Annotated in this window: 50 protein-coding genes and 1 pseudogene (1 of these 51 cut by a window edge); 15 read left to right on the top strand and 36 right to left on the bottom strand. The window is 71.3% G+C overall.

Annotated features, from left to right (window positions below; genetic code table 11):
* Positions 1-997, top strand: the 3' portion of a protein-coding gene (locus CITRI_RS0106245) for a carboxylesterase family protein (RefSeq protein WP_010143820.1). 428 nt of this gene lie to the left of the window's left edge; the window shows 997 of its 1,425 coding nt (coding positions 429-1,425); its start codon lies beyond the left edge, outside the window; it ends in the stop codon at positions 995-997.
* Positions 998-1,213: 216 nt separating this feature from the next.
* Here the strand turns inward: CITRI_RS0106245 and CITRI_RS20395 are convergent, their stop codons facing one another.
* The 5 genes and pseudogenes from CITRI_RS20395 to CITRI_RS0106225 form a co-directional block, all read right to left on the bottom strand.
* Positions 1,214-2,317: an MmgE/PrpD family protein gene (locus CITRI_RS20395; protein ID WP_255347880.1), complete on the bottom strand. Its 1,104-nt coding sequence runs from the start codon at positions 2,315-2,317 to the stop codon at positions 1,214-1,216.
* A pseudogene (locus CITRI_RS20585) lies at positions 2,202-2,642 on the bottom strand (MmgE/PrpD family protein); the annotation flags it as partial. The pseudogene CITRI_RS20585 and the gene CITRI_RS20395, both read right to left, overlap by 116 nt.
* Before the next feature lies 1 nt (position 2,643).
* Entirely contained in the window at positions 2,644-4,080 is a 1,437-nt protein-coding gene (locus CITRI_RS0106235) for an MFS transporter (protein ID WP_010143818.1), read from the bottom strand.
* Positions 4,081-4,204: 124 nt separating this feature from the next.
* Positions 4,205-5,089 carry a VOC family protein gene (locus tag CITRI_RS0106230; protein ID WP_010143817.1) on the bottom strand — a complete coding sequence of 295 codons (885 nt, stop codon included), beginning with the start codon at positions 5,087-5,089 and terminating at the stop codon, positions 4,205-4,207.
* Between the two features lie 64 nt (positions 5,090-5,153).
* Complete coding sequence (locus CITRI_RS0106225; RefSeq protein ID WP_010143816.1) at positions 5,154-6,632, bottom strand: 4-hydroxyphenylacetate 3-hydroxylase N-terminal domain-containing protein; 1,479 nt, start codon at positions 6,630-6,632, stop codon at positions 5,154-5,156.
* 198 nt (positions 6,633-6,830) lie between these two features.
* On the opposite strand from CITRI_RS0106225, the gene CITRI_RS16585 reads away from it, so the two are divergent.
* Positions 6,831-7,523, top strand: a complete 693-nt coding sequence (locus CITRI_RS16585) for a GntR family transcriptional regulator (RefSeq protein WP_010143815.1) — start codon at positions 6,831-6,833, stop codon at positions 7,521-7,523.
* A 167-nt stretch (positions 7,524-7,690) separates the two neighbouring features.
* Here the strand turns inward: CITRI_RS16585 and CITRI_RS0106215 are convergent, their stop codons facing one another.
* Positions 7,691-9,277 carry an FAD-binding oxidoreductase gene (locus CITRI_RS0106215; protein WP_029139088.1) on the bottom strand — a complete coding sequence of 529 codons (1,587 nt, stop codon included), beginning with the start codon at positions 9,275-9,277 and terminating at the stop codon, positions 7,691-7,693.
* A gap of 117 nt (positions 9,278-9,394) precedes the next feature.
* A complete protein-coding gene (locus CITRI_RS0106210) occupies positions 9,395-10,726 on the bottom strand; it encodes an LLM class flavin-dependent oxidoreductase (RefSeq protein ID WP_010143813.1) in 1,332 nt (443 codons plus the stop codon).
* Between the two features lie 267 nt (positions 10,727-10,993).
* On the opposite strand from CITRI_RS0106210, the gene CITRI_RS0106205 reads away from it, so the two are divergent.
* Positions 10,994-11,899: a fumarylacetoacetate hydrolase family protein gene (locus CITRI_RS0106205; protein WP_010143812.1), complete on the top strand. Its 906-nt coding sequence runs from the start codon at positions 10,994-10,996 to the stop codon at positions 11,897-11,899.
* A gap of 77 nt (positions 11,900-11,976) precedes the next feature.
* On the opposite strand, the gene pdxT is transcribed toward CITRI_RS0106205, so the two are convergent.
* From pdxT to CITRI_RS0106190, 3 genes are all read right to left on the bottom strand, one after another.
* Positions 11,977-12,660: a pyridoxal 5'-phosphate synthase glutaminase subunit PdxT gene (gene pdxT, locus CITRI_RS0106200; protein WP_010143811.1), complete on the bottom strand. Its 684-nt coding sequence runs from the start codon at positions 12,658-12,660 to the stop codon at positions 11,977-11,979.
* 61 nt (positions 12,661-12,721) lie between these two features.
* Entirely contained in the window at positions 12,722-13,696 is a 975-nt protein-coding gene (pdxS, locus tag CITRI_RS0106195; protein ID WP_010143810.1) for a pyridoxal 5'-phosphate synthase lyase subunit PdxS, read from the bottom strand.
* Between the two features lie 67 nt (positions 13,697-13,763).
* Complete coding sequence (locus tag CITRI_RS0106190; RefSeq protein WP_010143809.1) at positions 13,764-14,609, bottom strand: CoA ester lyase; 846 nt, start codon at positions 14,607-14,609, stop codon at positions 13,764-13,766.
* A 72-nt stretch (positions 14,610-14,681) separates the two neighbouring features.
* On the opposite strand from CITRI_RS0106190, the gene CITRI_RS16580 reads away from it, so the two are divergent.
* The 4 genes from CITRI_RS16580 (at position 14,682) to CITRI_RS0106170 (ending at position 18,241) form a co-directional block, all read left to right on the top strand.
* Positions 14,682-15,173, top strand: a complete 492-nt coding sequence (locus CITRI_RS16580; protein WP_010143808.1) for a helix-turn-helix domain-containing protein — start codon at positions 14,682-14,684, stop codon at positions 15,171-15,173.
* Between the two features lie 397 nt (positions 15,174-15,570).
* Positions 15,571-16,230 carry a hypothetical protein gene (locus tag CITRI_RS16575; RefSeq protein ID WP_010143807.1) on the top strand — a complete coding sequence of 220 codons (660 nt, stop codon included), beginning with the start codon at positions 15,571-15,573 and terminating at the stop codon, positions 16,228-16,230.
* Between the two features lie 53 nt (positions 16,231-16,283).
* On the top strand, positions 16,284-17,483 hold the full coding sequence (locus CITRI_RS0106175; RefSeq protein ID WP_040385835.1) for a PLP-dependent aminotransferase family protein: 1,200 nt from the start codon (positions 16,284-16,286) through the stop codon (positions 17,481-17,483).
* Positions 17,484-17,620: 137 nt separating this feature from the next.
* Entirely contained in the window at positions 17,621-18,241 is a 621-nt protein-coding gene (locus CITRI_RS0106170) for a PadR family transcriptional regulator (RefSeq protein ID WP_010143804.1), read from the top strand.
* Between the two features lie 104 nt (positions 18,242-18,345).
* On the opposite strand, the gene CITRI_RS0106165 is transcribed toward CITRI_RS0106170, so the two are convergent.
* Complete coding sequence (locus tag CITRI_RS0106165) at positions 18,346-19,905, bottom strand: long-chain fatty acid--CoA ligase (protein WP_010143803.1); 1,560 nt, start codon at positions 19,903-19,905, stop codon at positions 18,346-18,348.
* A 242-nt stretch (positions 19,906-20,147) separates the two neighbouring features.
* Entirely contained in the window at positions 20,148-21,155 is a 1,008-nt protein-coding gene (locus tag CITRI_RS0106160) for an ABC transporter substrate-binding protein (RefSeq protein WP_040385868.1), read from the bottom strand.
* A gap of 173 nt (positions 21,156-21,328) precedes the next feature.
* Here CITRI_RS0106160 and CITRI_RS18370 point away from each other — a divergent pair, with 173 nt between their 5' ends.
* Positions 21,329-21,799 (top strand): MarR family winged helix-turn-helix transcriptional regulator, encoded by a 471-nt coding sequence (locus CITRI_RS18370; RefSeq protein WP_010143801.1) that lies wholly within the window; start codon positions 21,329-21,331, stop codon positions 21,797-21,799.
* A 174-nt stretch (positions 21,800-21,973) separates the two neighbouring features.
* Here the strand turns inward: CITRI_RS18370 and CITRI_RS0106150 are convergent, their stop codons facing one another.
* The 5 genes from CITRI_RS0106150 to CITRI_RS0106130 all read right to left on the bottom strand — a co-directional run bounded on the left by CITRI_RS0106150 (position 21,974) and on the right by CITRI_RS0106130 (position 26,922).
* Entirely contained in the window at positions 21,974-23,002 is a 1,029-nt protein-coding gene (locus CITRI_RS0106150) for an ABC transporter substrate-binding protein (RefSeq protein WP_010143800.1), read from the bottom strand.
* A gap of 77 nt (positions 23,003-23,079) precedes the next feature.
* Entirely contained in the window at positions 23,080-23,559 is a 480-nt protein-coding gene (locus tag CITRI_RS0106145; protein WP_010143799.1) for a MaoC family dehydratase, read from the bottom strand.
* 107 nt (positions 23,560-23,666) lie between these two features.
* The gene (locus CITRI_RS0106140) at positions 23,667-24,872 is read right to left on the bottom strand and encodes an acyl-CoA dehydrogenase family protein (RefSeq protein WP_010143798.1); all 1,206 of its coding nucleotides are present in this window, start codon (positions 24,870-24,872) and stop codon (positions 23,667-23,669) included.
* On the bottom strand, positions 24,869-25,837 hold the full coding sequence (locus tag CITRI_RS0106135) for a 4-hydroxyphenyl-beta-ketoacyl-CoA hydrolase (RefSeq protein ID WP_010143797.1): 969 nt from the start codon (positions 25,835-25,837) through the stop codon (positions 24,869-24,871). The genes CITRI_RS0106140 and CITRI_RS0106135 overlap by 4 nt, the downstream gene beginning before the upstream one ends.
* A 152-nt stretch (positions 25,838-25,989) precedes the next feature.
* Positions 25,990-26,922, bottom strand: a complete 933-nt coding sequence (locus CITRI_RS0106130) for an SDR family NAD(P)-dependent oxidoreductase (RefSeq protein ID WP_010143795.1) — start codon at positions 26,920-26,922, stop codon at positions 25,990-25,992.
* Between the two features lie 315 nt (positions 26,923-27,237).
* Between CITRI_RS0106130 and CITRI_RS0106125 the strand changes: the two genes are divergently transcribed.
* Positions 27,238-27,723 carry a MarR family winged helix-turn-helix transcriptional regulator gene (locus CITRI_RS0106125; protein WP_010143794.1) on the top strand — a complete coding sequence of 162 codons (486 nt, stop codon included), beginning with the start codon at positions 27,238-27,240 and terminating at the stop codon, positions 27,721-27,723.
* 88 nt (positions 27,724-27,811) lie between these two features.
* On the opposite strand, the gene CITRI_RS0106120 is transcribed toward CITRI_RS0106125, so the two are convergent.
* Positions 27,812-29,212, bottom strand: a complete 1,401-nt coding sequence (locus CITRI_RS0106120) for an NAD(P)/FAD-dependent oxidoreductase (RefSeq protein WP_010143793.1) — start codon at positions 29,210-29,212, stop codon at positions 27,812-27,814.
* Between the two features lie 354 nt (positions 29,213-29,566).
* Between CITRI_RS0106120 and CITRI_RS0106115 the strand changes: the two genes are divergently transcribed.
* The 3 genes from CITRI_RS0106115 to CITRI_RS0106105 all read left to right on the top strand — a co-directional run bounded on the left by CITRI_RS0106115 (position 29,567) and on the right by CITRI_RS0106105 (position 33,122).
* On the top strand, positions 29,567-31,111 hold the full coding sequence (locus tag CITRI_RS0106115; RefSeq protein WP_010143792.1) for a long-chain fatty acid--CoA ligase: 1,545 nt from the start codon (positions 29,567-29,569) through the stop codon (positions 31,109-31,111).
* A 46-nt stretch (positions 31,112-31,157) separates the two neighbouring features.
* Complete coding sequence (locus tag CITRI_RS0106110; protein WP_010143791.1) at positions 31,158-32,519, top strand: MFS transporter; 1,362 nt, start codon at positions 31,158-31,160, stop codon at positions 32,517-32,519.
* 99 nt (positions 32,520-32,618) lie between these two features.
* The gene (locus CITRI_RS0106105) at positions 32,619-33,122 is read left to right on the top strand and encodes a MarR family winged helix-turn-helix transcriptional regulator (RefSeq protein WP_010143790.1); all 504 of its coding nucleotides are present in this window, start codon (positions 32,619-32,621) and stop codon (positions 33,120-33,122) included.
* Positions 33,123-33,213: 91 nt separating this feature from the next.
* Here the strand turns inward: CITRI_RS0106105 and CITRI_RS0106100 are convergent, their stop codons facing one another.
* From CITRI_RS0106100 to CITRI_RS16550, 17 genes are all read right to left on the bottom strand, one after another.
* Positions 33,214-34,464 carry a glycerophosphodiester phosphodiesterase family protein gene (locus CITRI_RS0106100; protein WP_010143789.1) on the bottom strand — a complete coding sequence of 417 codons (1,251 nt, stop codon included), beginning with the start codon at positions 34,462-34,464 and terminating at the stop codon, positions 33,214-33,216.
* Positions 34,465-34,776: 312 nt separating this feature from the next.
* Positions 34,777-35,901 (bottom strand): hypothetical protein, encoded by a 1,125-nt coding sequence (locus CITRI_RS18365; RefSeq protein WP_010143788.1) that lies wholly within the window; start codon positions 35,899-35,901, stop codon positions 34,777-34,779.
* A 282-nt stretch (positions 35,902-36,183) separates the two neighbouring features.
* On the bottom strand, positions 36,184-36,882 hold the full coding sequence (locus CITRI_RS0106090) for a 3-oxoacid CoA-transferase subunit B (protein WP_010143787.1): 699 nt from the start codon (positions 36,880-36,882) through the stop codon (positions 36,184-36,186).
* A gap of 14 nt (positions 36,883-36,896) precedes the next feature.
* Positions 36,897-37,658, bottom strand: a complete 762-nt coding sequence (locus CITRI_RS0106085; RefSeq protein WP_010143786.1) for a 3-oxoacid CoA-transferase subunit A — start codon at positions 37,656-37,658, stop codon at positions 36,897-36,899.
* 105 nt (positions 37,659-37,763) lie between these two features.
* On the bottom strand, positions 37,764-39,014 hold the full coding sequence (locus CITRI_RS0106080; RefSeq protein ID WP_010143785.1) for a thiolase family protein: 1,251 nt from the start codon (positions 39,012-39,014) through the stop codon (positions 37,764-37,766).
* A gap of 139 nt (positions 39,015-39,153) precedes the next feature.
* Positions 39,154-39,609, bottom strand: coding sequence for a 4-carboxymuconolactone decarboxylase (pcaC, locus tag CITRI_RS0106075; protein ID WP_010143784.1), 456 nt, complete (start codon positions 39,607-39,609; stop codon positions 39,154-39,156).
* A gap of 145 nt (positions 39,610-39,754) precedes the next feature.
* Positions 39,755-40,576: an alpha/beta fold hydrolase gene (locus CITRI_RS0106070; RefSeq protein ID WP_010143782.1), complete on the bottom strand. Its 822-nt coding sequence runs from the start codon at positions 40,574-40,576 to the stop codon at positions 39,755-39,757.
* Between the two features lie 153 nt (positions 40,577-40,729).
* Positions 40,730-42,292, bottom strand: a complete 1,563-nt coding sequence (locus CITRI_RS0106065) for a lyase family protein (RefSeq protein ID WP_010143781.1) — start codon at positions 42,290-42,292, stop codon at positions 40,730-40,732.
* A gap of 298 nt (positions 42,293-42,590) precedes the next feature.
* Positions 42,591-43,232, bottom strand: coding sequence for a protocatechuate 3,4-dioxygenase subunit alpha (pcaG, locus tag CITRI_RS0106060; protein ID WP_010143780.1), 642 nt, complete (start codon positions 43,230-43,232; stop codon positions 42,591-42,593).
* On the bottom strand, positions 43,222-44,037 hold the full coding sequence (gene pcaH, locus CITRI_RS0106055; RefSeq protein WP_010143779.1) for a protocatechuate 3,4-dioxygenase subunit beta: 816 nt from the start codon (positions 44,035-44,037) through the stop codon (positions 43,222-43,224). Before pcaH ends, pcaG begins: the two co-directional genes overlap by 11 nt.
* Positions 44,038-44,104: 67 nt before the next feature.
* Positions 44,105-45,319, bottom strand: coding sequence for a 4-hydroxybenzoate 3-monooxygenase (locus CITRI_RS0106050; protein WP_010143778.1), 1,215 nt, complete (start codon positions 45,317-45,319; stop codon positions 44,105-44,107).
* A 149-nt stretch (positions 45,320-45,468) separates the two neighbouring features.
* A complete protein-coding gene (locus CITRI_RS0106045) occupies positions 45,469-46,377 on the bottom strand; it encodes an IclR family transcriptional regulator (protein ID WP_010143777.1) in 909 nt (302 codons plus the stop codon).
* The gene (locus tag CITRI_RS0106040) at positions 46,364-46,594 is read right to left on the bottom strand and encodes a hypothetical protein (RefSeq protein WP_010143776.1); all 231 of its coding nucleotides are present in this window, start codon (positions 46,592-46,594) and stop codon (positions 46,364-46,366) included. Before CITRI_RS0106040 ends, CITRI_RS0106045 begins: the two co-directional genes overlap by 14 nt.
* A gap of 89 nt (positions 46,595-46,683) precedes the next feature.
* Positions 46,684-47,811 (bottom strand): 4-hydroxy-tetrahydrodipicolinate synthase, encoded by a 1,128-nt coding sequence (gene dapA / locus CITRI_RS16560; protein WP_010143775.1) that lies wholly within the window; start codon positions 47,809-47,811, stop codon positions 46,684-46,686.
* Between the two features lie 798 nt (positions 47,812-48,609).
* Entirely contained in the window at positions 48,610-49,422 is an 813-nt protein-coding gene (locus tag CITRI_RS16555) for an ABC transporter ATP-binding protein (protein ID WP_369732107.1), read from the bottom strand.
* A 181-nt stretch (positions 49,423-49,603) separates the two neighbouring features.
* Positions 49,604-50,380: an ABC transporter permease gene (locus CITRI_RS0106025; RefSeq protein ID WP_010143773.1), complete on the bottom strand. Its 777-nt coding sequence runs from the start codon at positions 50,378-50,380 to the stop codon at positions 49,604-49,606.
* Complete coding sequence (locus tag CITRI_RS16550; protein WP_050813612.1) at positions 50,377-51,219, bottom strand: ABC transporter permease; 843 nt, start codon at positions 51,217-51,219, stop codon at positions 50,377-50,379. The genes CITRI_RS0106025 and CITRI_RS16550 overlap by 4 nt, the downstream gene beginning before the upstream one ends.
* 510 nt (positions 51,220-51,729) lie before the next feature.
* Here CITRI_RS16550 and CITRI_RS16540 point away from each other — a divergent pair.
* The 3 genes from CITRI_RS16540 (at position 51,730) to CITRI_RS0106000 (ending at position 55,590) form a co-directional block, all read left to right on the top strand.
* On the top strand, positions 51,730-52,635 hold the full coding sequence (locus tag CITRI_RS16540) for a LysR family transcriptional regulator (RefSeq protein ID WP_050813609.1): 906 nt from the start codon (positions 51,730-51,732) through the stop codon (positions 52,633-52,635).
* 95 nt (positions 52,636-52,730) lie between these two features.
* Positions 52,731-53,789: an ABC transporter substrate-binding protein gene (locus CITRI_RS0106005; RefSeq protein WP_304412049.1), complete on the top strand. Its 1,059-nt coding sequence runs from the start codon at positions 52,731-52,733 to the stop codon at positions 53,787-53,789.
* Between the two features lie 70 nt (positions 53,790-53,859).
* Entirely contained in the window at positions 53,860-55,590 is a 1,731-nt protein-coding gene (locus CITRI_RS0106000) for a thiamine pyrophosphate-binding protein (RefSeq protein WP_010143769.1), read from the top strand.
* A 4-nt stretch (positions 55,591-55,594) separates the two neighbouring features.
* Here CITRI_RS0106000 and CITRI_RS0105995 read toward each other — a convergent pair.
* Positions 55,595-56,632, bottom strand: a 1,038-nt coding sequence (locus tag CITRI_RS0105995; RefSeq protein WP_010143768.1) for a dihydrolipoamide acetyltransferase family protein, incomplete at its 5' end; no start/stop codon positions are given.

Genomic DNA, 56,632 nt, shown 5'->3' with positions numbered 1-56,632 from the left:
CCAGCGCCCGCTGCGTGACCTGATGGAGGCGCTGCACTGGGTCCGGGACGAGATCACCGCCCTCGGCGGGGACCCGAACAACGTCACCCTCGCCGGGGACTCCGCCGGCGCCTGGTACGCCTACGCCCTGGCCGCGGACCCACGGGCCGCCGGACTGTTCCGCCGGCTCGCGCTCATCAGCCTGCCCTGGGAACCCCCGCTCACCCCGGAGTCCCTCCGGGACCGGTGGGCGCTCATGGGAGCATCACTGGCCGACTCGGGCGGGCTGTCCAACGCTCCCCTCGACGCCCTGCTGGGCGCCCAGACGGACCTGGCCCGGGCCTACGCCGGCCGCGGCATGGCCCTCATGCCCGCCGCCGGCGGCGCGCTCACCGCGGACCTGCACGACTACGCGGTGTCCGCGGCCCGGCTGCACGTCGAGTCCCTGCTGCTGCTGTCCACCTCGGAGGAGGCGACCGCGTTCCTGCGGCCCGCTCCGGAGCAGGCCTTCCCGCCGGAGGCCGTGGACGGCTTCCTGCACGCCCGCTTCGAGGACCCGGCCGCCGTCGCCGCCTGGATCGACCGCAAGCGCCCCGGCGCCTCCGGCAAGGAGCGCATGGCAGAGGCGATGACCCTGCACCAGTTCCGGCTGGCCCACCTCGAACTGGCCAGTGCCGCCACCGGCGCGGGCCTGGACGTGCACCTCGGGGGGTTCTCCGTGCAGAGCGCACTGCCGGGGGCCGGCAGCCCGCACTGCATGCCGCTGCCCTTCCTGTTCGGCGACCGGGCCTGCTGGGCGGACGCCCCCATGCTCGAGGGGCTGGCCCCCGAGGTCTTCGAGGCCACGGCCGCCGGGCTGCAGGAGTGGTTCCTGGGCTTCGCGCGGGACGGCCGGCCCCGCGCCGCCGGGCAGCAGGTGGCACCCTTCGCCCCCGGGGACCCGCGGCGCCTGGAGTTCGACGGCGACGCCCCGCAGCTGCGGGTGCCCGGGGAGGCGGGCCTGGTGGCCCGCCGCTGAGGACGCTGGTGGGCGACCGTGCCCCGGGACCGGGCCGGTCGGGACCATAGGAACGTCACGTCACCAGGAACGTCACACGAGAAGGGCGGGGCCGGACGGCCCCGCCCTTCCCTTCTGTGACGGAGGCACGGGAGACGCATGGAGACGGGGTGCGGATCGCTCCGTCGGTACGTCGTGTGCGTCCCGGTGTGTCTGGCTGTGTCCCCGCGCGTCCGCTCACGCGTTCCCGGTGCCGAACAACCCGGTCAGCCGGCCGACGTCGGGCAGGTCCTGGAACGAGGCCACCTGCGCGGCGACCTGCTCGGCCCGAGCGGCGTCGAGCCGCCCGGAGAAGGCGGCGTTGAGGCGGTACTTCTCCAGGATCTGCCCGTGGCTCAGGGGCGCGTGGTGGACGTCCCCGAGCGGGGAGTCCACGCGCTCGCGGTGCACGGTGCCGTCGGACAACCGGACCTCCACCTCCGCGGTGAGGACCTCGCCGTCGTCGAGGGACCCCCGGATCTCGATGCGGTCCAGGAGCCGCGCCACGCGCGGGTCCGCCATCGCCTCCGGGGCCAGGTGCTCGGGACGGACGGTGCCGAAGGCGAGCGCGGCGGCCGCCGTGTAGTGGATGCTGAAGGCGGCGGACACCTCGGGACAGTCCCCCGCCTCGAACCTCTGCCCCACGAAGCCCGCCGCGGTGCGGGGGGTGACGTGGACGACCACGTGCTCGATCCGCTCGGCGCTCACGCGTGCGTCCCGCAGCAACCGGGTGCAGGCGTCCAGGGACGGCTGGGCCGCCCGGCAGCAGGACCACGGCTTGATCACCGCGTCGGCATAGAACTCCTCCCCCAGCCGCTCGAGCATCACCTCCGGGTCGGGGTCCGCGCAGTAGGTCTGCAGGAAGCCGAACCGCCCGCCGATCGGGTCCTCGGGGCCGGTCACCCCGGCCGCCGCCATCTCCGCGGCGGTGATCGCGTTGCGGGCCGCGAAGGCCATGGGCAGCTTGAAGGCGCTGGCGTGGTCGAAGATGCTGGCAACGGTCCCGGCCAGCTGGTTCACGGCGAGGCCGAGGGCGTGCCGGGTGCGCTCCTCGTCCAGGCCCATCAACAGGCAGGCGATGACGGTCGCCCCACCCCGTTGACGGTGCCGGTGTTGTCCTGTCCGGAGTAGACGTCGAATCCCGAGCCGAAGGCCAGCCGGGCCGCGATGTCCTCCCCGCGAGCAGTGCGGTGAGGACCTCCCGGCCCGTGGAGCCCTCGCGCTCGCCGACGGCCAGGGCCACGGGGACGGTGGTCCCCGTGAGATGGGCGGCCACCTGTCGTTGCCCCGGTCCCTCGGCACCCACCGGTTCGAAGTCGAAGGAGCGCATCAGCGCCGCGTTGAGCATCGCCGCGTGGTGGGCCGGAAGGCGGCGGCCGTCACCCAGGACGGTCGAGTCCGGCCGGCCGCCCCAGGCGGCGACGCTGTCCACCAGCTCCTGCATGCCGGGGGCCCGGTGGCCGGCGACGATGTTCCCCAGCCCGTCCAGCAGGCGATGGCGGGCCCGCCGCAGGACGGCCTCGCTGAAGTCCGCGTACCGGACCCGGTGGGCATGCCGGACCAGTCGGTCAGTCAGGGTCCGTTCCGCCGTGGCGAGGCCACCGGCCTGACCCGCACCGCCCGCCATCTCAAGCGTCCGTCTTCGGCCCGTGACCGGCGTCGACGGTCTGGCGGGACGTGTTCCGGGTGGCGATGCGCTTGGTCACCTTGAAGCGGGCGCGCTCCACGTGGGTGTTCTGCATCCCCTCCGCCCCCTCGGGCACCACGCGGATGCAGACCAGGCCGGCCACGAGCACGGCGATCCAGAAGACACCCACCAGCGGCAGCCCGCCGGCGATCATCAGGCCCGTGACGATCATCGGGGTGAAGCCGGCGCCCAGGGTGGAGGCCAGCTGGTAGGACAGCGAGGCGCCGGTGTACCGCACCCGGGGCGGGAACAGCTCGGAGATGAACGCGCCGATCGGGCCGGCCAGGATGCCCTGGACCACGCCGTTGCCGATGAGGATCGCGACGACGAACAGCCACGGGTCGCCACTGGTGAGCATCACCAGGATGGGCCACGCCAGCACGACCCCGGCGACGGCGCCGACGGTCAGGACGGTCCGGCGACCGATGCGGTCACTCATCCGGGCCGCCATGAAGGAGACTGCCACGGTGATCACCGCGGCGGCGCCCTTCCAGTTCAGGACCCACTCGCGACTGATGCCGTCGTTGACCGCCTGGGCCACGCCCCAGGAGGTGAGGATGCCCTGGCAGGCGTAGAAGCCGAGGCTGGCGATCAGGGTCAGGGCCACGGTCTTGGAGTGGCGGGTGACGATCTCGGCCAGCGGGGTCTTCCGCGTCTCCTCGAGCTGCTCCGCCTCGGAGGCGAGCTTCTCGAAGACCGGGGACTCGGCGACCTTGAGGCGGACCACCATGCCGATGAGGATCAGCACGGCACTGAGCAGGAAGGGCACGCGCCAGCCCCACTCGAGGAAGGCGTCACCGGTCAGCGCCGACGTCGCCGACACCACCAGGGTGGCCAGCAGGCCGCCGGCGGGGCCGCCGGCGTTGGCGAACGCCGCCGCGAAGCCTCGCCGGGAGGCCGGGGCGTGCTCCAGGGCCATCAGCGTGGCACCGCCCCACTCGCCGCCGACGGAGATTCCCTGCACCATGCGCAGCAGCACCAGGACCACCGGGGACAGCCAGCCCAGGACCTCCGGGGTCGGCAGCAGGCCGATGGCGATCGTGGCGATGCCCATCATCATCATCGACACCACGAGCATCTGCTTCCGGCCGACCCGGTCACCGAAGTGGCCGAACACCACGCCGCCCAGGGGACGGGCCAGGTACCCGGCGGCCAGGGTGCCGAACGAGGCGAAGAGCGCCAGCGCCGGGTCCAGGTTCGAGAAGAACACCTTGTCGAAGATGATCGAGGCCGCCGTCGCGTACAGGATGAAGTCGTAGTACTCGATGATCGAGCCGAGCATGCTCGACCCGAGCACGCGGCGCAGGTCCTTGGTGTTCAGGGTGTCGTTCGGCGCCGTCGGCTGGGCGTCGGCAGGGTTATTCGAGGTCTGGTGCATGGTGTCCAACTTCCGGGCGCCGGTTCGGCACGGGGGTGGCGGCCGCCACCCGGGGGTCCGGGCGGCGGCCTCGTCAGGCTGCGAGGGGGTCGCGCCCGGGACGGGGCGCAGGTGATGGCGTGGTTCAGGCCGACGTCAGGCGGCGGACGACCGGAGGGATGCCGAAGTCGCGGAAGTCCAGGGGACGGTAGTCGCTCCACATGTTCCACCAGTTGTCCTCGGCGCCCCAGATGACCGGCTCCCGGCCGTCGTCGTAGATCTGCTCCAGGTCCGTGTACAACTCCACGACGGCGCCGGAGTGCTCTACATAATAGGCCGCGATGTTGTGACCCGCGCCATGACGGACGGGGCCCCAGATCAGGTCCCGGCCGACCTTGTTCAGCCGGTCCCCCAGCTTGGCCAGGTCCGCGACCGACTGGGTCTGCCACGCGTGATGGTGGAAGGTGCCCTTGCCGGGCAGCAGCGCGATGCCGTGGTGGTCCGGGTTGCACCGCATGAAGTAGGCATAGTCGTCACCGATCACGTCGGAGAGCCGGAAGTCCAGGACACGCTGCAGGAACTCCATCATGGAGCGCGTGTTGCGCGGGTGGAAGTTGAGGTGGCCGTAGCGGTCAGGGCCGAAGCCCTTCAGCGGGGCCACGTCCGGCTGGCGCCCGATCGTGATCTCGAAGACCCAGCCCTCCGGGCCGACGAAGCTGAACCCGTCCTCGACGCCGGCCGTGCGGGTCGACTCGGCGAGGACCTCCAGGTTCTCGTCCTCGACGCGGCGGCGGATGGTCCGCAGCGCGTCGCCGTCCCGGGCGACCAGCCCGAGGGAGTCCACGCCGTTGACGTCCGATGCCCGGTAGATGAGCTCGTGGTGGACGTCGCCCGCGGCCAGGTAGGCGGCGTCCCCGGACTGCTCGGTCACGCGCAGTCCGAGCAGTTGGGTCGCGTCCCAGATGGAGGCGTCGAGATCCGTCGTCTGGATCCCCACGTGGCCCATCTCGCTGATCAGTCCCCAGGACATGTCTGTTTCCTCATTCCTCTCGTGGCGGGTGACGCCGGGCGTCACCCGGTCGGTCCGGCGTGGCTCAGTGGGCGACGGCGACGGGTCGGGTGAGCTGGTCGGCGGCCGGGATGCCGGCCTCCTCGAACAGCGCGCGGTACGCGCCGGTCTCGCCCTTGCCCTGCGCCTTGCGGTGGTCGAGCCCGCGGGCGCGCCCGACGGAACCGAGGTAGAACCGCTCGTAGAGCTCGTTGCGCGAGCCCAGTGCCGACCCGGCGAAGTCCCAGGCGGTGCGGAAGATCCGGGCGCGCTCCCGGGCGGTGATGCCCTGGGCGCCGGGCAGGTAGCGTTCCACGAGGGGGCCCAGCCGGGGGTGGTCGAAGGCGGCCGCCGTGGGCGTGGCCAGCAGGTTGTGCGAGCCCAGGGTCTTGATGATGTCGTTCACCCGGGCCATCCAGAGCGGCATCATGGTGCGCAGCGAGGAGATGTCGTCGTGGCAGAACCAGGCGCCTCCGCCCCAGTCCGAGGAGTTCACCTCGGCCGAGTGGACCACGGCCCGGGCGATGCGCAGGTAGGAGTAGATCTCGCCCAGCATCGCGGCGGTGTCCGGCTTGGTGTCGGTCCCGGTGGCCTTGGCCATCTGCACGCACAGGTCGTACGCGAACTCCAGCTTCACGCAGGCCCGGATGGCGGTCTGCTGCTGGGTGTTGCCCGTCGCCGTGCCCGCGTTGATCCGGTTGTAGACGTCCAGGTTGCCGTCGATGAACACCCGGTGCCAGGGCACCAGGACGTCCTCGAAGATGACCACGGCGTCCTGCTCGTCGAAGCGGGCGGAGAACGGGCGGTCCACCACGTCCATGTCCACGGCGTACGGGTCGCGGCACACGGAGACCACGCCCGGGGTGTTCACCGGGATGGCGAAGGAGATGGCGTATTCCTCGTGGCCCGGACGGATCGGCGTGGCGGGGTAGACGTAGAGCTCATCGGCGATCGGGCCCAGGGTGGCGAGCATCTTGGCACCGCGGACGACCACGCCGGCGTCGGTCCGGTCCACGACCCGCAGGGTCAGGTCCTCGTTGACGCCCTCGAACTCCCCGACGGACTTGTCGATGGCTGCGTGCACGATGGTGTGGGTCAGCGCGAGGTCGCCGTCGATCACCTCGCGCTGGTAGGCCGCCAGGCGGTCGTGGAACACGGGGTCGCCGTACTGCTCGAAGATGTCCCGCCGGGCGACGTGACCGGCCAGCACCACGTTGACGTAGTCCGGCGTGCGGCCGAGCATGCCCACGGAGTAGCGGGCGAGGCGGTCGAACGCCGCGTGCCGGCGGTCGATGTCCTGGGCGCTGCGCGGCAGCAGGTGCGAGACGTTCATCTGCCCACCGTGGGGGGCCGGCATGAGGACCTCGTCGGCGTGGGCGTGCTGGTAGTCGAAGTACCCCGCCATCCCCTCCACGGAACGCGCCATGGCCGGATGGGTGGTGATGTCGACCTGCTCATCCCCCAGCCACACCTCGCGCCCGTCATCCAGGCCTGCCTTGTACTGGGCTCCAGTCCTCGCGGTCATCTCGTCTCCCGTCCCTCTGTAGTGCATTTTGCACCAGATAATATTTTCTCTAGGCACGAGTGTACGAGTTCGATGTGAGCTAGGCAATACTTCCGGACGAGCTTTGTGGCACCGATTTATGAGAATGCATTCTCTACACGGGCGCGTCAGCATATTTTCTGCTGTCTTATTTGCAGAGTTCCTGCCTAGACTGGGCCCATGGCCAAGCGAACCGACGCAGAGACCCTGTCCAAGCACATCCGGGACGAACTGCGCACGAACATCCTCAAGGGGCAATGGGCCCCCGGGGGCCGACTCCAGCTCAACCAGCTCTCGGAGCAGTTCAACACCTCATCGACGGTGGTCCGGGAGGCCCTGACGCGCCTGGCCGGAGACCGCCTCGTGGTCCTGCGGCCCAATCGCGGCTTCTTCGTGCCGACGCTGTCCCTGGACGAGCTGCGAGACCTCACGGAGCTGCGCGTGGTCAACGAACAGTTCGCCGCCACGCTGGCGATCGACCGGGGCGACCTGGGCTGGGAGGGCGAGCTGATGGCCGCCCACCACCGGATGGAGAAGACCCCGAGCCGAGACGAGGACAACCGCCCGACCGCGGAATGGGCCGCGGCACATCAGGCCTTCCACGCCCAGTTGCTGGCCGCCTGCGGCGTGCCGGTCCTGATCGACCTGACCAACACGCTGTCCGACCTGCAGCAGCTCTACAACCGCTGGGCCACGAGTGCGACCAACTGGTCCGGCCGCGACCTCTCCGCCGAGCACCAGTCGATCCTGGACGCCGCACTGGCCCGGGACGCGGAGACCACCTGCAGCCTGCTGGCGGAGCACTACCGCGGCACCATCGAGGCGATCACCCAGCTCGGCGTGGAAGTGGGCCTGCCCGCGGCCTCGGCCTGAGCCGCCGGCGCAGGACGGGCGCGCGCGGCGTCCCGGCGATCCCCGCCCGGCCGGTCCCGACCACCCGAACCGCACCAGGGGACTGCGGGTACGGCAGGGGCCGGGAGTCCCTGACCCCCGGCCCCTGCGTTCCCGGCCCGATGTCCCGGCCGCCTGCCGTCGACCGTCTAGCCCTCGGCTCGGTAGCGGGCCGGCCAGACGCCCTGCTTGCCCGGGGCCAGGATGCCCGCCGGGTCAACCGCGTCCTTCAGCCGCTCCTGGAACCGGCGCACGGCGTGGTCGTTGTAGTCGAACCCGTCGGCGATGCGGTCCATGTAGTCCACGTGGCTGCGGTACGGGGCGTATCCCCGCCGGCGTGCGGCGTCGAGCAGTCGCTCGTACAGTTCGCGCGCTCGGCCGAGCATCTCCTCGTTGCCGTTCTCGAAGTAGATCATGGTCACGTGCACCATGTGGCGCGGGTAGAGGTGGTAGCCGATGTACAGGTCGAAGCCGTACTCGGTGTAGAGCTCCTTGACCTCCTGGTAGAAGTCCCACACCTCCTCGCCGCGGGCGGGCAGGATCGGCGCGGCGTCGATGTGCCCGCCGTTCTCCGCGAGGTAGTTGATCGTCCCCAGCGGCTTGAGGGTGGGCACCCCCGCCATCTGGGTGCGGTCCTTCTCGGCGATGTCCTGGTAGGCCACCCGAGCGCCCTCGGCGCCCTCGTACAGCCGGGCCGTGACGGTGAAGCCCTCGAGCCCGGCGAACCGCTCCCGGATGATCTCGAGCCGGCGCTCGGCCAGGCCCTTGTCGCCGTAGATGCCGAACTTCGCGTTCCACTGGCCGATGCCCAGCTCCTGGCGGATCTCCTCGAGCCGCTCCGGCGGGATGGACCCCTCCCCCTCGTACCAGCGGGACCGGGGGCCGTTCATGGTCACGGCACGGACCACGTTGCCGCACAGGGCGTTGTTCTGGATGACCTCCTCACGGCGCAGCTGGGTGAGGACGTCGATCAGCACCGGCATGTCCTCCTCGCGCTCCACGGTGACCTCGCCGTTGACGTAGACCTCCGGCCAGGGCATCAGCCACAGGCCGATCCGGGTCACGACGCCGAGGTTGGACTGGGTGAACAGCCCGTCCAGCGTGGGCCCGAAGCCGCCCTGGAAGATCGGGCCGAGGTCGGTCCCCTCCATGGCGCCCATGCCGGTCCGCAGCAGCTCGCCGTCCGGCAGGACGACCTCCATGCCGCAGATCTGCTTGGAGTGGTCGCCGAGCGGGGTCATGCCGTACCCGCGGTCCAGCGCGTTGCCGAGGACCGAGCCCCAGCCCAGCGCGGGCACGGAGAGCCAGACCTTCAACCCGCGCTCCTGGACGTACTCGTACAGGTCGAAGAACGTGACCCCGGGCTCGACCACGGCATAGCAGAGCCGGTCGTCGACCTCAATGATGCGGTTCATCCGGCCCAGGTCGAGGGCGACCATGCGCTCCCCGCGCGGCTCCGGACCGCCGTAGCCCAGGTTCTTGCCCTTGGAGAACGTCCACAGCGCCGTACCGGTCTCGGCGGCCAGCCGCACGAGCGCCTGCACCTGCCCGGTGTCCGCCGGACGCACGCCGGGCCAGGCGGAGCGGCCGGGGACCAGCGGGTACGGGTCCCGGTAACCGTCCTCGGCCCCGGGACGGATCACGTGCTCGGCACCGACGATCTCCTCGGCACGGCGCAGGAACTCCTCCTGGCGGTCCTCGACCTCGGGCCCGCGGGCCACGGTCAGTTCAGTCATCTCCATACCTCTCTTGCGGCGACTGGTACGGGCCGCCCGCCGCGCGTCCTGCAGCGGCGGGCGACCCGGTTCAGGGGGTCCGGGACCGCGGTCCCGGGCCGGTGTGGGGGGCGGGCCTCAGGCCGGCAGCAGCGAGGTGGAGACCTCGGGCAGACCCAGGTTCTCGCGGAACGTCGCACCCTCGTACTCGGTGCGGAAGTAACCTCGCTCCTGCAATTCGGGGACGAGCTTGTCGCAGATCAGCTGGAAGCCGCCGGGGTTGAACGGGGAGTTCAGGTTGAAGCCGTCACAGGCCTTGGACTCGAACCAGTCGACCATGCGGTCGGCCACCTGCGAGGGCGTGCCGGCCATCCACTGGTGGCCGGTGGAGCGCGCCAGGTCCACGATCAGCTCGCGCAGGGTCATCCCCATCTCCACGGACTTCATCCGGTAGATCTGGTAGCGGCTGCCCAGGGACTCGTCGTCGCGGAACCACTCCACCGGGATGCGCTCGTCGTAGTCCAGTTCCGACAGGTCCATCCGCAGGTCCGCCCCGACCTGCGCTCGCCCGTTCTCCAGGTGCACGTGGCGGCCCAGCTCGTCGGCCAGTTCCTGCGCCTGGGCCTCGGTGTCCCCCAGGATCGGCAGGATGCCGGGGATGATCTTCACGTGGTCCGGATTGCGGCCCTTGTCCTTGGCCAGCTGCTTGAACTTCGCATAGAACTCGATCGAGGGCTGCTTGTTGGGCTGGGCCGTGTAGATCATGTCCCCGATCGAGGAACCGAGTTCCATCCCCGGGCCCGAGGAGCCCGCCTGCGCGAGCACCGGGTGCCGCTGCGGGCTGGTCGGCATGTTCAGCGGGCCCTGCACGCGGAAGAACTCGCCCTCGTGGTCGAGGGGATGCAGCCGCGTGCGCTCGAGGTACTCCCCCGACTCGCGGTCCACGATCACGGCACCCTCGTCCCACGAGTCCCAGAGCCGGCGCACCACGTCAACGAACTCCGTGGCACGGCGGTAGCGGGTGGCGGGATCCGGTGCCGCGTCCATCCCGAAGTTCTGGAAGCCGTCGGAGGAGGTCACGATGTTCCAGCCGGCGCGGCCGTTGGACATGTGGTCGAGACCGCACAACTGGCGGGCCACGTTGTACGGCTCGGCGAACGAGGTGGAGATGGTGCCCACCAGGCCGATGTGCTTCGTGCGGGCGGCCAGGGCCGAGAGCACGGAGACCGGCTCGTAGAAGCCGTTCATCTTGATGTCCCCGCGCAACAGCGTGTTGGCGTGCACCACGTCCCCGAAGAAGATGGCGTCCAGCTTGGCCGCCTCGGCCATCTGGGTGAGCTCGAGGACGAAGTCCAGGTTGCCCAGTTCCTCCGCCCGGCTGCCCTCCATCCGCCAGCTGTCCTTGTGGTATCCCGCAGGCAGCATGAAGGTCGTCAGGATCATGTGCTGAGCCGGCTTGGAAGTGCTCATCTGGGGGTCGTCCTTTCCTAGACTCCGGTCCGGCCCCCGGTCACGCACGGGGTCGGTGTGGCGCACGAGCCGCTGAGACGGCTGTCACACCCCCAGCATGACGCAACCGACGGCATTTTTCCACTCTGTTCGCAATTCTTACTCAAGAATATTTTCTTCTTGCGGAGTGCATGATCCATGGATACCGTGTGTCGGGATGCGCGCGGCAGGACGCCGCGATCGGCGGACCGATGGTGCGCCCCTGGCTCGACTCGTTGGGAGACCCTTGTGAACTACATCAGCTACGTGACCCCTGAAGGCACGGCCACGTGGGGCGTTGCCGCACAGGGCACCGTCCACGACCTCGGCCCGAGCGGGGCGAACCTGGCCGCCTCCCTGCACGAGGCCGTCGTCCGGGGCCTGTTCGGGACGCTGTCGGCCGCTGACCTGGCCGGCGCCCCCACCCATGACGAGCAGGACGTCTCCTACCTGCCGTGCCTGACGCAGCCGGGGAAGATCATCTGCATCGGCGTCAACTACCGCACCCACCAGGAAGAGTCCGGCAAGACGGGACAGACGGCGCCGACCGTCTTCACCCGTTTCGCCGACACCCAGATGGGTCACCTGGCGCCCGCGATCAAGCCCGCCTCCACCGGCAAGTACGACTACGAGGGCGAGATGGCCCTGGTCATCGGCAAGGAGGCCTGGCACGTGGCCCCCGAGGACGCCTTCGACCACGTCGCCGGCTACGCCAACTACAACGACTTCTCCGTCCGCGACTGGCAGAAGGCGGCCAGCCAGTGGATCCCGGGGAAGAACTTCCCGGCCTCCGGCGGCTTCGGCCCCTACCTGGTCCCGGCAGCGGACGTGGGCGACGTGCGGGAGCTGACGCTCGAGACCCGGGTCAACGGCGAGGTCCGGCAGCACGCCTCCGTCGCGGACCTCTACTTCGACATCCCCACGCTGATCGCCTACGTCACCGGCTTCACCCGCCTGCACCCCGGAGACGTGATCGTCACCGGGACCCCGGGCGGCGTCGGGCTGTTCTGGGGCGAGGACGGCCTGCTGGACGCCGGCGACGTCGTGGAGGTCGAGGTCACGGGCCTGGGCGTGCTGCGCAACACGGTCCAGGACGAGGCCGGCGACGGCGCGGCGACGGCGGACGGCGCAGCGGCCCTGGCGCACGCCGGCTGACCGCTGCAGGATCACTGAGCACCCCGGCGGGGGGGCGCCCGGCGGATCACTCCGCCGGGCGACTCCCCGCCCGGAGGTCACGGCCCCCGGCGGACCACCCGGTCCAGGAAGTACCGGTGGAAGGACCAGTCGCCGGTGACCTCCGGGTGGAAGCTGGTGGCCAGCAGGTTGCCCTGCCGCACGGCCACCGGCACCGACCCCGTCACCAGCCCGCAGTCCACCCCGGACTCCAGCCGTTCGGACGGGACGGAGGCCAGCACCTCCACGCCCGGCCCGGACTGCAGCACCGCGGGAGCCCGGATGAACACGGCGTCCACCGGCTCGGAGGACACCGCCGGCACGGAGAGCCGGGCCTCGAAGGAGTCCACCTGTGAGCCGAAGGCGTTGCGCTGCACCGTGATGTCCAGCCCGCCCAGGCTCTGCTGGCCGGTGATCGGGTTCGCGATCCGGTCGGCGAGCATGATCATCCCGGCACAGGTCCCGTAGACCGGCAGGCCGTCGTCGATCGCGGCCCGCACGGCCGGTGCCAGGCCCAGCAGCCGGGAGAGCTTGTCCATCACGGAGGACTCCCCGCCCGGGATGACCAGTCCGTCGAGCCCCGCCAGGTCCGCGGCACCGCGCACCGGGGACGTGCGCGCGCCAAGGGCCGTGAGCACGCGCTCGTGCTCACGCACGTCCCCCTGCAGGGCGAACACCCCGATCGCGGGGGCCTGCCCTGCGGGGACGTCCTGGGGGCGGGATGCACCGGTGACGCGGGTCATGAGCCGGTCGTCCCCGCCCCCGCGGGAGCGAGGGGTCGGACCGCGCCCCCGACGGCGCCGATCACCAACCGCGTTCGGCCAGGCGGTGGGGAGCGGGCAGGTCGCCCACGTTGATGCCCACCATCGCCTCGCCCAGGCCGCGGGAGGCGTCGGCGACCGCGGCGGCGTCGTTGAACTGGGCCGTGGCCCGCACGATCGCCGCGGCCCGGGCCTCCGGGTTGCCGGACTTGAAGATGCCCGAGCCCACGAACACGCCATCCGCACCGAGCTGCATCATCAGGGCGGCGTCGGCCGGGGTGGCGACGCCACCGGCGGTGAACAGCACCACGGGCAGCTTGCCCTCGCGGGCGACCTCGGCGACCAGCTCGTACGGGGCCTGCAGTTCCTTGGCCGCCACGTACAGCTCGTCCTTGGACAGCGCGGAGAGCTTGGCGATCTCGCCGCGGATGGTGCGGATGTGCTTGACGGCCTCGGACACGTCACCGGTGCCGGCCTCGCCCTTGGAGCGGATCATGGCCGCACCCTCGGTGATGCGGCGCAGGGCCTCGCCGAGGTTGGTGGCGCCGCAGACGAACGGCACGGTGAAGTCCCACTTGTCGATGTGGTTGACGTAGTCCGCCGGGGAGAGCACTTCGGACTCGTCGATGTAGTCGACCTTCAGGGCCTCGAGGACCTGGGCCTCCACGAAGTGGCCGATCCGGGCCTTGGCCATCACGGGGATGGAGACCGACTCGACGATCTGGTCGATCAGGTCCGGGTCGGACATGCGGGCCACGCCGCCCTGGGCGCGGATGTCCGCGGGGACGCGCTCGAGGGCCATGACGGCCACGGCGCCGGCGTCCTCGGCGATCTTGGCCTGCTCGGCGGTGACCACGTCCATGATCACGCCGCCCTTGAGCATGTCCGCCAGGCCGCGCTTGACCCGGGCGGTGCCGGTGCGGGGCGAACCCTGGCCGGAGTCCTCGATGGCCCCGGGAGTCGGGTCGGCAGGGTTGGAGGTGTAGGAGGCCGCGGACGACTCGGTGGTGTTGGACATCTGTTTCCTTTACGGGGGTGGGGTGGAGTCTGCCGCCGAGGACGGGGCAGCGGGTGGGGGTGGTCGGTCAGGCGTTCCAGAGGCCGTAGGAGTCGGCCAGGTCGGCGATCTTCTGGGCGCGGGCCAGTCGCGGCAGGTACGAGCCGTCGCCCACGGAGGCCCCGGCCTGGTGTGCCTGCAGCATCTCCACGGCCCAGGAGACCTCGTCCTCGGACGGGGACAGGGCGCGGTTGATGGAGTCGACCTGGTCCCGGTTGAGGCACAGGCGGCCGGTCATGCCCATTGAGGCCGTGGTCCTGGAGGTCTCGACCACGGTCTCCTCGCTGTCGGCCACCGCCGGGGGACCGTCGATCGCGCCGGGCAGCTTGCCCACGCGGGAGGCGATGACCAGCCGCGACCGCGCGTAGGCCATGGCCATGGGCTCGTCGGAGATGCCGGTGTCCTTGCGGAAGTCGTTGGTGCCGAAGGCGAGCCGGAAGGTGCCGGGGGCACGGGCCACCGCCGTGGCGTTCTCCAGGCCCAGGGCCGTCTCGATCAGGGCGATCACGGGGGTGCCGGCCCGCATCCGCATGGCGGTCAGGGTGACCTGCTCGGGCTCCTCGGCCAGGGCCAGCATGACCCCGCGGAGCCCGGGGGCGCCCGAGAGCGCCTCGAGGTCCTTCTGCCAGTCGGGAGTGTTGATGCCGTTGATCCTGACCCAGGCGTCCATGCCGCCGTTGAGCGCGTCCACCACGGACTGCCGGGCGGCGTCCTTCTTCTCGTCCGGGACGGCCGCCTCGAGGTCGAACAGGACCGAGTCTGCCTCCGAGGCCAGCCCGGGCGCGAAGTCCTCCGGCCGGGCTGCGTTGACCAGCAGCCAGGACCGGCTCAGCTTGGCGGGCAGGGCAGCAGCTCGTCGGTTACGCAAGGGCATGGCCTCCAGCCTACCGCCGCCGAAAGTTACTCACCCGTGTTCGGCCTCACGGGCGCCGGTAGGCTTCGGGCCATGGCTGACGAGATCCCGATGCTGTCCCGCAGCGCCACCCACGGCCCCCTGCCGGAGGACGAGCTCGCGATCCTGCGGCGCATCCCCGGGCTGGGCTCGGAGCGGGATCCGGGGCCTGGCACGGCCCAGGGCCCGACGCCGGATGCGACCGTGGTGCTCGACGGCACCACGGTGCGGCTCGGCTCGGCGGCCACGGCGGCGGTGCTGGACCTGCTGGACCGCCTCGCCGCGGGCGGCCAGGTCTCCGTGGCGCAGCAGGACCGCTGGCTGAACACCTCGCAGGCGGCCCGGCTGGCCGGGGTCTCGAACACCTACCTGCGCCAGCTGGCCGATCGCGGCGAGATCCCCGTCACCTACCGCGGCACCCACCGCCGGATCCATCCGGACGACGTCCAGTCCTGGGTGCGCCGCCGCGCCGAGGCCCGCTCCGCCGAGGCGGGGCAGGACGCCTCCGTCGACGCCGGGGAAACGGACGACGCGTCCCAGGACTGACCGTCCGCGCAGGTCAGGACGGCGTCGCCGCCGAGGCCCCCGGCAACGGCCCGTGCAGGGGGCGAGGACACGCCCGCGCCGCGGGTTCCGCCGAGGGCGGACGACACCCCTCCACCCGGTGGGAGACCTTGGCCGGTGGGCCTCGGCATGAGAGGATTGATTTCTCAACCAAGTTTCCGCGGGCCACCCGCCCGCGGTACAGAGTCTGGCGAGAAAGCCGGTCTACTCATCCCCCCTCCGAGGGCCGGATCGCCGCCAGACCGGCCGGGGCCCACCCCGTTCTTGGGCCCCGGCCACCTACTTGCCCGTGCCGTGCCCCGCTCCGGAGTACGATGGTCGGGTCATTCCGCGGACGCCTGACCAGCCGGCCCGCGACCTTCCGCAGCACAGGAGTTCCATGAGCGCGTGCCGACCCCTGCGCCCCGTCGCGATCGCACTGGGCGCGGTGACGGCCTCCGTCGCCCTGGCCGGCTGCAACCTCTTCCCCGACCCCACCGAGTCGCCGGACGGTGGTGACGGCCCCCTGCCGACCGTCTCCGCCGAGGGGTACGTGGAACTGCCGCTGTACTTCGTGGCCCTGAACGGCGACTTCCCGCCGAACACGACCGGGCGCGACGTCGCCTGCCAGGACCTGCTGGTCCGCGTCACCTCCGTGCCGGTGCAGACAGAGGATCCCGTGGCCTCGGCCATCGGCTTCCTGCTCACCGACGAGCAGTACAGCCACGGGGACCCGGCCGTCACGAACTCCCTCGACCCCTCCGAGGACGACCTCGCCTACGTGTCCCACCGCGTCGAGGGGGACACCGTGGCGCTGGAACTGACCGGCGACCTCGTCAGTCGCAGCCAGTGCGAGTCCTACCGCATCCGCGCCCAGCTCAACCAGACCGCCGCCGCGGCCGCCGGGGTGCCGAACGCGGAGGTCTACGTGGACGGGGTGTTGGTCGAGGACCTGTTCGGCCTCACCCCCCTGGAGCTCGGCGAGGAGATCACGACCCCGGCCCCCGGCGCGGAGCCGACCGACGAGATCACCGAGGGCATGGGGGCCACCGGTTCCTGAACGGGCCCGGCCCTTCTCACCGGTGCGGTGGCGTTGCTAGCATCGACCCGGTGATGGATCCTTCAGCGTTCCTTTCAGACCGCGCCCGCGGCGTGCGCCAGTCCGCCGTGCGGGACGTGTTCGACCTGGCCATGTCCCCCGGCCTGGTCTCCCTGGCCGGCGGCAATCCGTGGCTGGACGACCTCCCGCTGGAGGAGCTGGGACGCGTCGCCGACGAGCTGGTCTCCCGCCAGGGCCACCTCTCCCTGCAGTACGGGGCGGGCCAGGGGACCGCGGAGCTGCGGGACGCCGCCTGCTCGGTGATGGCCGCGGACGGCATCGAGGGCGCGGACCCGGAACTCGTCGTCGTGACCCCCGGCTCCCAGGCCGGGATCGACACCGCGGCGCGGATGCTCGGGAACCCGGGCGACGTCGTCGTGGTGGAGGACCCGACCTTCGTGGGCGCGCTGAACACCTTCAACACCTGGCAGCTGGACGCCGTCACCACCCCGACCGACGAGGAGGGGCTGATCCCCGCGTTCCTGCGCCAGACCCTGCAGCGGCTGCGCGCCGAGGGGCGCCGGGTGGCCTTCCTGTACACGATCCCCTCCTACGCCAATCCCTCCGGTGCGCTCATGCCCGCGGCCCGGCGGGACGAGGTGGCGCGGATCTGCCGCGAGGAGGGCGTGCTGATCGTGGAGGACAACCCCTACGGCCAGCTCGGCTTCGAGGACGCCCCGGTCCCGCCCATCGCGGCGGAGCACCGGGACCAGGTCATCTATCTCGGCACCGCCTCCAAGATCTTCTCCCCCGGCGTGCGCATCGGCTGGGCGCTGGTGCCGCCGGGGCTGCTGCGCGAGTTCTACCTCTCCGCGGAGTCGGCGTACATCTGTCCCTCGGTGCCCAGCCAGATGCTCGCGACGGCCTTCCTCACCCGTTTCGACTGGCAGGGCCACGTCGCCCGCTGCGCCGTCGAGTACGCCCGGAGGTGCGACGCCCTGGTCGACGCCATGGAGGAGTCCCTGGACCCGCGGATCATGTACGCCCGGCCCGGTGGCGGTTTCTTCGTCTGGGCCCGCATGCCGGACGGCATCGACACCCTGCCGCTGATGCACACCGCCGCGGAGGCCGGCGTCGTCTTCGTGCCCGGCGCGGCGTTCACGCCCGACGTCGGCCCGAACCCGCACTTCCGGCTCGCCTTCTCCTTCGTGGCCCCGGAGGTGCTGCGCGAGGGCATGCGCCGGCTGGCACCGGTGCTCAACGCGGCCCTCTAATCCCGGCGGCCGGACGGGCCTGCCGGCCGGCCGTGGGCCGCACCGGGCCCGACTCGTACCTATCCTCATAGTGGCTTTCCGCGGGCGGGCGGTTACAGTGGAGCGGACCGGCTGCCCCAGCGGGAAGGACCCACGCCATGTCCCTGCGCAATGCACTGCTGGCCCTGCTCGTCGTCGAGCCCATGACCGGCTACGACCTCGCCAAGAGGTTCGGCTCCTCGGTGGGCAACGTCTGGCACGCCCCGGACTCCCAGATCTACCCGGAGCTGCGACGGATGACCCAGGACGGCCTGCTCGAGGCCGAGGAGGTCCCGTTCGGGCGCAAGGGCCGCAAGATCGCCTACACCATCACGGACGCGGGGCGGGAGTCCTTCCGGGAGTGGATGGACTCCGACCTGCAGTGGGCGCGGGACCGCGACCCCATGCACCTGCGGGCCGCCTACTTCGAGTACGCCCATCCGGAGCGGGCCCGCGCCCAGCTGGAGGCCTACCGCGAGCACACCCGGCAGATCCAGGCGGCCTGGCAGCAGCAGATCGACGAGATCGATGCCGGCACCTCCGAGACCCTGGCCCGCCGCCTGCGGTCCGTGCCGCCGGAGGAGCACCACCGCACCGCGGCGTTCAAGCGGTACACCTACGAGGGACTGGTCGCCCGGGCCGAGACGGAGATCGGCTGGGCCGAGCGCGGGCTGAGGCTCCTCGAGGAGCTGTATCCCCAGGAACTGTCCCAGGAGTCCTCCGCCGGCACCCCGGCCTGAGCGGTCAGCCGGTGAGCATCGCCGTGACGGCGCGGCGCCCGTCCATCGCCCGGTAGGCCTCGGGGTCCACGGGGGCGAGCCGTCCGGGCCCCGGGGACCGCGTCTCAGCCCCCGTAGCGGCGGCGCAGGTCCGGCTTGCGGATCTTGCCCGAGGCGGTGCGGGGCATCTCGTCCACGAACACCACGGACTTGGGGACCTTGTACCGGGCGAGCCTGCCGTCCAGGTGCCGGATGACCTCGTCCTCGGTCAGCTCGTGGCCCTCCCGGACCACCACCACCGCGCGGGGCACCTCGCCCCACCGCTCGTCCGGGACGCCGATCACGGCGACCGCCGCCACGGCCTCCAGCTGGGCGATCTCCTGTTCGACCTGCGCCGGGTAGATGTTCTCCCCACCGGAGATGATCATGTCCTTGAGCCGGTCCGAGATGAACAGGAACCCGTCCTCGTCCCGATAGCCCATGTCCCCCGTCTTCAGCCAGGTGCCGTCCTCGGCCTGCTCGAAGGACTCGGCGGTCGCGTCGGGCCGGTTCCAGTAGGCCGTGATGACGTTGGGGCCCTGGACCTGGATCTCCCCGACCTCCCCGGGAGGGCACACCTGTCCGAGCGGGTCGACCACGCGCACCGCGGTGTGGAAGTGCGGCAGCCCGCCGGACCCCTGCTTGGCACGCGAGTAGTGCGCCGGCAGGACCGTGGCGCCGGGCGAGGTCTCGGTCATGCCGTAGCCCATGGCGATGGACAGCCCGCGCTCCTCGTAGGCCTCCAGCACCCGCATCGGCACGGCGGACCCCCCGCAGGTCAGGATCCGGACCGAGGACAGGTCGGTGGTGGCCCAGTCGGGGTGCTCGGCCAGCAGCTGGTAGGTGGTGGGCACCCCGGCCATGCTGGTGATCCGGAGCCTGCCGATCAGCTCGAGGACCCGCCCGGGCTCGAACCGCGGTTCCAGGACGAGGGTCCCGCCCTTGAGCAGCGTGGGCAGCGCCCCCATGCCGAGGGAGGCCACGTGGAACATCGGGGCGATCATCAGGGCCCGGGTCTCGCTGGTCACGTCCAGGTCGGTGAGCACGTTGAAGGCGTTCCACGTCAGGTTGCCGTGCGTGAGCATGGCGCCCTTCGGCTTGCCCGTGGTCCCGGAGGTGTAGAGGATCAGCGCCAGGTCATCGAGGTCCACCGCCACGTCCGGGCGCACCGGGTCACCGCCGGCCAGCAGTCCCTCGTAGTCGAGGGCCTCCAGGTCCCCATCCCGGCGCTCGACGGCGGCCGGCGGGCCGTCCTGGACGGTCGCCAGGGTCCCGACGCCGGTCCCGCGGCTTCCGGCGACGGCCAGCGGTTCCAGCGTGGCCGAGGCGATCAGGACCGTGGCCCCGGAGTCCTCCAGGGCGAAGGCGATCTCCGGTGGGGCCAGGCGGGTGTTCAGGGGCACGAACACGGCGCCCAGGGAACCGGCCGCGAACAGGGTCTCCAGGAACGAGGGGTAGTTCTCGCCGAGGTAGGCCACGCGGTCACCGCCCCGCACGCCGAGGGCGGCCAGCGCGTTCGCCAGCCGGTCGATCCGGACCGCCCACTCGTCATAGGTCAGCTCGCCGGCCGCGCTGATCACGGCGGTGCGCCCTGCGGACTTCACGCGCCTGCGGTGGATCCAGTCACCGATCCCGCGGTTGAACATTCCCGACTCCTCTGCAGCTTGACGTGCCCTGTCCGCACTCCCCTCAGTGTGGAACATTTAGTTGAGCAATTCAATAGTTATCGAGGACACGCAAGCGTCGGCCAGGGGGTTACTCCAGCGCCGGACACCACCCCGGACACCACGGTGCGGGCAGTCCTCCCCGGCGGCCGAGGCCACCGGGGAGGACTGCCCGCACCGTCGGGGATGGGCCTCACGCCCCCACGGGGAGGGCGCGAGAACCGTCACTGGCGGACCAGGTCCTCCACGGACGGCGCCTCGTCGATGAGCCCGCCCTCCACGGAGAGCTCGATGACCCGCTCGAGCGACTCGATGTCATGCTCCTGCGGGAAGCGCGGCATGGTCAGCTGCTCGATCACGTCCGTCTCCAGGGAGGTGTACTCGGGCAGGATGGCCTTGGCCTCGTCCGGGTTGTCGGTGGCGTACTGCTGGGACTCCTTCATGGCGGTCACGAAGGCGTCCACCAGCTCGGGGTCCTGATCGATCATCTGGTCCGTGGTGAAGTAACCGGCCACGGACAGGTCCGGGATCGGGTCCGCGTACTGGGCGAAGATCCGGCGCGCGCCCGCGGCCTCGGCGATGGTCACGAAGGGCTCCACGGCACCGATGGCATCCACGTTGCCGGCCTCCAGCTGCCCGACCATGTCCGGGAAGGCCATCTCCACGTACTCGATGGACTCGGCGTTCCCGCCGTCCTGGCGGATGCCCTCGGAGATCACGGTGTCGTTGATGTTGTTCAGCGTGTTGACGGCGATGCGCTTGTCGTCGAGGTCGGCGGCGGTCTTCACGTCCGAGTCCTCGGGGACCATCACGGCGGCGAAGTCGTCCTCGGAGTCGCCCGTGGTCTGCGGGCCGGTGGCCACCAGCTTCAGCGGCAGTCCCTGGGCACGGCCGATGGCCAGCGAGGTGACGTTGGAGAAGCCGAAGTCCATCTGCCCGGACTGCACGGCCGGCACGATCGCGGCCCCGCCCTGGGCCAGGGTCAGGGTGACGTCGAGGCCGTGCTTCTCGAAGATGCCCTCCTCGACGCCCAGGTAGATCGGCGCGACGTCCACGATCGGGATGACCCCGACCTCGACCTGCTTCAGGTCACCGGCGGCGGCGGACTCACTGCCGGACCCCTCCGTGGCGGCCCCGGTGGTGGCGCCACCACCGGACGGCGAACCGGATCCACAGGCGGTCAGGGCCAGCAGTGCGGCCGCGCCCACGGCGACCAGTCGGACATTCCTCATCATCGGGTGCTCCTGGAGTGTGACATGCGGTGATCCGCGACCGCAGGAGCGGTCGCGAGGCTGGGTCGAGGGGGTCGCCCAGCCTGTAAGGTGACTCACACTCTACTCAGCCGTCACAATGGCAAACAAGAGAATTCCATTAACGATCTCAACTGTTCTACGGATGGAGAGCCATGCAGGACGACGGTCAGACACTCGCCACCGCCGAGGAGTTCCACAGCCTCGCGGTGCGGCGGCTGCTCAGCCGCCACGGCCGTCTCTGGACGCAGCAGGTCTCGGCCGACCACACCTCCATCCAGTTCGGCCTGTTGCTGTGCCTGGCCCGGTCCGTCGGTGGGCTGTCCCAGTCCGAGATCGCCGAGCAGCTGGCCGTGGACCGGGCCACCCTGACCGAGCTGGTGCACCGCATGTCCGCCCAGGGCCACGTGACCGTCTCCCGCGACCCCCGGGACGGCCGCCGTCGGGTGGCAACCCTGACCGATTCCGGCAGGGACCTGCTCCGGGAGATGTACCACCCGGCGCTCGAGGTCAACGACCAGCTCTTCAACCCCCTGACGGCCGAGGAGACGGAGCAGCTCACCGCCTTGCTGCGGCGCGTCCTGGCCCACGACACCGGCGCCCCTCCCCACCACGACCCGGCCTGACCGGGGCCGCCCGGCAGTCCGGGAGGGACGGGACCGGCCTGCTCGGGCAGCAGGCCGTCCGTCCCTCGCCGCCCCGGTGTCCTGCGCAGACCGCGACGCCCCCGCCCGGGTGGTCCGGGGCGGGGGCGTCGCAGTGGCGTGAGCGGGTCACGCACCGGGGGCGTGGGCGTCAGCTCACTGGGAGCCCTCCCAGTACAGGTTCTCCACGTCCGGGTCGTTGCTGATGAAGCCGTACTTCACCATCAACCGCCCGGCCTCCTCGATCTGCTCCTTGCGGATCTCGCCGGAGAGCTTCTCCATCTTCAGGTTCTTCGCCGCCTCCTCGGGCAGGCTGATGAACTCGGGCAGCAGGGCGCGGGCGCCGTCCGGGTCCTCGTCGGCCGCGGCCAGCGTCTCCGTCATGGCGTCGACGAACCGCTGCGTGAGCTCCGGGTTCTCCTCGGTGAACTTGCCCGAGCTGAACGTCACCATCGTGGGCATGCCGGCCACCGAATCCTGGAAGGAGTACCCCACCAGCTGGTTGTCCTCATTCGCCAGGGAGCTGGTCAGGAAGGGCTCCGGGACCCAGATGGCGTCCGTGTTGCCGCGCTCGAGCTGGGCCGGCATGTCCTGGAACGGCATCTCCGAGAACTTGATGGCCGAGGGGTCGCCCCCGGCCTTGGCGACGGACTCCATGATGGTCAGGTCGCCCTGGGTCTTGAGGGCGTTGACCGAGACCGTCTTGCCGGCCAGGTCCTCCCAGCCCTGGATGCCGCTGTCCTTGGTGGTCACCACGCCCGCGATGTCCTCGCCCTCCTCCAGGGAGTTCGAGTAACCGGCCACGATCTTCATGTCCAGGCCACGGTCGTTGGCGTTCATGACCGAGTTCGGGTTGCCCACGCCGAAGTGGATCTGCTCGTTGGCCACGGCCGGGAGCATCGCGGCACCGGCGTTGGAGGTGGAGAGCTCCACCTCGATGCCGTGCTCCTCGAAGATGCCCTCCTCGATGCCGTACTTCACGGCCACGGACGGGGCGATCGGCAGCACGCCGACGATCACCTTGTCGAGCTCACCCGAGGCGCCACCGGACTCGGTACCGCCGGACGCGGCGGCCCCGGGCGAGCTCTCCCCGCCTCCTCCGGACGGTGAACCGGAACCACAGCCGGTCAGGGCCAGCCCCGCGACGGCGGCGGTGGCCAGCAGTGAGACGAGCTTCTTCTTCATGGTTTCTCCTGCGGGGGTGCGTTCCGGCTCGCGCCGGGAGGGGGTGGAGTGGGGCGGAGTGCCTGGAGGCGGGTGCCTCAGGCGTAGAAGCGGGCGAGGAAGGTCGCGACGACGGCGGGGCGCTCCTCGCCCTCGATCTCGATGACGGAATCGACGACGATGTGCAGGCCGTTGCCCTTGACCTCCTGCACGTCGGCGATCGAGCCCTTCATGCGGATGCGGGAGCCGACCTTCACCGGGGAGGTGAAGCGGACCTTGTCCAGGCCGTAGTTGACCTTGGTCTTGACGTCGGAGACGTCGAAGAGCTCGGACCAGAAGGGGATGATCATGGACAGGGTCAGGAACCCGTGGGCGATCGGGGCGCCGAACGGGCCGTCCTTGGCGCGCACGGGGTCCACGTGGATCCACTGCTGGTCGTCGGTGGCATCCGCGAAGGTGTTCACCATCTGCTGGGTGACCTCGCGCCACTCGGTGACGCCGAGGTCCTGGCCGGCCAGGGACTTGGCCTCCTCGAACGTGACGACGAGCCTGGACGTGGGGGTGGTGGTCTCGGTCATGGTTTCCTCCTAGGAATGTGTTCTACATTACAATGGTTGATGAGCGCAATGGTTTTGGGTCACGATCGGCGGACCGTGACCGTCCGGTGATGGACGGGGCGTGGCCCTCAGACGAAGGCGCCGACGCCGGTGACGGCGCGGCCCACGATCAGCGCGTTGATCTCGTGGGTGCCCTCGTAGGAGTAGATGGCCTCGGCGTCGGCGTGGAACCGGGCCACGTCCGTGTCCAGCGTGATGCCGTTGCCGCCGCACACCTCGCGGGCCAGGGCCACGGTCTCCCGCAGCCGCAGCGAGGTGTACATCTTGGCCAGCGCGGAGTTCTCGTCCTTGAAGACCCCGGCCGCCTGCTGTTCGGTCAGCTGCACCACCATGCCCAGCGAGGCGGTGAGGTTGCCCAGCATGATCGCCAGCTTCTCCTGCACGAGCTGGAACCCGGCGATCGGCCGGCCGAACTGCTCGCGCCCGCGGACATACCGCAGGGCCGCCTCATAGGCACCGGCCTGGGCGCCCACGGCCATCCACGCCACGTCCGAGCGCATGTTCCGCAGGCAGCGGGCCACGTCCTTGAACGAGTTGATCCCGTGCAGCCGGTCGGCCTCGGTGACCCGGACGTCCCGGTACTCGATGTGGGCGTTCTGCATGATCCTCAGCGAGGCCTTGTTCGGGATGATCGTCATGGTCACGCCCTCGGCATCCCGCGGGACCAGGAAGCACTTGACCTGGCCGTCGGCGGTGTCCCGGGCGAAGGTCGCCACCACGTCGGAGACGGTGGCCCCGCCGATCCACCGCTTGGCGCCGTTGATGACCCACTCCCCCGTGGCCGCGTCCCGGGTGGCGGTGGTGGCCAGCCCACCGGCCACGTCCGAGCCGTGGTCCGGCTCGGTCAGCCCGAACACGCCGGTCAGTTCGTAGGTGCGGATCCTCGCGTCCAGGTCCCGCGACTGCTCCGGGGAGCCGCCCAGGGTGCAGACCGTGCGGAACAGCCCGGCCTGGGCGTTGTACAGCGTGCCGACGTTGATGTCGCAGCGCGCCAGCTCGAAGTTGCGGAACCCGGTGAGCAGGTCGCGGACGGGTTCCCCGGCCTCCCGCAGCGCCGGCGGGTCCATCAGGTCCAGCCCGCGCACCGCCTCGAGCAGCTCCGTGGGCAGCTCGGCCTTGTCCCAGGCGTCGTTCAGGAGCGGGTAGACGGTGGACTGCAGCTGCTCGCGCAGGTCCGTCAAGACCCTCCGCTCGGCCTCGGTCAGCCGCTCGGCGAAGCCGTACAGGTCGGACGGGATCACGGTCCCGACGGCGACCGGGCGCCCGGCGCTCATGCCGCACCGCCCGCGGCGGTGCGCTCGCCCGCAGAGGCGCCCCGGCCGGCGTCGCCGGTTCCGCGTTTCGCGCCCAGGCCGAGCAGCGTCACCGCGTTGTCCTTCAGGATCCGCGGGCGCACCTCGTCCTTGAGCGGCAGGTCCGCGAACGCGGCCAGCCACTTGTCCGGGGTGATGAGGGGGAAGTCCGTACCGAACAGCACCTTGCGGGAGAGCACGTTGTTGGACTGGCGCACCAGCGACTCCGGGAAGTACTTCGGGGACCAGCCGGAGAGGTCGATGTACACGTTGGCCTTGTGCGTGGCGATCGAGTTCGCCTCGTCCTGCCATGGCACCGAGGGGTGGGCCATGATGATCGGCAGGTCCGGGTGCTCGGCGGCGACGTCGTCCAGCAGCAGCGGGTTCGAGTACTTCAGCTTGATGCCGCGCCCGCCCGGCAGCCCGGCGCCCATGCCGTTCTGCCCGGTGTGGAAGATGCACGGCAGCCCGAACCGCTCCAGCTCGGCCCACAGCGGGGAGAACTGCCCGTCCGAGGGGTCGAAGCCCTGCACGGAGGGGTGGAACTTGAACCCGCGCACGCCCAGCTCCTCGGCCTGGCGCCGGGCCTCGGCGATCGCTTCCGGTCCGGTGCGCGGGTCCACGCTGCCGAAGGGGATCAGCACGTCGTTGTGCCGTGCACATCCGGCGACGAGGTCGTCGATGGAGTTCGGCAGGTGTCCCATCTGGGTCCGGGCGTCCACGGTGAAGACCACCGCGGCCATCCCGTGACCCCGGTAGGTCTCGGCGATCGAGTCGATCGAGGGGGTCCGCTCGGCGGCCTTGAAGTACTTCGCCGAGGCCTCCATGATGTCGTCCGGCATGGCCACGTGGCCGCAGTCGTCGACCTCGAGGTGGACGTGCATGTCCACGGCGGTGATGGCGTCCACGTCGACGGCGCATTCATAGCGCACGGGGGTCTGTCCCATGGTTCCTCCTGGGTGCGATTGCTGGGTGATGACGGGCGGCGGCGCCCGGGGCCCGGGCGCCGCCGGAGGCGTCCCGGCCGACGCCCGGTCGGCAGGTGCCTTATCGACGGGCGCCCGACCGGCGGGTGTCCGACCGATGGGCGCCGGGCGGGCTACTTCCCGGCGGGCTCGGGCTGCAGTTCGGCGGGAAGCTCCGGCATCCGCTCGCCCACGGACTGCAGGTTGGCCTCGAGGATGGCCTTGCCCTCGGAGAGCATGGTCTCGTAGTCCCAGCCGCCCTCGTGGTAGTCGGTGGTGACGGCCTCGGGGTGGGACCAGACCTGCAGGCGGTCCCCGCCCACGCCGATGGCCTGGCCGGAGATGCCCGCGGCGGCCTCAGAGGACAGGAAGGCGACCAGCCCGGCCACGTCCCGGGCGGGGCCGAAGCCGAGGTCCTTGCGGAAGAACTCCGGCATGGCCTCGCCGCGCTCGTCGGCCTCGACGGCCTTGGCGAAGAACGGGATGGTCTTGGTCATGGCGGTGGCGGCCACCGGGATGACGGCATTGACGGACACGCCGGCCTTCTTCATCTCCAGGGCCCAGGTGCGGACCATGCCCACGATCCCGGCCTTGGCGGCGGCGTAGTTGGTCTGGCCGAAGTTGCCGCGCTGGCCGGTGGGCGAGCCGATCGTGACGATGCGCCCGGCCACGCCGTTCTCCTTGAAGTACGCGAAGGCGGAGCGCACGCAGGTGAAGGTGCCCTTGAGGTGGACGTTGATGACCGCGTCGAAGTCGTCGTCGGTCATCTTCAGCAGGGACTTGTCCCGCAGGATGCCGGCGTTGGTGACGAGGATGTCCAGCCCGCCGAAGGTGTCCACGGCGGTCTTCACCAGCTGGTCGGCGGTCTCGGACGAGCCGACCGGGGCGACCACGGCCGCGGCCCGGCCGCCGGCCTCGGTGATGGAGGCGACCGCCTGGTCGGCGATCTCCTGGTTGACGTCGTTGATGACGACCGCGGCGCCCTGGCGGGCGAGCTCCTGGGCGTAGGCCAGGCCGAGTCCTGCGCCGGAACCGGTGACGATGGCAACCTTGCCGTTGAGGGACATGGCTTCTCCTTCGGGGGTGACGTTCGTGGGGTGAGGTTCGCGAGGTGTGCTGCTGGCACCATGACAGCCCATACCGTTGAGAAAGTCAATGATCTAATTTCGCCATGGCCTGAAGGACCGGCGCCCGGAGGGATCCGCCCGGGCAGCGGCGGGCCGAGCGCCGGGCTGCGCGCCGGTCCGGGCGCACGGACGAACGCCTGTCCGAGCATCCCGCCCGACGGTTATCGATCCGGGGCTCACCATCCAGCGCGCAGCACCGGCAGGGGGTCTACACTTGAGAACATCAATGGTTGGCCGAACGTCACGAGGACCCCTATGTCGACATCCACCCACCGGGGCGCGTCCGCCCCGGACGCCTTGGCGGATCAGGGCACCGAGCGGTTCCTCGCCGGTGAGCTGGCCCAGCAGATCCAGTTCCTCACGGCCCGCGCCCGGGGCCGTGGCTCAAGTCACGCCAACCACATGCTGGCACCGCTGGGCATCAAGGTCCGCCAGTACTCGGTACTGTCCCTCGCGGCCAGCGGCCTGAAGCCCTCCCAGCGCGAACTCGGTGAGTTCCTGGCCCTGGATCCCAGCCAGATCGTGGCCCTGGTCGACTCCCTCGAGGCCCTCGGCGCGGTCCAGCGCGAGACGGACCCCCGGGACCGGCGCTCCAAGATCATCGTCGCTACCGACACCGGCATGGAGCTCTTCGAAAAGGCCCGGGAGATCCTGCTCGAGTCCGAGGACGTCACCCTCGGCACCCTCTCTGCCCGAGAGCGGAAGCAGCTGCGCGGCCTGCTGCTGAAGATCGCCTTCTAGCCCCGCCGACACCCCCACACGCCACGACGCCGGCCGCGCACCCAGGGTGCGCGGCCGGCGTCGTTGTCCAGAGGCCAGCCCCCAGCCGTCAGCGTGGGGACACGGCACCGCCGCCCGCGAGGATCTCCTCCATCCCCGCCCGCTCCGGCGTGGACAGGTAGCGCTCCAGGGAGTCGTCGAGCTCCTGCAACCACGGGGTGTGGTGCTCACAGGCCATGGTCCCGGTCATCACCGAGCGGTGCGGCTTGTCCCGGTAGGTGAGGATGTTCTCCTTCTTGTCCTGCTTCCAGGCCAGGAAGATCCGCACGACCTCGTCCAGGTCGAACATCGGGTAGTCGGTGGCCTCGATGAGCTCACGGATGTAGTCGGCCTGGAACCGCACGTCGTCAGCGTCCCCGTCGAGTCCCTGGAAGCGCGCGCGCCACTGCTTCAGGTGGGCGGCCCGCTCCTCGGCCGAGGGCAGCTTCGCCCGGCCCATGATCAGGTCACGGACGTACCAGGCCTGGGCATCGAACATGTTGAACGTGAACCACTGGTCCTGGGCACCCAGGTAGTACAGCTTGGGATTCTTCTGCCACACCACGCCGCGGTACAGGCCGGCGGGATAGATGGTGTTCGGCGAGGACAGGGCCAGGTCCGAGGACAGGAACGGGTACTTGTGGAGGTAACCGGTGCACAGGATCACGGCGTCGAACTCGCGGGTCTCGCCATTCGAGAAGCGGACCGTCTCACCGTCGACGCGGTCGATGCCCGGCAACTCCTCCATGCCCTCGGGCCAGGCGTAGCCCTGGGGGCGGCTCCGGTAGCTCATGGTGACCGAGCGCGCGCCCATCTTGAAGGCCTGCACACCGATGTCCTCGGCGGAGTAGGACGAACCGATCAGCAGGACGCGCTTGTCCGCCAGCTTCTCCGCGCCGCGGAAGTCGTGGGCGTGGTGCAGGGCGCCCGGGAAGGTCTCGATGCCCGTGATGTCCGGGACGTTCGGGAAGGAGAAGTGGCCGGTGGCCACGATCACCCGGTCGAACTCCGAGGAGGAGGTCGTCTTCGAGCGCAGGTTCTCCACCGTGACGGTGAAGTTGTCGTCCTCGCGGTTGTACTGGACCCAGCGCACGGCGGTGGAGAACTGCACCTTCTCCTTGACGTCAGACGTCCGGACCCGGCCGTCGATATAGTCCCAGAGGGCCTCACGCGGCGGGTAGGACGAGATCGGCCGGCCGAAGTGCTCGTCGAACGTGTACTCGGCGAACTCCAGGGCCTCCTTGGGCCCGTTCGACCAGAGGTTGCGGTACATGGAGGAGTGGACCGGCTCACCGTACTTGTCGATGCCGGTACGCCAGTTGTAGTTCCACTGCCCGCCCCAGTCGTCCTGCTTCTCGTAGCAGACGACCTCCGGGATCTGCACTCCCTTGCGCTGGGCGGACTCGAAGGCCCGCAGCGCGGCAATCCCGCTCGGTCCTGCCCCGATGATGGCGATGCGCTGTTTGGACACAGCTTCCCTTCCGGCCCCACGGCCTTTGTCTCTCTCCTGCGGTGACGGGCCGGGTGGAGGCAGTCCTCTCCGGGCGCACCGGCGCCCGGGCCTCAACACCGCGACCTCACGTCGCGCCCCGGCCCACCACCCGGTCAGGGCGGCACTGAAGGCCGAGGACGGGGCACCATTTCGGGTGCCGTTATGTCAACCACCCTACCAAGAATTCGCCATTGCAAAGGAATCGTGTCGCGCCAGCGGCCGAGGCGCAGGCCCCACGGTGCAGTTACGACCTAATGCCAATCGTTGACATTCTCAACGCTTGAGTGTTGCATGGGTCTCATCGTGATCCAGCCCACAGAGCGAAGGAGTCCCATGAACATTGGCATCGGCACCTACCCCCGTCGTCGGGCCACCGTGCGACCGGAGGCCGTGGCCATCGAGTTCGAGGGCGCCACCACCACCTACGGCGAGTTCAGCCAGCGGGTCACCCGCCTGGCCCACGGGTTGCAGGGGCTCGGCGTGGTGCGCGGCGAGCGCGTGGCCTACGTGGGGTTCAACCACCCCTCCCTGCTGGAGACCTTCTTCGCCGCCAACCTCTTCGGCGCCACCCCGGTGCTGGTCAATCCCCGCCTGTCCCCCGCCGAGGTCGAGTTCATCGTGACCGACTCCGAGGCCACCGCCGTCGTGTACGGCCGGGAGGTGGCCGACGTCGCCGCCCGCCTGGCCGAGCGGCACCCGCGGCTGACGCTCGTGGCGGCCGAGGGCCCGGAGGGGCCCGGGCTGCGCTACGAGGACCTGCTCGCGGGGGCCTCCACCGCCGAGGTCGAGGCCGACGTGGACGATGACGACGTCGCCCTGTTCATGTACACCTCGGGCACCACGGGCCGCCCCAAGGGCGCCATGCTGACCCACCGGAACCTGACCTACCAGTACCTCAATGCGTTCACCGGCACGGACCTGCGCCAGGACGAGGTGATGCTGTCCGTGGCGCCGCTGTTCCACATCGCCGGGATGAACATGACCACGATGCCCACCTTCATGATGGGCGGGCGGATCATCATCCACCGGCAGTTCCGCCCGGCCGACGTGCTGGCCGAGATCGAGCGTTCCCGGGTCACCGGCACGTTCATGGTCCCGGCCATGATCGACCTGCTGGCCGAGGCCCCCGGTTTCGCCGGCACGGACCTGTCCTCGCTGCGCTCGATCATGGTGGGCGGTTCGCCGTTGAGCGAGCGGTCCATCCGGACGTGGACCGAGCGCGACGTCAAGATCGTCCAGGGCTTCGGCATGACCGAGACCGCCCCCGGCGTCTGCCTGCTCGAGGCCCAGGACGCCCTGTCCCACGCGGGCACGGCCGGCCGTCCGCACTTCTTCTCCGAGGTCCGGCTCGTGGACCCGGCCACGGGCGAGGACGTCGGCACCGACCGGGCCGGTGAGGTCTGGGTCCGCGGCCCCCAGGTCATGAAGGGCTACTGGAACCGCCCGGAGGCGACCGAGTCCGCCCTCGCGGACGGCTGGTACCACTCCGGGGACATCGCCGTGCGGGATGCCCAGGGGTACTTCACCATCAAGGACCGCATCAAGGACATGTACATCTCCGGCGGCGAGAACGTCTACCCCGCCGAGGTCGAGAACGCCCTGCTCTCCCTGCCCGCGGTCCTGGAGGCCGCCGTCGTCGGGGTCCCGGACGAGCGCTGGGGCGAGACCGGGCTGGCCTTCGTGGTGCTGCGCCCGGAGGCGCGCACCGGGGCCGGCGTCCCCGGCGGGCCCGGGTTGCGCGACCAGCTCAGCGCCCGCCTGGCCCGCTACAAGCTGCCCCGGGAGGTGCTCGTGGTGGAGGAGCTGCCGCGCACCTCCACCGGGAAGATCCGCAAGAACGTCCTGCGGGAGCGCACCCAGCCGGTGCCGGCCTCCTGACCCCCGCCCATCCCTGAACCCCGCCCCTTCCTGACTGGAGAGCATCATGACGACCGTCTCCGCACAGCACACCGCACCCGACCTCGACGCCCTCGATCCGGGGGTCAAGCGCCGCGAGGCCCGCCGGGTCATCCTGTCCAGCTACCTGGGCTCGACGATCGAGTTCTACGACTTCCTGCTCTACGCCGCCGCCTCGGCCGTGGTCTTCCCGGCGGTGTTCTTCAGCGGCCTGGACCCGTTGACCGGCACGATCGCCGCCTACGGCACGTTCGCCGCCGGCTACCTGGCCCGTCCCCTCGGCGGGGCGATCTTCGGCCACTTCGGTGACAGGCTGGGGCGCAAGAAGATGCTGGTGCTGTCCATGCTCATCATGGGCGTGGCCTCCACCCTGATCGGCCTGGTCCCGGGCGCGGCGCAGATCGGCGGCTGGGGCGCGGTCATCCTCGTGTTCCTGCGCGTCTGCCAGGGCATCGCGGTGGGCGGTGAGTGGGGAGGCGCGGCGCTGATGGCGCTGGAGCACTCCGAGTCCGGCAAGCGGGGCTTCGCGGCCTCCTTCACCAACGCCGGTGCTCCCACCGGTGCGGCCCTGGGCACCTTCATCCTCGGCACCTTCTCCGCCGCCCTCCCGCAGGAGCAGTTCCTGGCCTGGGGCTGGCGCGTGCCGTTCCTGCTCTCCTTCGTGCTGCTGGTCATCGGCATGGTGATCCGCGCCCGGGTCAGCGAGTCTCCCGTGTTCACCGCCGCCCTGGCGAAGGCCGAGGAGGCCTCGTCCGCCCCCAAGCCGAAGATGCCGCTGCTGCAGGTGCTGCGCCGGCCGAAGGCCCTGTTGCTGACGATGTTCGGCGGTGCCTCCGGGTTCGGCCTGCAGGTGCTGCTGTCCACCTTCTCCGTGGGTTACGCCACCGACGCCGGCAACGCCCGGTCCGACGTGCTCTACGCCTTCGCCGTGGCCTCGGTCATCTCCATCGCCTTCGTGATCGGCTTCGGCCGCGTCTCCGACCGCTTCGGCCGCCGCCCCGTGATGATCGCCGGACTGGTGCTGTTCGTCATGTTCCTCACCCCGTTCTTCACCATGCTGCAGTCCACCAACTGGTTCGTGCTGACCCTGGCCTTCACCATCGCTCTCGGCCTGCACGGGATGCTCTACGGCCCGCTGGCCGCCTTCATCTCCGAGCAGTTCGGCACCGGCGCCCGCTACACCGGCGCCTCCCTGGGCTACCAGCTGGCCACCCTGATCGGCGCCGGGTTCACCCCGACCATCCTGGCCACGCTCTTCGCCGGTCCCGGCGGCGGCACCTCCGTGGTCCCGGTCATCGGCTTCCTGGCCGGCATGGCGCTCGTCTCCGTCATCGCGATCGTGCTGACGCGGGAGTCCAAGGACCTCGACCTGACCACCCACGAGCACTGAGTTCCGGGCATCGACACGGTGCGCCCTCTTGGCCCCCGGCCGGGCGCACCGTCCCGGCCACCGGCGGCACTGACCGCCCCGACCACGACGGATACCACCATGACCACCACGACACCCACCGGCCTGGACCACACCGCTACCGGCACGGACGCGACCACCGGGGCCGCCGGCGTCGACCGCCTCCGGTCCACCCGCCTGGCGCACCAGATCCAGTTCCTCACCGCACGCGCCCGGTCCCGGGGCACCGGTCACGCCAACACCCTGCTTAAGGCGGAGCTCGGGCTGAAGGTGAGCCACTTCTCGGTGCTGTCCGTGGCGGCGCACGGGACCAACCCGACCCAGCGGGAGCTCAGCGAGTTCCTCGACCTCGACCCGAGCCAGGTGGTGGCACTCGTGGACGTGCTCGAGCAGCGCGGCCTCGTGGAGCGGCTGACCGACCCGAAGGACCGCCGCTCGCGCATGATCGCCGTCACCGACGAGGGCCACCGGGTCGAACAGCTCGGCCACGAACTGACCGAGGCCTCCGACCAGGAGGTCCTGGCCAAGCTCTCCGCCGCCGAACGCGAGCAGCTGCGCGAGCTGCTGACCCGGATCGCGTTCTGACCGCCCGGCCCGCGGACCACGACGTGGGGGCGGTCCTCCCGGGCCCCGGGCACCAGGACTCGGGAGGACCGCCCCCGAGGTGGAGTGCGGATCAGTTCGCGAAGGTGTCCTGGAGCGTCCCCTCGTCCGTCCACAGCGCCACGGAATCGCCGCCGTTGTTCAGGACGTTGGCGGTGCCGCCGTTGTAGTAGGCGTCCGTCGCGTTCGTCCCGGGACCGGTGTAGACGCGCAGCCGCTCGCCCGGGCGGATCGAGTAGCCCTCGCCGACGCTCAGGAGGTTGTTGGCGGCGTCGCGGAGCAGCCAGCCGGAGACGTCGACGGTGCGCCTCCCGGTGTTCTCCAGCACGACGTGCTCACCGGTCTCGGCCTGCAGGTCCTCACCGGGGACGTCATTGACGGAGTCCGCGATCCGCACGCCGGTGTTCTGCGGGAACACCTTCAGCTCGCGCTCGTAGCGGGAGAACTGGATGGGGAAGTCACCGGTGATCCGGTCCACGCCCAGGGCCGCGGCCTCGTCGTAGGCCTCGGTGGAGTTCACGGTGTAGACGCCCAGGCCCAGCCCGGCGTCCTTGACCCGCTGGGCCCCGGCCTCGTCCAGGGTGCGGTAGTTCGTGCCGAAGGAGTCGGCGAAGGTGGCGTAGCGCTCCAGCGTGGCCGCGTCCGGCACGGTGCCCACCAGCTGCTGCAACGGCACGTCCGGGGCGAGCTGAGCGAAGCGCTGGTTGGAGGCCTCGTCGAAGCCGAGCACCTCGATCCTGTCCGCCTCCAGCAGCTCGTTCCACTCCTCGTCCTCGGCGAGGGCCTCGGCCACGACCTTCTCGATGCCCGGGGAGTTCACCGGGGACTTGATCTCGATGAACACGCCGGTGTTGCGGGTCGCGATCTCGGCGGCCGCGTCGAAGTGCGGGATCCTCTCGCCCGCGTACTCCTCGGAGAAGTAGGAGCCGGCGTCCAGCTGCTGCAGCTCGGCCCAGGTGAAGGACGTGATGGGGTCGTCCTCTCGACCGGGGAAGACCTCGTCCACGTTCGTGGTGCGGGCCGGGGTGTTGTCGTGGAAGAGGAACGGCACCCCGTCCGCGGAGAGCTGCACGTCGATCTCGAAGAAGTCCGCTCCGGACGCGCGGCCGTCCTCGAAGGCCGCCACCGTGTTCTCCGGAGCGGTCCCGGCGGCACCACGGTGACCGATGAGCACGGGTGCGTCCTGAGGGGCCGGGGCCGCCGCGGCGGGACCGGACAGCGCGCCCCCGGCGAGGACCGCGGCGGACAGGGTCACGGCCAGGGTGGCTGCGGACGAACGGCGCCGGGTGCCCGGGCGGCGGTTCTGGGTCGGGGTGGGTGTCACGAGGATGCCTTCCTGTCGTGGCCCGCGCCGGTCCCCGCGTCATCCCGTCGCGGCCGGCCGGGCCCATGCCCGTCCACCCTTCTCGTCCCGGTTGACGATCCGGGGCCCCCGAGGTGACGTCCGGGTGAAGCCCCTCCGACCTCGGCGGTCATTCCAGGTCGCCACGCCTCCGCGCGTCGGGGCGGGGCGGGTCGGGGGCAGAGCGGGGCGGGTCGGGGCGGCCCATCATGGTCGAGAGGACACGTCACCCCGGGGGACTCCACGGACATGTCGTCCGAATCCGGATGAACCGCTGCTGAGGGTGCCGGTGGATCACCCTCGCCGCCGAGGGACGCCGTGCTGCTCCAGGATGGCCTCGAACCGCCGCCGGGTGAACAGGTCGGCCCAGATCCACCGCGCCATGCCATACCCCTGCCGGCGGACGGCGTCCTCGCGATGCTTCTCCCGGACCAGGGCGTCCTGCCCCACGGGGCCGCCGGCCCCGGGACGCGCCAGCCGCCCCGTGTACTTCACCAGTCCGTCGAACTCGGCGGTCAGGCGGATGTCCTCCCAGTAGAAGTCGGTCCGGGCGATCAACGTCCCCGCCGTGTCCAGCACCGCGTACTGGAGCTCGGGCACCACGAAGCCCGCCTCGTGGATGATGGCCCGGCTCAAGGACTCCCCCACCGACTCGGACCGCGCGTCGGCGAACGCCCACTGGGCATCGAACCGGGTGCGCTGGGCGGCGGAGGGCAGGAGCTCGCGCGCACGGCCGACCACCAGGTCGGCAGCGTGGTGGTCACGCTTGATGGCATCGGCCGCGGCGGTCCCCGTGCTCAGCGGTTCGCTGCCGAAGACCAGAGCCATCGCTGCCGGCAGTGGATCCACCCGCACCCGGCCCAGCACCGTGCCGTCCTCCAGGCACACGCTGACCCGGGTGGGGGCCAGCGGTGACGATCCGTCCGTCGCGGCACCGGCACCGGCCCGTGCGGCCTCCCCGCCCGGCGCGTTCCAGTGCCGGTGCACGCGAGGAAGCACGGGAACGCGGCCGTCCCCGTTCACCAGGCCCTGCGCACTGAGCTCGGGGACGGTCTTCAGGACCTCCTGCTCGTTGACGTAGGGCGACACCTGCCGCCGCGTCCCCGAGTCGCCGCGGTGCACCGCGCGGACGTGGAGGGTGGGGGCCTGCTCGACCACCGGATACCCCAGGAGTCCGAGCGCCGTCGCCCCGCAGAAGGTGACCGGCCGGCGTCGGGAGTCCGCGAAGGCCACGGCACTCACCCGGCGACGGTCCTGCCGGGACAGCAGCAGCCACCGCCGCGTGGACGCGTACGTGCCGGGAGCCAGGCGGACCAGCTCTCCCCGCTGGGCCCGGCGGGCCAGCATCCGGGCGGAGCGGCCCCCGTCGTTCTCGGTGCGGCGGATCAGGAGGGGTTCGGCGTTCGCAGGGGACGTCACCCGCCCATGCTGGCCGGTCCGGGGCGCCCGCGGGAACGCTGTCCACAGCGTGTGGACAGTGATGATCCGGGTTCAGGAGACTCGTCCCGTACCGCACCCCGCAGGACGAGTCCTCTCGATGATGACGGACGCCGGGAACCCGGCACCGGCCCGCGCACGGACACCGGCCCGCACACGGAGGCCGGGGGCCGGATGACGGACGATGACGGCCGGCCACCTCGGGAGGTGACCGGCCGTCGTCTGGAGGGCACGCGGCCAGGGCCGCGCGGAGGGCTCAGCGGCTCAGGCGCCGGCCTTCTCGAAACGCACGTCCGGGTGCCTCTCCTGCAGTTCCTCGAAGGTGAGGCCGTGCAGCTCGCGCACGGTCACCACACCGGAGGGGTCCAGCAGCAGCACGGCCCGGTCCGAGTAGATCCGGGACACGCAGCCCACGCCGGTGAGCGGGAAGGTGCACTCGGCCATCAGCTTGCGGTCACCCTTCTTCGTGAACAGGTCCATCATCACGTAGGTGTCCTTGGCGCCGATCGCCAGGTCCATGGCACCGCCCACGGCGGGGATGGCCCCGGGCTTGCCGGTGGACCAGTTGGCCAGGTCACCGGTGGCGGAGACCTGGTAGGCGCCCAGCACGCAGACGTCCAGGTGGCCGCCGCGCATCATGGCGAAGGAGTCGGCGTGGTGGAAGTAGGAGGCACCCGGCAGCTCGGTCACCGGGATCTTGCCGGCGTTGATCAGGTCCTCGTCCACCTGGTCGCCGGTGGCCTGCGGACCGAAGCCCAGCATGCCGTTCTCGGTGTGCAGCGTGACCTTCTTCTCCGGGGAGAGGTAGTTGGACACGGTGGTCGGCTGGCCGATGCCCAGGTTCACGAAGGAGCCCGGCGCGATGTCATCGGCGATGACCCGGGCCAGTTCGTCCTGGGTCAGCGGGGTGTCGGTGCTGTGGAACGCCTGGACGTCCGCGGCCTCGGTGGTCTGCTCGCTCATCTCGCTCGTCCCCTTCACTTCTGGGCGGCCAGCTCGGCCGCGGTCTTGGTGGCCATGCAGGGCTTGGGCCGCCCGGCGGTCAGGGCCTCGCGCTCCTCGCGCTCCTTCACGCCGGAACCGGTCGGGATCCCCACGACGGTGTCCACGTAGATCCCCGGGGTCACCACGTGCTCGGGGTTCAGCGGCTCGTCCAGGACCTCGTCCACCTGCACGATGGTGTGCGCGGCGGCGGTGGCCATGACGGGCCCGAAGTTGCGGGCGGTCTTGCGGTAGACCAGGTTGCCGTACGGGTCGGCGGCGTAGGCCTTGATCAGGGCGAAGTCGCCGCGGATCGGGGACTCCAGCACGTAGTGCTTGCCGTCGATCTCGCGGACCTCCTTGCCCTCGGCCAGCTGGGTTCCGTACCCGGTGGGGCTGAAGAAGCCGCCGATGCCGGCACCGGCGGCGCGCATGCGCTCGGCCAGGTTGCCCTGCGGCACGAGTTCCAGCTCGATCTCGCCGGCGCGGTAGGCCTCGTCGAAGTGCCAGGAGTCGGACTGGCGCGGGAACGAGCAGATGATCTTGGCCACCCGCCGCTCCTTGATCAGCAGGGCCAGGCCGGCGTCGGCCTGCCCCGCGTTGTTGTTCACCACGGTCAGGCCGGTGGCACCGGAATCCATCAGCGCGTCGATCAGTTCCATCGGCTGGCCGGCGTTGCCGAATCCACCGATCAGCACCGTGGCGCCGTCGGTGATCCGGGAGACGGCCTCGGCAGCCGTGTCCACGAACTCAAGCATCGTTCCTCCTTGGGAAGGGTTGGTCTGTCAGGTCGGGTCTGACCCACGACGCCGGCCGGGATCAGCGCTGCGAACGCACCGGCCGGCGTCGGGGACCGGACGGGGTCAGCGGGCGTTGACGTTCTCCAGCACCACGGCGATGCCCTGGCCGACGCCGATGCACAGCGCGGCCACGCCCCAGCGGTCGCCGGACTCCTCGAGGCGGCGTGCGAGGGTGCCGAGCACGCGGGTGCCGGAGGCGCCGAGCGGGTGGCCGATGGCGATGGCCCCGCCCCAGGCGTTGACGATGGACAGGTCCACGCCCCAGGCGTCGGTGCAGGCCAGGGACTGGGCGGCGAAGGCCTCGTTGAGCTCCACCGCGGAGACGTCGTCCCAGGTGATGCCGGCGCGCTCGAGGGCCTTGTTGGCGGCGTCCACCGGCGCGTAGCCGAAGTACTGCGGCTCGTTGGCGGCGGTCGCACGGCCGGCGATCCGGGCCAGCGGCTGCCGGCCCAGGATGTCGGCGGCCTTGTCCGAGCCGAGCCAGGCGGCGGAGGCGCCGTCGTTCATGGGCGAGGAGTTGCCGGCGGTGATCATGCCGTTCTCCTTGCGGAACACGGTGCGCAGTCCGGACAGGGACTCCGCGGTGGAGTCCGGGCGGATGGTCTCGTCCCGGGCCAGGTCCACGTCCGGCACGGCGACGGTCAGGTTGTCGTACCTGCCCTCGTCCCAGGCCTTGGCGGAGAGCTGGTGCGAGTTCGCGGCGAACGCGTCCATCCGCTCACGGTCGATGCCGTACTTCTCCCGCAGCTGCTCGGTGGCCTCACCCAGGGAGACGGTCCACTCCTTGGGCATGTTGCGGTTGACCAGGCGCCAGCCGAGGGTGGTGTTGGCCAGCTCCAGGTTGTGCATCGGGAAGGGACGCTCGGTCTTGGGCAGGACCCACGGGGCACGGGACATCGACTCGACGCCGCCGATGAGCATGAGGTCGGCCTCACCGGTGTTGATCTGGCGGGAGGCGATGATGGCGGCGTCCAGCGAGGAGCCGCACAGCCGGTTCACGGTGGTGCCGGGGATGGAGGTGGGCAGCCCGGCCAGCAGGGTGGCCATGCGGGCCACGTTGCGGTTCTCCTCACCGGCGCCGTTGGCGTTGCCGAAGACGACCTCGTCGATCCGCGCCAGGTCGCTGCCGGCTCCCGTGCCCTGGGTGTCCGGGGCGTCGGGCAGCAGGCCGGCCAGCTTGGGGGCGCGCTTGACGGACTCGCGCACGACGACGGTGGCCAGGTCGTCCGGGCGGGTCTTGGCCAGCGCGCCGCCGACCTTGCCGAAGGGGGTGCGGACGGCGTCGTAGATGTAGGCGTCAGTCTGGGCAGTCATGGGATGACCTTCTCTCTGTTCGAACGACAGGCTACTGCGGTGGGCCGGGGACGGTCTGGGAGCCCGGGGAGGGCGACCGGCCCGGTGACGGTGGGTGGGCTGCGGTGGGCCGGGGCGCGGGTCGGGATCCGGTCCGCCCCTAGAGCTCCTTGCCGGCGGCGAGGTCCTCGTCCACCTGGGCGAAGACCTCCTGGGCCAGCTTGAAGGCGATGTTGGCGGCGGGCACGGAGGAGTAGATGGCGGTCTGCAGCAGGATCTCCTTGATCTCCTCGCGGCTCAGGCCGTTGCGCAGCGCCGCCCGGATGTGCATGGCGGCCTCCTCCCAGTACCCGCCCGAGACCATCGCGGAGATGGTGACGGCCGAGCGCATCCGCCGGTCCAGGCCCGGGCGGGTCCAGATGGTCCCCCACGCGTACCGGGTGATGAGGTTCTGGAAGTCCTCGGTGGTCTCGTCCTTGTTCGACTCCGCGCGGTCCACGTGGGCGTTGCCCAGGACCTCGCGGCGCACCGCCATGCCGGCGTCGAGGACGTCCTGGCTCGTGGCGGACATGTCGTGCCCGATGGGCTGGGCGGCCTGCTGGGTGTTCTCGCTCATGGAAGCTCCTGCTCTGTGAGGTCTCGTGCCGCGGGGGCTCGGGAGGATCGGGGTCGGACGACGCGCGGGCCCGCGCCTGCGGGGGCGGCGTCCCGCGGGGACGGCGTCACCGCGGGGGCGCGGGGGTGGCGTCCCCGGGTGGGGCTCAGCCGGCGCGGACGGCCCCGAAGTGCTCCCGGAGGATGCGGGCGGTGTTCTCCGGGTCCTCGGTGGGCCCCTGGTGCGCCACGCCGTCCAGCACCACGGCGGTGCCGTGCTGGACCCCGGCGGCGATCTGCTCGGCGTCCGCCGGCGGGCAGACCCCGTCCACCGCGCCGTTGATGGCCAGGATCGGCGTGGTGATCTCGCCCAGGCGCTCGCGCACGTCGAACTGTGCCAGCGCCTCGCAGATCCGGGCGTAGGAGAACCGGTCGGCCTCCTGCAGGGTGTGCAGCAGGCGGGTCGAGCGGGCGGGGTGCTTCTCGATGAAGCCCGGGGCGAACCACTTCTCCGCCGAACCGGCGACCATGGACGGGGTGCCGGCCTTCTCGACGAACTCCGCGCGCTCGCGCCAGGCCTCCGGCACGCCGATCTTCGCGGCCGAGCAGATCACGGCGATGCCGTCGAACAGGTCGCCGTGGTCCAGGCCCAGTTGCAGGGCCACCTCGCCGTTGACCGAGACGCCGGCGTAGTAGACCTTGGCGCCGGCCGGGATCGTGCCGCTGGCGTGCTGGGCCCGGACCAGGTCCGCGACGGCGTTGGCCAGGTCGGCGATGGAGGTCGGCTCGTTGTGCGCCGGGGACTCACCGTGACCGGGCAGGTCCCAGCCGATGACCTGGAAGCGCTCCTCCAGCAGGTTCGCGGTGTCCTGCCACAGGGCATGCACCCCGGTGCCCAGGCCGGCGCCCACGAACAGGACGTCCTGGGGCTCTCCGAACGAGTCGACCTCGTTGGTCAGACGGCTCGCGGTGATCTCTGGTGTCGTCACTGGTGCTCCATTCCTTGTTCCTTGGGCTGCTGACGTCGTCGTCAGTCGTCGGTGTTCGTCGGTTCTCGTCGGTCGCCGCCGGGCCTGCACACGCGGATCCGGCTGGGCGGGGATGGTCGGTGGTCGGTCTCTGCTCGTGGTCCTCGGGGAGGCTCAGTCCTGGCCGGCCGCCAGGAACCCGCCGGCCGCGGCCACGAACCGGTCCACCAGGATTCCGGCCTCACCGATGTACTCCGCCGGGTCGAGCAGGCCGTCGAGCCGCTCGTCGGAGACGGACTGCGGCAGCTCGGCGCGTAGCAGGGTGCGGAAGTCGGGTTCGTCCGGGCCGCCGCCCAGGCTGCGGTCCACGATCGCCTGGAGCCGGGCCTTGCCGGATCCGGGTTCTCCGCCGGCCTGCTCCTGCAACACCGGGGCGAGCTCGGCCATGAGCCGTTCGGAGACCAGCAGCGGGCCCACGCGGTTCAGGTTCTCCGCCATCCGCGCGGTGTTCACCCGCAGCCCCGAGACCAGCTCGGCGGTGCGCTCGGCCGCGCCCCCGGCCTGGCGCATCAGGTGGCGCAGGGCCGGCCACTCGGCGTGCCAGCCCCCGTCCGGGCGTTCCTCGTTCGCGGCGCCGGCGGCGGTGAGCACCTGGGCCAGCGAGCCCGGTGCGGACAGGGCGCCGGAGTGGATCATCACGGAGAGCACGGGGTTCTGCTTGTGCGGCATCGCCGAGGACCCACCGCGGCCGGCGGCCAGCGGTTCACCGAGCTCGCCGTTCTCGATCCGGGCGGAGACCAGCACGTCGTTGGCGATCTTCCCGCAGGCGGCCACCACCTCGGCCAGGGCCGCGGCGATCCCGGTGACCGCCATCCGGTTGGTGTGCCAGGGCCCGGCCGGCGCGGCCAGCCCGAGCCGGTCCGCGAGGCGCTCGACGAGCTCGAAGGGGCCGAGGCCGGCGTCGAGAGTCCCCTGGCGGTGCGCCGTGGCCACGCGGCCGGACAGGGCCGCCATGGTGCCGGCGGCGCCACCCCACTGGATCGGCAGCGCGGTGGTGGCGGCCTCCAGTCGCCGACCGGCCTGGGTGAGCGCGGTCAGCCAACCGGCGGCACGCAGCCCGAAGGTCGAGGGCAGCGAGTGCTGGGCCAGGGAGCGGGCCACCATCGGGGTGTCCCGGTGCGTCCGCGCCAGGTCCACGAGGGCGGCGACGGCGGCGCGCAGGTCCGCCAGGATCGTCGCCGCGACGCGGGCGGACATCCGCATCATGGCGGTGTCCATGATGTCCTGGCTGGTGGCGCCGACGTGGAGGGCCCCGGTGACACCCGCGTCCTGCGGGGCGGCCTCGGCGGCGCGGGCGCGCATGGCCTTGAGCACGGGGATCAGTGGGTTGCCGCCGTCCTGGCCGGCGTGGGCCAGCGCGGCGAGGTCGTACTGGGCGGGGTCCGCGCAGGCCTGGGCGGCGCGGGCGTGGGCGGCGGAGGTCATCCCCGCCTCGGCGAGCACCACGGTCCAGGCGGCCTCGACCTCGAGCAGGTGACGCAGGTAGGCGGTGTCCGAGGACTGCGCGGCCACGGCGGTGCCGGCGGAGAGCGGGTCCAGCAGGCCGACGTCGGACTCCGGGTCCCGGGCCACGCGCGCCTCCGCGGCGCCCCGGACGGACTGCGACGCCGGCACGGCCCGGTCGGTCGGACCCGGCTCGGCGGTGGAGGTCTCCGGCAACGCTGCTGGATCGGTCATCGGGTGGCGGGCTCCTGGGTCTGGCGGGGGTCTGGCGACGGGTCTGGTGGAGGGTGCGGACGCGCGGCCGGCGCGAGTCCGGTCGGCATCCTGGGGGTCGGCCGGAACGGGCCGGCCCCTCCTAGGCTATCGGCAACGATGGCCCGGTGGCCCGGATGCGTCCGCAGAATACCTCGAGCGCATCCGGGCCACCGGGCCCATCGTCAGCGGGGCCGTGCGGTACGTCTCAGCGTCCGGCACCCCGGTGTGGCGGGGTGCCGGACGCTGCCGCCCAGCCGGGCGCCGAGCACGGGGGTGCTCAGGCGTGGTCCGGGTACTCGATGCCCGGGAACTGCAGGAACACGGTCTCCTTCTCGCCCTGCAGGTGCACGTCGAACAGCAGGCTGCCGTCGGCCCGGCGCTCGGCGATCAGGGTGCTGCGGCGGTCCGCGTCCAGGGAGGACAGCAGGGCGTCCTTCTCCAGGGCGGCGGTGTCCTCCGGCAGGTAGATCCGGGTGTGCAGCTTGTTCAGCAGGCCGCGGGCGAAGACCACGAGGTGGATGAAGGGGGCCTTGCCCTCCTCGGTGGGTCCCGGGTTGACGGTGGAGAAGGTGTACGTGCCCACGTTGTCCACGGTGGCCCGGCCCCAGCCGGTGAAGGTCCAGCCGTCACGGACCAGCGAACCGGTCTCCTGCGGGATCTGCCCCTCGGCGTCGGCCTGCCAGATCTCCAGCATGGCGTCCGGGATCGGGTCCCCGTTGCCGTCGTACACGGTGCCGGTCAGGCGCACGGCGTCCGGGCGGGCGGGGTTGACCAGGTGGTTGCCGTCGCGGAAGGGCAGGTGGACCTGATCGTAGCCGTCGGCGTAGCCGAAGAACGGGCCGATGGTCTGGCCCGGGGTCGGCACGAGCCTCTCGTCGCCCGAGCGTGCCGCGTCCAGCTGGTTCTGATCAATGCGCATCGGTGTCGCCCTCCATCCAGGTTCGGTTGCTGCCGCTGAGGACGATGTCCCAGTAGTAGCCGGTGTTCCACTCGTGGGTGGAGACGTTGTGGTCGTAGGTGGCGACCAGCCGGTCGCGGGCCTTCTGGTCGGTGATCGACTGGTAGATCGGGTCCAGGCTGAACAGCGGGTCGCCCGGGAAGTACATCTGGGTGATCATCCGCTGGGTGAAGTCCGTGCCGAACAGCGAGAAGTGGATGTGGGCCGGGCGCCAGGCGTTGTGGTGGTTCTTCCACGGGTACGGGGCCGGCTTGATGGTGGTGAACTCGTAGGAGCCGTCGTCACCGGTGATGGTGCGGCCCACGCCGGTGAAGTTCGGGTCCAGCGGAGCCGGGTGCTGGTCGCGCTTGTGCACGTAGCGGCCGGAGGCGTTGGCCTGCCAGATCTCCACGAGCTGGTTGCGCACCGGGCGGCCGTCGCCGTCCAGGATCTTGCCGCGCACGACGATCCGTTCGCCCAGCGGTTCCCCCTGGCCCTGGATGGTCAGGTCCGACTCCAGGGTGTGCACGTCGCGGTTGCCGAACGCCGGGGACCACAGCTCGATGGTCTCCGGGTCCGCGTGGTGCATGGACTTGGTGGGGTGGCGGTACAGCGAGCTGCGGTACGGCGGGAAGTTCACGCGCGGCTGGGTCTCCCCCGAGGCCGCGTCGTGGATGTCCTGCATCTCCGCGTTGATGGTCTCCTGGGAGTCCTGGGTCGCAGCGGGGTCGAGCACGTGGCTGTTGCTGAAGCTCTCCTCAGCAGGATCATGCTGGTCCTGGCTCACGGGCTGCTCCTTTCGGGTGGGGTTGGTGGAGGTCGGGTGGTTCGGGGGGCCGGGCCGGGGGCGCCGGTCAGGCGTGGGGCCAGCCGGTGTAGGACTCGGCGAGGTACTGCTGACCGTAACGGGACGAGGTGATCGTCTCCAGCTCCCCGAGCGCGCGCTTGGCCTCGAACGGGTTGGCGTCGGCGCGGGTGTGCAGCATGGAGGTCATCCAGTAGGAGAAGTTCTGCGCCTTCCAGACCCGCTTCAGGGCGGTGTCCGCGTAGGCGTCCAGCAGCTCGCGGGAACCAGAGGAGTAGAAGGACTCCAGCGCGTTGAACAGCACCTGCACGTCCGCGAACGCCAGGTTCAGGCCCTTGGCGCCGGTCGGCGGGACGGTGTGCGCGGCGTCGCCGGCCAGGAACATGTTGCCGTGGCGCATGGGCTCGCGGACGAAGGAGCGGAAGTTCAGCACGGTCTTGTCGAAGATCGGGCCGGTCTTCAGCTGCAGGCCGTCCGGGCCGTCCACGCGCTTCTGCAGTTCGGACCAGATGCGGTCGTCCGACCAGTCGTCCACGTTCTCATCCGGGGCGCACTGGAAGTACATCCGCTGGACGGTCTCGGAACGCTGGGAGATGAGGGCGAAACCGTCCGGGGAGTTCGCGTAGATCAACTCCGGGGAGGACTTCGGGGCCTCGGTGAGGATGCCGAACCAGGCGAAGGGGTACTCGATCTTGAAGTCCTTGTGGCCCTGGGCTTCCCCCACCGCACGGCGGCAGAAGGAGCGGGAGCCGTCCGCGCCCACGAGGACGTCGCACTGGATCTCGAACACCTCGTCCGGGTTCGCGCCCTCGGAGATGTCCTTGTAGCGGAACGTCGGGGTGTCCGTCTCCAGGTCGAGGACCTCGATGACCTCGGCCTCGAACCGGACGTCGCCGCCGTCGCGCTTCCGCGCCGCGGCCAGGTCCACGAAGACCTCGTTCTGGGCGTACAGGGTGACGGTGGCGTCCACCAGGTCCGGGAAGTTCAGCGGGTGGGACTCGCCGTTGAACCGCAGGTCGATGCCCTCGTGCTCGTCGCCGACGGTGAGCACGCGGCCGTCCACGCCCGTGTCCGTCAGCATCCGCACCGCCTGCTGCTCGAGGATGCCGGCGCGGTGGGTGTTCTTGATGGTCTCGTGGTCCCGCTTCTCCACGACGACGTTGTCGATGCCCTGCTGGGACAGCAGGTGGGAGAGCAGCAGGCCGGCCGGGCCGCCGCCGACGATACCGACCTTGGTGCGGGTGACTGTGGGGGTTTCTGCCATGCCAACTCCTTCGTTGTACGGACGTTCGGGTCTGGCTCCAGTGTGATCGAGCGAACACCGCCGTGCCGCGTCGATTCTCACCCGGTGAGAATGACGTCGGCGGCCGGTCACCCTCGCGTCCGTCCGCGAGCGCCCCCGGGCAGGCCCCGCTACTCGCGGGGCACCTCGACGGGGGGATGGTCGGGGTGGATCCGATCCGCCCGGGGCAGCTCGTCCTGTGGACCCAGCGCCCTGCTGATGCCGCGGGCGGCTGCCAGCAGCATGGGGGCCAGTCCGGGCCGGAACTCCGAGGTCCGGGGCACCACCACGCCCAGGGCGGCGATCGTCTGGCCCTCCGGGGAGAGCACCGGGACGGCCACGCCGGTGGCCTCCGAGTCGATCTGCCCGTCCACCGACGCCCAGCCCTGGCGGCGGACCTCGGCCAGCAGGGCCCGCAACTCCGGCGCCGTGGGGTTGACGACACCCCGGGCGGACCCGCGCAGCGTCCCGCCGGCGGGGCCGGGCCGGGCCGCCGAGGAGGCGGCGCCGTCGTGCCACGTCTCCGCCAGGGGCAGGCCGAGCTCCGCGGCGTGCTCGGCCAGGAACGACTCGGCGACGTGCCGGCGGGCGAAGGCCAGCAGCACCAGCCCCAGCGCCGTGGTGAAGGTGGGCAGCCGGCCGGCGATGGTGGCCTGGTTCGGCACCGCGCCGCGGGCGGAGAGCCGTTCCAGGACGAGCACCCCGGCGGGGTCCAGGACGGCGATCTGGGTGTGCTGGCGCAGCACCGCCTGGACGTCGTCCATGTAGGGCATCGCGGCCCGGCGCAGCGAGGTGCCCGGGGAGGACCGGGAGGCCAGCTCCCACAGCCTCATCCCGGGCCCGACGGCGCCGCCCTCCCCGCGCTCCAGCAGTCCCGCCGCGGTGAGCCGGTCCACCCACCGGTAGGCGGTGGGCAGGGGGATGTCCGCCCGGCGGGCCAGGGCGGCGACGGAGAGGGTGGGACGGTCGGCGTCGAAGGCACCGAGGATCCGGATCAACCGGTCCAGGGTGCTGTCCCGCGGCGTCTCAGCGCTGGACACGGCGGGAGGCCCGGGCCTGGCCCCGGTCGCGGGGACCACCGGAGGCGTCCGGGAGCGGGGCGGACTCCCCGGCCATGCGCCACCGGTGTTCGCGGACGGGGTCCTCGAGGCCGGTCCGGGGCGGCGCCGGGGGGTGTCCGAGGCCGGGCAGGAGCCTCGAGCGCTCGGCGTAGAGCGCTCGGCCAGCCTCGTCGCGGGTCACCGGATCGTGCGTCACAGCTCAATTATGGACCCGGGCGGGGCGGGACCCGGGCGGGGCGGCCGAGGTGGGTCACGATGCCTCCCCTCGCGGGTCCGCCGTGGGCGTCAGTGTGCTCCCATGCGAACCGGGGAGGCCTTCCGGGCGCCGGTGGTCCTCGCCGCACGGGCGGGCCGGGGCGGGTCCTTCGGAGCACGGGGCGTGGGGACGCCGAGCTCCGTGACCGTGGCCACCAGGTCCAGCCGGATGTCTCGGTACTGGTCCTCCGTCAGGTCCACCAGGGGCAGCCGGACCGAACCGCCCGGCAGGCCCAGCGCGCGCAGGGCCGCCTTGGCCGAGGCCGCGGCCGGGGCGCGGAGCATCCCGGTACAGATCGGCAGCAGCTGGCGGTGCAGGGCGAGTGCCTCGGCGTTGCGGCCCTCGTCGTGCAGGCGCAGCAGCGTCTGCAACCGGTCGCCCACCACGTGCCCGGCCACGGACACGAAGCCGGTGGCGCCCACGGACAGCCAGGGCAGGTTGAGCATGTCGTCTCCGGAATAGAAGGCCAGCCCGGAGGTGCGCATGATCGAGGACGCCGCGCCGAGGTCTCCCGTGGCGTCCATGACGGCGATGATCTGCGGGTGCTGGGCGGCGTCCCGGAGGGTCTCCGGTTCGAGGTCCACCCCGACGCGCCCCGGGTTGTCGTAGAGCATCACCGGCAGCGGGGTGGCATCCGCGATCGCCCGGAAGTGCTCGAGCAGCCCGGACTGGCTGGGGCGGGAGTAGTAGGGCGCCGCGACGAGCAGTCCGTCGGCCCCCGCCTCGTGCGCCGCGACCGCCAGCCGGATGCTGTGGGCGGTGTTGCCGGAGCCGACCCCGGCGATGACCTTCCGGCCGGTCCCGGACACGGCCCGGCGGGCCGCCACGATCATGCGCCGCTTCTCCGCGTCGTCCGTGGCACTGGACTCACCGGTCGCGCCGTTGACCAGCACACCGTCGTTCCAGCCGTCGCGGGTCAGCCGGCCCACCAGTTGCTCGGCGGCCGTCGCGTCCATCTTCCCGGCCGCGTCGAAGGGGGTGACCATCGTGGTGATGACGCGGCCGAAGGCGGCCACGGCGGCGCTGCCGGCCGGGGCGCAGCCGGGGCGCTGCCCGGGGTGGGACGTGCCCCCGGGCCGGCCGGCGGGCTGGGCCGCGGCCGGGAGGATGGCCGGGATGCCGGGGACGGCGTGGTCTGGGCGGTCGGTTGTGCTCACGGATGGTCTTCCTGCTCTGCCCCCCGTGGCCCCCCGGCGGTCCGGAGGGAGTTTCCGGGACCGGGGGGCTGAGACAGGACGGCTGCACTCGGATGGCGGATCATGCCGGCTCGACCGGGACATTCGGATAGGTCGCGCTGCTGAGATCCTTGAGATCACGCTAAGGTCTCCGTCCGGCCAGCGGTACACCCGGTTACCACCAGCCTCCCGCGGGCCCCAGGGTCCGCCGACTCTCAGGCCCTACTCGATGCCGGTGGAGCGAGGGGCCGTACGGCCTCCCGCGACGGCCCTCCTGCCCTGTCAGCAGCGGCCGTGACGATCGAGTATTGACTTCCGGCAACGCTCTGCTAGGTGCGTACGCCGTCGCGATCCGCCGCTCCGGTTCACCCAGTGTTCACCTGCAATATCCTGCAGCGGCGGTTATCGTGCCCCCGTCATCGTGGACCACATGAACCTCCCCCGCCCGCGGACGCGAGGCATGCGCATCGGCAATCCCGGGCACGGGAACCGAACGGGGCGCTGACACGGGCCGATGAACCGCACGCCGTGGACGGTGGCGGCGGGGAGCGCACGGTCCGGTGCCGCACTGACCGGATGCACCCCCCGACCGGCCGGCCGCCGCCACGTCCGCGTCACCGGCCCCGCCGCGGACAGCCCCCGCGTCGACCTGACGGTCACGGGCCCGGGCGGGAGGTCCCATCGGTCCCCGGAGACGACCGTGCGGGCAGCCTCCCCCAGGCCGCGACCGGCGGCACGAGGGGGGGCTGCCCGCACGTCGACGGGAGCGGCGGGGTTCGCCTACTTGGCGAGGGCGTCCTCGGGGCGGAAGCCCTTCTTCGCCAGCTGGATCTGCTCGTAGACGTGGTGGCGCAGTTCGGAGAAGCGCTGCGAGGACCGGGTCTCGAGCTGGTCGCGCTCCTCCGGCAGGTCGATCAGCACGTCCTGCTGGATCACGGTCGGCGAGGAGGACAGGATGATGACGCGCTCGCCCAGGTAGACGGACTCGTCGATGTCGTGGGTGACGAACAGGACCGAGACGCCCAGCTGCTTCCACACGCTGCGGACCAGGTCCTCGAGGTCGGCACGGGTCTGGGCGTCGACGGCGGCGAACGGCTCGTCCATCAGCAGCACCTCGGGCTGGTAGGCCACGGCGCGGGCGATGGCCACGCGCTGCTGCATGCCGCCGGAGAGCTGCCACGGGTAGGACTTCGGCACGTGGGCCAGGCCCACCGCCTCCAGCGCGTTGTCCACGAGCTCGTCCCTCTTGGCCTTGTCCACGCCCTGGTTCTTCAGCGGCAGCTCCACGTTGTCCCGCACCCGCATCCACGGGAACAGGGACCGGCCGTACTCCTGGAACACCACGGCCATGGACTTCGGCGGGCCGGTGACCTTCTTGCCGTGCAGGGTGACCTCTCCGGCGGTGGGTGCCAGCAGGCCGGAGATGCACTTGAGCAGCGTGGTCTTGCCGGAGCCGGAGGGGCCCACCAGGCAGGCCAGCTGGCCCTGGGGCAGGTCGAAGGTGAGGTTCCGGACAGCCTCGATGTCACCGCCGTCGGTGTGGTAGACCTTCTTCAGGTTGCGCACGGCCAGCATGGCCTCGCCGTCCGGCATGGTCTTGCCCACGGTGAGCAGGCCGTCGGGGGTCTCGGCCACGCCACCCTGCGAGGAGACGGTGCCTTCGGTGGAGATCTGGTCCGGGGTCATGTCCTCGGTCCCTTCCTGGGTGGGGATGGTCGGTTCGGAAGCGGGGATGCCGGCGGCGCGGTGGTCGCCGGCGGGGGCGGAGTGCGGATCAGGCTGCATTCTCGATCTCCCTCAGGCCGTGGTACCAGCGCAGCACGACGCGCTCGACGAGCTGGAAGACGAAGGACAACAGCACGCCGATGATGCCCAGCAGCACGATGCCGGACCACATCTCCGGGATCGCGAAGGACCGCTGGAACTGCACGATGGTGAAGCCCAGGCCGGAGGACGCGGCGAACATCTCGGAGATGACCATCAGGATCAGCGCGATGGACAGCGACTGGCGGATGCCGGCCATGATCTGCGGCATCGCCGAGGGCAGGATCAGGTAGCGGACCCGGTTGAAGCCCTTGATGCCGTAGGTGTGCGTGGTGTCCGAGAGGACCTCGTCCATGGCGCGCACGCCCTCGATCGTGTTCAGCAGGATCGGCCAGACGGCGCCGGCGATGATCACCGCGACCTTCATGTCGTCGCCGATGCCGATCAGCAGCATCAGGACGGGGATCAGGACCGTGGGCGGGATGGCCCGGAAGAACTCCATGGTCGGCTCCAGCAGTGCCCGCAGCCAGCGGACCGAGCCGATGAGCAGTCCGCCGACCATGCCGATGACGATCGAGCCGAGGATGCCCCAGAACAGCCGGACCAGGGACGGGAAGACGTCGGTGGTCATCCGGTCCCAGGTCCAGGTCTCCACGAAGGTCTCGGCCAGCAGCGCCGGGGTGGGGACGAAGAAGTTCTTCTCGCCGAACGCGGTGGCGAGGTACCAGAGGACCAGCAGGATGACCGGCAGGCCGACGATGTACAGGAGGGACTTGAGGGTTTTCACTTGACGACCTCCGTACGCACCGAGGAGTGCCAGGACAGCACGCGCCGCTCGATCACGCGCATGACGATGTTGATGAGGACGCCGAGCATGCCGGTCGCCAGGATGAGGGCGTACATGGCCACGTAGGAGCCGCCGGACTGGGCCTTGGCGATCTCCGCGCCCAGGCCCGGGGTGCCGATGATCAGCTGGGCGGTGATCGCCAGGATCAGTGCGACGGCGGCGGCCAGGCGGACGCCCGTCATCAGGTAAGGCAGGGTGGTCGGGAAGATGACGTACCGCAGGCGGGCCAGCGGGCCCAGGCCGTAGGACCGTGCGGTGTTCATGGCCACGTTGTCCACGTCGGCCACGCCGTAGAGGACCTGGATGAGGACCTGCCAGAAGGAGGCGTAGACGATCAGCAGCAACGCGGACTGGATGCTCACGCCGTAGAGCAGCACCGCGAGCGGGATCAGGGCCACCGACGGCACCGGACGCAGGAACTCGATGGTCGAGTTCGTGAACCGGCGCAGGAACGTCGAGGAGCCGATGATGAACCCGAGCACCGTGGCGGCCGTGACGGCGATGACCATGCCGAGGAACCACTGCAGCATCGTGTCCCCGACGGCCTCCCAGAAGGCGGCCAGCCCGAAGTTGCGGAACAGGTCCGCGATCGCGGCCGAGGCCGGGGGCAGGTAGGTCGGGTTGACCACGCCGGTCCGGGACAGCAGTTCCCACGTCAGCAGGAAGCCGAGCAGGCCCGCCACGCCGAGCAACCGGGTGCCCCAGCCCCGCCGGGCCCGGCGCCGGGCCCGGCCCGGGCCGGAGCTCGTCCTGGACCCGGTGGCACCGGACTGCGCCACGGAGGTGGGCGGTGCGGCCGGGTCCGGGCGGGTGGGGATGTCAAGGGCGGCGACGGTGGCCGCGTCGACGTGCCGGCGGGTGTCACCCCGCCGCTGGTCGGGCCGGGCGGCGGCCTCGAGGCGGTGCAACCGCTCGATCTCCGTCTCCCGCCGGGGGTCCTCGGACGCGTGCGGGCCGCGCGGGCCCGGTGCGCCGGTTGGCGTCTGGTCAGTCATCGCTCGAGGTGCTCCGCTCGTGACAGGGGGTTGTCATGCCGTGGGTCTCCGGGAGGTCGGTGGCCTCCGGTGTGATGCGCCCCACAGCCTGAGTCAAGACTAGACACTCGACCTCGGTAGTTCAAGGTGTCAATGATTCCGACTTCCAACGGATTGGCGGCGTCCACCCAGGGCTCGCACCGGCCCGGGGCGGCCCCTGCGGACGTGACGCGGACCGCGCACGGGCGGTCGGCAGAATGGTCCCATGAACAGGCCCTCCACCATGAGTCGCCGCAGGGCGTGCCCGGACCCGGCATGCTCGACCTGAACCTGGTCCGGGTGCTCGCCGCCGTGATCGAGGAGGGGACCCTCACGGCCGCAGCGGACCGGCTGAACCTCACCCAGCCCTCGATCACCCACGCGGTGAACCGGCTCCGGCGCCTCACGGGTGATGACCTGTTCCGCCGGTCGGGACGCGGCGTCCGGCCCACCCGGGTGGCGCTGCAGCTCTACGCCGAACTGGGGCACCTGCCCCGGGATGCCGACGCCGCCCTCGCCCGGCTCACCGTCTTCGACCCCTCCACCGCCGCGCCCACGTTCCGGGCGGCCATGACCGACCTGGGACAGGCCGCCTTCCTGCCCGCCCTGTCCGCCATGCTGGAGCGGGCGGCCCCGCACGCCCGGCTGGAGGTCCTGCCCCTGGACACGGACACCGCCGCCCGCGACCTGGAGGCCGGGGACATCGACCTGGCGATCGCCTCGATCCCCCTGGAGGGCCGGATCCGCTCGACGCCGATCACCCGGGACCGCTACGTGGGGGTCTCGCGCACCGGGCGGTTCGACACCGCCCCCACCCTGGACGCGCTGGCCCGCCTGCCGCGCATCGTGGTCCGGGGGACGACCGGGCACACGATCGTGGAGTCGCGCCTGCCGCCCCCGCCGCCCGGGTCGCTCACCGTGGACGGGTTCTCCGGCATCCCGGCGGTCGTCTCCGGGACGGGCCTGCTCGCCGTCGTCCCGGGCATCGTGGTCCCCGGGTGGACCTCGCGCTGGCCGCTGCACGCATGGGAGCTGCCCCTGGCGGACGTGGAGACCAGCGTGTCCATCCACGCCGCGGCGGGTGGCGCCACGGCCGCCGTGGACTGGTTCGTGGAGCGCGCGGCGGCGGCACTGCAGGACAATCGGCCCGACGCCCTCCAGGCACGGAGGCCGCTCCCATAGACCTCGTCTATGGAAAGGACGGGAAGATATCAGTGGTCCGGGCGGACGCGGTGCGATTCGATGGGGGCACGTCCACCCGACCGAAGGAGTTCGTCATGGGCACCCCCTCGCACCCCACCCGCACCCCGGCCCGGCCCGGGCTGTGGCTGTCCCGCCGCAACCTGCTCCTCACCGGGGCGGCCGCCCTCGTGGCCGGCACCGCCGCGGCCTGCGGCCAGGGCGAACCCGCCGGCGGCGGTGCCACCTCCGGGGCCGCCGCCTCCGGGACGGGGTCCGGGGACGGCGGGCTGCGGGCGGTCTCGGTCGCGGCGATCCCCATCGTGGACGTGGCGCCGCTCCACCTGGCCAAGGAGCAGGGGTTCTTCGAGGAGGCCGGCCTGGACGTCGCCATCGAGGCCACCTCCGGCGGCGCGATCTCGTTCCCCGGCGTCTCCTCCGGGCAGTTCGACTTCGCCTTCGGCAACGTGGTCTCGATGATGGTGGCCCGGTCGCAGGGCATCGGGCTCAAGTTCTTCTGCTCGGGGTCCACCACCACGGGCGAGCCCGGCAACGACAACGTGGCCCTCATCGCCGCCCCGGACTCCGGGTACACGTCGATGACCGACCTGGCGGGCAAGACGCTCTCCTCCAACCAGCTCGCGAACATCGGTGACACCGCCTGCCGCCAGGTCATGGACAAGGCCGGGAGCGACGGCGGCTCGCTGGAGTTCATCGAGATGGCGTTCCCGGACGTCCAGGCGGCGCTGGAGAACGGGCAGCTCGATGCCGGCATCGTCGTCGAGCCCTTCGTCACCCCCGCGCTGAAGGCGGGGATGGTGGCGGTCAGCTGGCCGTACGCCGAGGCCAACCCCGAGCTGGACACCGGCGGGTACTTCGCCAGCGAGGAGACCATCGAGAACGACCCGGACCTCGTGCGCTCCTTCCGGGACGCGCTCGTGCGGGGCCTGGAGTACGCCCAGGCCCATCCGGACGAGGTCCGCCGGATCACCGGCACCTACGCGACGATCGAGCCGGAGGTGCTGGCGGAGATCAGGCTGCCGCGGTTCCGCGCCGAGTTCGACATGGCCGCCCAGGAGGAGCTGGCCGAGACGGCGCGCCGGTACGGGACCGTCACGGGTGAGCTGTCCGTGCCGGACATGTTCGTCGAGCTCTAGGACCGCCCCGGACCACCCCGACCGGCGCCGGCACCCCGGCGCGGTGACACCTGCAGGAAGGACAGTGGCAATGCGAGTAGACGAGGCAGTGGGGACGGTCATCGGCCGGATGGGTGCCCGCAGGATGTTCGGCGTGGTGGGCAGCGGCAACTTCCGCGTGACCAACGCGATGGTCCGGGCCGGCGTGCGGTTCACCGCCTCCCGGCACGAGATGGGGGCGGCGTGCATGGCCGACGCCTATTCCCGTGCCACCGGCGAACTGGCGGTGCTGACCGTCCACCAGGGCTGCGGTTTCTCCAACGCCCTGACCGGCATCGGCGAGGCGGCCAAGGCGCACACCCCGCTGCTCGTCGTCACCGGTGACATCCCCGGGGACCAGCGGCAGAGCAATTTCTGGATCGACCAGGACAAGGTCGCCGAGGGCATGGGTGCCGTCCCGGAGCGCGTCCACTCGGCGGACTCCGCCGTCCGGGACGTCATCCGGGCGGTGACGACGGCGGTCGACCAGCGCCGGACGGTCGTGCTCTCCCTGCCCCTGGACCTGCAGAACGCCGAGATCCCGGAGCGGGACGCCGCGCGCCTGGACCAGGTGGCCCCTCCCTCGGGCCCTCTGCGAGCGGCACCGGCCCCGGAGGCCGTCGAGCAGCTCGCCGGGCTGCTGGCCGGGGCCCGGCGCCCGGTGATCGTCGGCGGCCGCGGTGCGCGCGCCGCCGTCGGGCCCATCCGCCGGCTCGCCGAGGCAGCCGGCGCCCTGCTGACCACCAGCGCGGCGGGCCGGGGCCTGTTCCACGAGGACGAGTGGCACCTGGACGTGATGGGCGGGTTCTCCACGGAGGGAGCGGCCGAGCTGATCGCCGGCGCCGACGTCCTGATCGCGTTCGGCGCGGCGCTGAACCGCTGGACCACCCGGGGCGGGGAGCTGCTGGGACAGGCCACGGTCGTCCAGGTCGACGACCGCGTCGAGGCCTTCGGGTTCCACCACCCGGTGGACGTCGCCGTCCTCGGCGACGCCGCGCTGACGGCCGAGGCCACGACGGCGGCCCTGCAGGCACGCCGCACGGGCGCGGACGGCACCGGAGCGGGCGGTGACGCGGCCGGGGCGGGACCGGGTGCCGCGGCCGGATACCGCACGCCCGAGGTGGCCCGGACGGTGGCCGAGTCGCTGAACTGGTCGGACCAACCCTTCGAGGACACCTCCGAGCCCGTGGTCCCGGGCGAGCCCGGCAGCGGCCGGATCGACCCGCGCACGCTGACGAACGCCCTGGACCGGATGCTGCCGATGGAACGGGTGGTCGTCCCGGACGGCGGCAACTTCAACGCCTATCCCGCCATGCACTTCCGGGTGCCGGACAACGACGGGTACTGCGTGCCGCTGGCGTTCCAGTCCATCGGCCTGGCCCTGTCCAGTGCCATCGGCGCCGCCGTCGCCCTGCCGGGCCGGGTGGCGATCGCCGGCGTCGGCGACGGGGGGTTCATGATGTCCCTCGTGGAGCTGGACACGGCCGTGCGCCTGGGCCTGCCGCTGGTGGTGGTGGTCTACAACGACAACGCCTACGGCGCCGAGGTCCACCACTTCGCCCACGAGACCGACGAGCTGGACACCGTGGTCTTCCCCGAGACGGACATCGCCGCGATCGCCACCGGCTACGGCTGCCAGGCCCTGACGGTGCGGCAGGAGTCGGACCTGGAGCCGGTGCGGGCCTGGGTCGAGGGACCGCGGGACCGGCCGCTGGTGATCGACGCGAAGATCACGTCCTTCCCGTCCTGGGTGCTCGCGCACTCCTTCGAGGCCGGGGAGTAGGGGCTCACTCCAGCAGCAGCGCCGGCTCCTCCATGATGGCGGCGACGTCCGCCATGAAGCGGGCGGAGAGGTCCCCGTCCACCACCCGGTGGTCGAAGGAACCGCCCAGGGTGGTGATCCAGCGGGGGATGACCTCGCCGGACACCACCCACGGCTTCTGCCGGATGGTCCCGAAGGCCACGATGGCGACCTCGCCGCGGTTGATGATCGGGGTGCCGGTGTCGATGCCCAGGGCGCCGATGTTGGTGATCGAGATCGTCCCGTCGGCCATCTCGGCAGGCTGCGTCTTGCCGTCGCGGGCGCGCTTGGCCAGTTCCGTGAGCGCCATCGCCAGTTCCCGCAGGGACAGCTCGTTGGCGTTCTTGATGTTCGGCACCAGCAGCCCGCGCGGGGTGGCGGCGGCGATGCCGAGGTTCATGTAGTGCTTGACGAGGATCTCCTCGTCCGTCCAGGACGCGTTGACGTGCGGGTTGCGCGCCGCGGCCCAGATGACGGCCTTGGCCAGGATCAGCAGCGGCGTGACCTTGATGCCCTCGAACTCGCGGCTGGCCTTGAGCCGCTTGACGAACTCCATGGTCCTGCTGGCGTCCACGTCCACGTAGATGGACACGTGCGGGGCGTCCCGGTAGGACTCGGTCACGGCGGCCGCGGTGGCCTTGCGGACGCCCTTGACCCGGATCCGCTCGGTCCGGCGCTCGTTGTCCCCGGAGTCCGGCATCCAGAACGAGCCCGAGGTCTCGATGTTCGTCTCGCGCTCGGCCAGGTAGTTCTCCACGTCGGTGCGGGTCACCTCGCCGAACTGGCCGGTCGCGCGCACCTGGGTGAGGTCCACGCCGAGCTCCTTGGCGATCCGGCGCACCGGCGGCTTGGCCAGCACCCGCTCGAACAGCCCGGCGGCCTCGGCCTGGCGCTCCCGGCCCGCGGCCACCCAGTTCCCGACGGCGGCCGGCAGCTTCAGGCCCCGGCCCGCCTGGGCGGCGGGTCGCGGGGACGGGGCGGGCTGCGGGGAGGGTGCGGCCGAGGACGCCGGCACGGGGACGGC

It is taken from the genome of Citricoccus sp. CH26A (genome assembly GCF_000224415.1).
Classification (GTDB): Bacteria; Actinomycetota; Actinomycetes; order Actinomycetales; family Micrococcaceae; genus Citricoccus.
Note: the sequence above shows the minus strand (reverse complement) of the source record. Positions and strands in the feature narration are given on the sequence as shown.

Excerpts from the sequence above, each read along its gene's own strand:
- CITRI_RS0106145 (WP_010143799.1), bottom strand. The coding sequence starts at position 23,559 with ATGACCGAGACCACCACCCCCACGTCCAGGCTCGTCGTCACGTTCGAG.
- CITRI_RS0106235 (WP_010143818.1), bottom strand. The coding sequence starts at position 4,080 with ATGCACCAGACCTCGAATAACCCTGCCGACGCCCAGCCGACGGCGCCG.
- CITRI_RS0106085 (WP_010143786.1), bottom strand. The coding sequence starts at position 37,658 with ATGCTTGAGTTCGTGGACACGGCTGCCGAGGCCGTCTCCCGGATCACC.
- CITRI_RS0106150 (WP_010143800.1), bottom strand. The coding sequence starts at position 23,002 with ATGAAGAAGAAGCTCGTCTCACTGCTGGCCACCGCCGCCGTCGCGGGG.
- pdxT (WP_010143811.1), bottom strand. The coding sequence starts at position 12,660 with ATGACCCGCGTCACCGGTGCATCCCGCCCCCAGGACGTCCCCGCAGGG.
- CITRI_RS0106050 (WP_010143778.1), bottom strand. The coding sequence starts at position 45,319 with ATGGCAGAAACCCCCACAGTCACCCGCACCAAGGTCGGTATCGTCGGC.
- CITRI_RS0106105 (WP_010143790.1), top strand. The coding sequence starts at position 32,619 with ATGACCACCACGACACCCACCGGCCTGGACCACACCGCTACCGGCACG.
- CITRI_RS0106130 (WP_010143795.1), bottom strand. The coding sequence starts at position 26,922 with ATGTCCCTCAACGGCAAGGTTGCCATCGTCACCGGTTCCGGCGCAGGA.
- CITRI_RS18370 (WP_010143801.1), top strand. The coding sequence starts at position 21,329 with ATGCAGGACGACGGTCAGACACTCGCCACCGCCGAGGAGTTCCACAGC.
- CITRI_RS16585 (WP_010143815.1), top strand. The coding sequence starts at position 6,831 with ATGGCCAAGCGAACCGACGCAGAGACCCTGTCCAAGCACATCCGGGAC.
- CITRI_RS0106110 (WP_010143791.1), top strand. The coding sequence starts at position 31,158 with ATGACGACCGTCTCCGCACAGCACACCGCACCCGACCTCGACGCCCTC.
- CITRI_RS0106230 (WP_010143817.1), bottom strand. The coding sequence starts at position 5,089 with ATGTCCTGGGGACTGATCAGCGAGATGGGCCACGTGGGGATCCAGACG.
- CITRI_RS0106175 (WP_040385835.1), top strand. The coding sequence starts at position 16,284 with ATGGATCCTTCAGCGTTCCTTTCAGACCGCGCCCGCGGCGTGCGCCAG.
- CITRI_RS16555 (WP_369732107.1), bottom strand. The coding sequence starts at position 49,422 with ATGCCGGACGGCGAGGCCATGCTGGCCGTGCGCAACCTGAAGAAGGTC.
- pcaG (WP_010143780.1), bottom strand. The coding sequence starts at position 43,232 with ATGCGCATTGATCAGAACCAGCTGGACGCGGCACGCTCGGGCGACGAG.
- CITRI_RS0106215 (WP_029139088.1), bottom strand. The coding sequence starts at position 9,277 with ATGACTGAACTGACCGTGGCCCGCGGGCCCGAGGTCGAGGACCGCCAG.
- CITRI_RS0106170 (WP_010143804.1), top strand. The coding sequence starts at position 17,621 with ATGTCCCTGCGCAATGCACTGCTGGCCCTGCTCGTCGTCGAGCCCATG.
- CITRI_RS0106115 (WP_010143792.1), top strand. The coding sequence starts at position 29,567 with ATGAACATTGGCATCGGCACCTACCCCCGTCGTCGGGCCACCGTGCGA.
- CITRI_RS0106210 (WP_010143813.1), bottom strand. The coding sequence starts at position 10,726 with ATGAGCACTTCCAAGCCGGCTCAGCACATGATCCTGACGACCTTCATG.
- pdxS (WP_010143810.1), bottom strand. The coding sequence starts at position 13,696 with ATGTCCAACACCACCGAGTCGTCCGCGGCCTCCTACACCTCCAACCCT.
- CITRI_RS0106125 (WP_010143794.1), top strand. The coding sequence starts at position 27,238 with ATGTCGACATCCACCCACCGGGGCGCGTCCGCCCCGGACGCCTTGGCG.
- CITRI_RS16540 (WP_050813609.1), top strand. The coding sequence starts at position 51,730 with ATGCTCGACCTGAACCTGGTCCGGGTGCTCGCCGCCGTGATCGAGGAG.
- CITRI_RS0106140 (WP_010143798.1), bottom strand. The coding sequence starts at position 24,872 with ATGAGCGCCGGGCGCCCGGTCGCCGTCGGGACCGTGATCCCGTCCGAC.
- CITRI_RS16575 (WP_010143807.1), top strand. The coding sequence starts at position 15,571 with ATGAGCGCGTGCCGACCCCTGCGCCCCGTCGCGATCGCACTGGGCGCG.
- CITRI_RS0106225 (WP_010143816.1), bottom strand. The coding sequence starts at position 6,632 with ATGACCGCGAGGACTGGAGCCCAGTACAAGGCAGGCCTGGATGACGGG.
- CITRI_RS0106090 (WP_010143787.1), bottom strand. The coding sequence starts at position 36,882 with ATGAGCGAGCAGACCACCGAGGCCGCGGACGTCCAGGCGTTCCACAGC.
- CITRI_RS0106000 (WP_010143769.1), top strand. The coding sequence starts at position 53,860 with ATGCGAGTAGACGAGGCAGTGGGGACGGTCATCGGCCGGATGGGTGCC.
- CITRI_RS0106160 (WP_040385868.1), bottom strand. The coding sequence starts at position 21,155 with ATGAGGAATGTCCGACTGGTCGCCGTGGGCGCGGCCGCACTGCTGGCC.
- CITRI_RS0106190 (WP_010143809.1), bottom strand. The coding sequence starts at position 14,609 with ATGCCCTTGCGTAACCGACGAGCTGCTGCCCTGCCCGCCAAGCTGAGC.
- pcaC (WP_010143784.1), bottom strand. The coding sequence starts at position 39,609 with ATGAGCGAGAACACCCAGCAGGCCGCCCAGCCCATCGGGCACGACATG.
- CITRI_RS0106135 (WP_010143797.1), bottom strand. The coding sequence starts at position 25,837 with ATGGGACAGACCCCCGTGCGCTATGAATGCGCCGTCGACGTGGACGCC.
- CITRI_RS16580 (WP_010143808.1), top strand. The coding sequence starts at position 14,682 with ATGGCTGACGAGATCCCGATGCTGTCCCGCAGCGCCACCCACGGCCCC.
- CITRI_RS0106165 (WP_010143803.1), bottom strand. The coding sequence starts at position 19,905 with ATGTTCAACCGCGGGATCGGTGACTGGATCCACCGCAGGCGCGTGAAG.
- CITRI_RS0106005 (WP_304412049.1), top strand. The coding sequence starts at position 52,731 with ATGGGCACCCCCTCGCACCCCACCCGCACCCCGGCCCGGCCCGGGCTG.
- CITRI_RS0106080 (WP_010143785.1), bottom strand. The coding sequence starts at position 39,014 with ATGACTGCCCAGACTGACGCCTACATCTACGACGCCGTCCGCACCCCC.
- CITRI_RS0106065 (WP_010143781.1), bottom strand. The coding sequence starts at position 42,292 with ATGACCGATCCAGCAGCGTTGCCGGAGACCTCCACCGCCGAGCCGGGT.